Source organism: Candidatus Hydrogenedentota bacterium (assembly GCA_035450225.1).
GTDB lineage: Bacteria > Hydrogenedentota > Hydrogenedentia > Hydrogenedentales > SLHB01 > DSVR01.
The window spans coordinates 1-57671 of the sequence record DAOTMJ010000007.1 but is presented as its reverse complement, the minus strand read 5'-3'; the positions used below and the strand labels follow the sequence as shown (position 1 = coordinate 57671).

The window sequence follows — 57671 nt, the reverse complement described above, 5'->3', positions numbered from 1 at the left end:
CACGTCTTTGACCCGATCCAAGACCAGCGGGGTGATGTCCTCGGACGGTATGCCGGGTTCGAGGCCGCCCAAATACGCCTGGGAAGCAATGAAATCGTGGCCGGTATTCTGGCCAACCTCCGAAATCGCACGGACCGCCCGGTTACTGGCCTTGCTCAGAAGAATCCAGTACTTGCCCGTACCGGGCTCGATGCGTTTGCGCTTGACTTCCTCGTATTCCGGCGTGGCCTTGATCACCGACTCGTAATCCACCTTCGCGGCCTTTTCAAAGCCCGATGGAGCGCCCACATAGACCTTTTGCACGTCTATTTGCTCCGGGGGAATCGAATACGTCGCCGCCAGACCATTGGAACCGAGGAAAGTCACCGCCAACGCGATAACCACCATCCCTATCGAATGCCGCATGATGTGCAACCTTTCCCTCTCGTCCAATGAGTGCTACCCATCGCCGGATGAAAATCCCACCGGATTTTCAAAGGCCACAATGGGTAGGACCTTGGATCGGTTGGTCCACTATCACTTGGATCCAAACTTCATTCTACGAAATCCGCAGCCATTTGTCAAGAATTTATTATTCCCCGGCTGCGATTCCAAGCCATAGTGGGGTTGAACTGCATTTTCATTACCGTCGTGTTCGGCTACACGACGGATGCCTGTCAATCATTCGATTCAACTTTATCAACATAACCTATTGACCAGCAATAAGTTAAATGCACTCAAACGCCTTGTTAGGCCCAGTTCCCTTGCTTTTTACAATACACCCTGTTTCCAAAAAGTTTCATTTGGATAGATTAAGTTTTCCGGAAAAAGGTTTGGGGATGAAGCCGAATCCGGCCCATCTTTCCCTTTTCGCGGATGGGAAGGGCGCTGTTTTTTGATTTTCAAGCGTGATAAGATAGATCCATGGCGCGTGTGCGACTGGATATTCATGATTTGCCGGATCGGGCAACACTCAAAGCGATGCTTGAAACGGCGGGCCATCTCGTGGTTGCGGACGGAGAGGACATCCTGATAACGGACGATTGTTCACAGGCTTCCGCATCCGGCTCCAAACCCGTGCTGGTCGCCGTCCGTCCGGGAGACATTCCGTTGGCCGTCGCGGCCATGCGAAGCGGCGCCTACGGCTATATCGCGCTCCCGCCGCAACCCGGCGAAGCGGACATCGTCATACGGCATGCGCTGCAACCGCCCCGTTCCACATGTTCGGACGATATCCCTGTCGTAACGCTCGAAAAAGTCGAATCGGATTACATCCGGTCCGTGCTGCGCCGCTGCAAAGGCAACCAGGCCAAGGCGGCCCGCCTGCTCGGCATTGGCCGCAACACGCTTTGGCGCAAACTGCGGCGAACGGAACGAGACCGGTCCTAATCATTCCGGAGGCGATTCCGGCAAATGGCTGCCATCCCCATCCACAGCCCAAGTGGGACAGGCTGTCCAGCCTGTCCGAAAGTTCAATGAAAGGCTGTCCAGCCTGTCCGAAAGTTCAATGAAAGGCTGTCCAGCCTGTCCCGCGGCTTTTCCATGGGATCCGATCAGCGGAGGAAATACGCCAGCACGAGGACGGCCAGCGCGATGCGGTAAATGCCGAAGGGGATGAAACTGCGTTCGCGGATGTAGCGCATGAACGCGGCGATCACGGCATACGCCACCAGAAACGAAACCAGCGAACCGGCGGCGATGAGCGTCCATTGTTCGCCGGTGAAGCCGATGCCGTGCTTGAGCAGTTTGTAGGCCGTCGCGCCGAACATCGTCGGTATGGCGAGAAAAAAGGAGAACTCCGCCGCGGCCACCCGGGAGGCGCCGAGCAGCATCGCGCCGATAATGGTCGCGGCGGAACGCGACGTGCCCGGAATCATCGCGATGCACTGGATGCAGCCGATGCCGACGGCAACGGCCAGGGGAATGTCGCGCGCCGTGGGTATCGCGCCCGCGCGCGGCCGCCATTCAAGCGCAATCAGCACAACGCCCCCGATTAAAAGCGCCATGGCCACCGTTACGGGATTGAACAATTTTTCCTCGATGGCCGAGTCGAACAGCGCGCCGATGACGGCGGCCGGCAAAAAAGCGATCAGGATGCGCGCCCAGAATTTCATCCGCGACACGGTCTCCCCGCGATCGCCGGCAAACGGCCACAGGTCCCTGAAAAAGTACACGACCACGGCCATGATCGCCGGCAGTTGAATCACGACCATGAACGCATCGGCGAAGGCCTTGTCCGAGCTTAACCGTATCCATTCATCCACGAGGATCATGTGTCCCGTGCTGCTGATGGGCAGAAACTCCGTGACGCCCTCGACCACGCCCAGCCCTGCGGCTTTCAACACGTCCATTTTCCGAACTCCGGTTGAAACGGGGCGTAGTGTTTCATATTTCCGACCAGAGCCGCAAACCGGACGCGGACGATTTGCACGGCGCGGGGCGCTTGCCGTACAGTACGCCGTCATGTCCGGACATGAATCCCATAGCCGCATTCCCTCGATGGACCAGTTTCGGGGCTACGCGATCCTGACGATGATCTTCGTCAATTTCGTCGGACGCTTCGACGCGACGCCGTGGATGCTCCAGCATCACCGGACAGGCATGTCGTTCAACGACACCATCGCGCCCATATTCATTTTCGTCGTGGGCATGGGTTTTCGCCTCTCCCTGCTGCGCCGGGCCGAAAAGATCGGCATCGCCGCCGCGCGCAAGGCCGCCGCGTGGCGGTACGCCAAACTCACGATACTGGGATTCATCGTCTATTTCGGCTATTTCTGGGACGCGCTTTCGGACATCGGCGTGGCGGGGCTGCTGACGCTTTTCCTGATTGACAAATCCCCCGCCGTCCGGATTGCGGCCGCGTTTGGTTTGCTTGGCGCTTACCAGGCGCTGTTCTCGCTGGCCGGTTACGGCGAATGGGTCATGCGCGAATCGGTCAACGGCGGCCCGCTCGGCCCCCTGAGTTGGGCGTTCATCCTCCTGATGGGCACGGTGGCCTACGACGCGCTGAACGAGGGCGGCACGGGCGCGATCCTGCGCCGCTGCATGGCATGGGGACTGGCGCTGTCGGCGGCCGGTTGGCTTTTGAAAATGCCGTGGCCCGGCGTCAAGCCGGAATGGCCCTTCACGCAATACGGCATGTCCGCACCCTATCCGCTGTATGCCACGGGACTCTGCTTCCTGACCCTGCTGGCGTTTCATCTCCTGTGCGATGTGGGCCGCGTGCGCCTGCCGCATCTCACCATCCTGGGCGAAAATCCCCTGGCCCTCTATTTGCTCCACGGCGTCCTGATCCTGATTGGCCACTTGATCCTGAACGCCGATGCGTCGCCCCGAGCCATCGTGACGGGTTTCATCGTGATTTACGCGATTTGTTATGCCTTCGCGGTCGTTCTGCGCCGCAAGAAAATCATCTTCAAGATTTGAGCCTTCCCCCTTCCCGACCTTCTTCACTTGAGAGTACCGAATTCTCGAGACGTGTTTTAGTCTGAAATCCTCCAGAAAGGGCGTTTTTCCGATTGAACGGGTTATGGAATTGTATTGAAACGTCAATCATGGAATGCCCACATGGCAGAAAAAAGGGCGAATGTGTGGGACAGGCTGTCCAGCCTGTCCGTCCACAGACAGGGCATGGCTTCGCAGAACAGACTGGACAGTCTGTCCTGCGTTCCGCGCCCAAAGGACTCCCCCGTGCATGTTCGGAACAGGAGAAACCATGCAAGAACTCGGTACTCCCAAGTTCTTCCGTAGTCAGCCGTTTTCCGGCAATCCAGCCCGTTTGGACTGCAATGCGCGCCCTTATTCAGATAGAGGGACGAATAATGGAAAACGACTTCAAGCGGCTGCTCCTCGATCGCATGCGGCGGCATGGAAACGACCCGGACCTCGCGCGGGCGTTCATCGAAGGCATGCAGGCGCTGTTCGGCCGGCAGGGGGTCGTCGAGACGCCGTTGCTCCTCCTGCGCGTCGAGGACATTTTCGTGAACTACGCGCTGGCGATCCGCGCGGAGCAAGCGCTGGACGACGCGCTGGCGGCCCAGGCGGCGGCCGGCGCCGGGGAGCCTTCCAAACCCATCGCGCCGGGTTTCGAGGAATCTATCGGAAAGGCGCGGGAAAGGCTACGGAAATCCATGAAGGAACTCGAGGAATCGTGCGCCAAGGCGGGCACGCCGATAGACATCGGGCTGGCGGACGTGATGAAACCGATTCTCAGGAAGGCGGAAGGGGTTCTCGACAGCGCCCTGCGCGCCAAACCGCGCAAGCGGCGCGAAATTCCCGCCAAGACACCGGCGACAAAATAAGATCGGCGGCGACGCCACGGAGGATTGCGTGTCGTGAAACGATGGGATGCGCGAGCGGCGCGCGCGGGACTTCGTGCGCGCGGACTGGCCGGCGATGAAATCGAGGCATGGCTGAACCTGCACAAGCGCGGGCGCTTCGCCGCGCAATACATGCGCGACCGCGACGGGCGGCCCTGGCGGCCCCGCCCCTACCAGGCGGATTCGCTGGAATCGTATGCCCTGCGCAAGGTCCACTGCGATGGCCGCGACGTCGGCAAGACCGCCGAAATCGAAATCGTCGCGCTATGGGCGATGGTCGCCTGCCCGGACACGGAAATGCTCATCGCGACCCAATGCGAGAACCACCTGTTCCCGCTCATGAGCCGTCTCGCGCGGCGGTTCCAGACAACGCCGGACTTCGCGCCGTCCCTGGTCGAATTCAGGCGGACGCCGTCGTGGTTCCTGCGATTCTCGAACGGATTCATGCTGTGGGGACGCATCGCGGGACCGCGCGGCGTCAATTTTCAGGGGATGCACGTCGCGTGGCAAATCGTGGACGAGGCGCAGGAAATGACCGAGACGGCGTGGGGCGAATTGTACCAGGCGCTCAACGGCGGCGGACGCCGCTGGGTCTACGGCGTGCCGAACGGCCTGCGAAACGCTTTCCACCGGATGACGCGGATGCAGGACGCCGAGCAGTACAACTGGCCGTCGTCGCTCAATCCCGAATTCACCCCGGAAAAGGATGCGGAACTCGCCCTGCTGTACGGCGGCCGCGATTCGCCCGGTTACATTCATCGCGTGCTCGGCCGGCACGGCGAGCCCGCCCACGCCGCGTTCAATCTCGACGACTATCTGGCGTGCGTGCGGGACGGCGTTGATTTTCACGACGTCGCGCTGGGCGAGGGCGATGCCTTTTCCGCGCCGGAACGCGTTCCCCGCGGCGCGTATTACCTCGGCTGCGACCTGGGATACGCGCGCGATCCCTCCGAGTTCGTCGTGTACCGCGCCGAGGGGCCCGATCTGATCAACGTCCTGCGCGTTCATTTGCACGGCGTCAACTATGCGCGGCAGCAGGCGATCATCGGACAACTCGACGCGGCCTATACGTTTCGCGGCATCGGCATAGACTGCGGAAACAGCGGCCGGGCAGTTGCGCACGCGCTGATGGCGCAGGGCGATCGCTGGTGCGCCATCGTGCGCGCCTATGAATTCGGCGGGACGATCGATCTCGAACCGCTGCCCGACGGCGCTCCCGCCCGGCGGCGCATCAAGCCCCTCATGACGGAACTAATTCAGCGACGCATGGCGGATCGAACCATCGTGTTTCCGCCGCTGGCTGACCGCGAATCGCAGTACGCTTCGCATACCTACCGCGTGACCGCCAACGGCGAAATCGTCTATGAAAAGGGCAACGATCACCTCATTGACGCTGACCGCTGCGCCGTCCTTCGGCATTACGAGGACACCCGCGACCCGCTTCAATCCATGGCGATTCCCCCGCGAATCGAAGGTTTTTGAGCCTGTTTTCGTTTCTTTGTTCGCAACTTCCACGCGATATGCCTGCTCCGATTTCAACCCGAAAGAGGAGCGGCAAATCCAGCCGCCTGGATTTGCCGCTCCCTGGTTTGGACGTGGATCTTACTTCTTTCTGCGGATAACGCGCAGGGCCGCCGCCGCGAAAGCGCCGGCCAGCACGCCGAGTCCGGCCCAGCCCCCCACGGGCACCCCGCCCGCAACCAGCAGCTGGGCGTGCGAGGATTCCACGACATCGGACAGGTCGTCGGATACCGTCACATAGTAACTGCCCGAATCGGCGGGCGTGAGGTCGTTCAGGACCAAGGTCGCGCCGGTTCCGAGAATCTCCGGCGAGCCTTCCTTCTGCCACTTGTACGCCAGGGGCGCGAAGCCGCCGTTGGTCGTCACGGTAAACGTGAACGAACCGCCGTTCGCGGCGTTCCCGCCGACAGGCTGGCCCGTGATAAGCAGGTGGTCCCGGACATCCAGCGTGGCCGTATCCGACGTGGCGGTCTTGTCGTCTTCGGGATCCTCGGGCGTGCCCATGTCGTCCACCACGACCACGTAATAGTCGCCGCTGCTGAACGGCTGAATGCTCAGCCATGTGCGGGAGGTCGGCGTGTCGTAGATGCCCGGCTCGAAGATTTCGCCGCCCGGACGATACCACGTGAAGGTGAGATCGCCGGTTTCGAACATCACGCTGACAGTCAACGTGTAGGGCGTGCCGGTATACAGCCGCGCGGACTGGGGCTGATCCTGGAAGCCGAACACTGCGTTGATGGTCAGCACGGCCACATCCGACGTGGCGGTGTCCGGCGGCGTCGCGCTGTCGGATACCACGCACCAGTAGTTGCCGATGTTGGCGAACGACGGCACGCTGATCTCGTAGGTCGGGCTGCCCGAACTGATCTGGTTGCCGTTCCGGAACCAGGTGTACTGCAAGGCGCCCTTGCCGCCGGTGGCGGCGACGCTCAAGGTATAGGGAACGCCCGGTTCCATTTGGCCGCCGACCGGATGCGTCGTAATCGAGACCCGCGGCACGACGGTCAGCACCGCGCCGGCCGAGGTGGCCGACGATCCTTCCGCGTCCGTGACCGTCGCCGAGTACGTCGCCGCGTCGCCCGCGGTCACGCCCGAAAGGACCAGCGTGGCGGTGGTCTTGTTGGACATCGGTGCGTCGTTCTTGCGCCACTGGTACGCATACGGACTGTACCCGCCCGTGGCGGCCACCGTCGCCGTGAATGTGTCGCCGACGTAGAGATCAGCGTCTTCGGGATCGGACGTGATGGAGACCGGATCGGCCACTTCAAGCGTCGCGCTTACCGACGGAACCAGCGGCAGCGGCGGCCGCACGCCCTGTTCGCCGACAAGGCAGGTGTAACTACCGACGCTGCCGGCCTCCACCGGGCTGATGGTCAGCGAGGCCGCGGTCTGATCCGCCAGATCCAACCCGTCTTTTTGCCATTGATAGGTGTAATCCGGGCCGTAACCACCGGAAACCGACACGGTGAAGGTGGCCGATCCGCCCAAGTGCGCCCGCTTGTTTTCCGGGCCAATAATGTCCAGGGCGCTCGAATTGACCGTCAACGGCACGGCGCTGGATTCCAGCGCGACGCTTGCGGAATCGGTAATCACGCACGAGTAGTTGCCTTCATTGCCGTTCGGATTGACCGGGGCGGGGTTGCCGTCCGGGGCGCCGCCCTGGCAATTCAGGATCGTCAGCGTGGCATCCGTCGCGTCCGGAATGTCCGCGCCCTTGTATTTCCACTGATACGTGTAATCAGGCACACCGCTGCCCGCCAGCACGCCGACCGAGAACGTGGCCGAACCGCGCGCGGGGGTGTTTTGCGCGGTCGGTTGCGTTTCGATGGCCAAAACGGTCAGGACCGCCGCCTCGCTCGTTGTGGCAGATCCCAGGGCGCCGGTCACTTGGCAGGTATAACTGCCCTGATCGCCCGCCGCGAGATTGGCCAGCACAAGAGTGCTCTCGTTGCCGCCGACCGGCGTCGTGCCGCGATACCACTGATAGGTATACGGCTGGTAGCCGTCGATCGCCGTCACCGAGAACGTGTGGTTGTCGGCCACTTTCTTGTTTGCTCCGGCCGGCTGGACGGAGAAACTCACCGGCAGGCGAACTTCCAGCAACGCGCCCGAAGAGGGCACGAGCGGTTCGATGGACGGATGCGCATCGTCGCCCACGAGGCAAACGTATGTGCCCTCGTCGCCCGTCACGAGATTCGTGAGAATCAGCGTGTTGGTGTCAACGCCTTCGATATGGCCGGCTTCATTGCCGAGGTTCACGCCGTCCTTCTGCCACTGGTAGGTCAGCGTACCCACGCCGCCCGAGGCCGTGACGGAGAAGGTATGCGCCTGACCCGTCAGTTTCTGCGCGCCGGCCGGCGCCGAGATATTGATGGCCGCGACCGTCACGGACAAGACAACCTCGTCCGAGGTGGCCGTCTGCAGGAACGCGTCCGTCACCAGACACCGGTATGTGCCCGAATCCGCGACCACCAGCGAGTTGATGGTGTAGACGGTGCCCGTGGCGACGTTGTTCCAGTTTTCGCCGTCCTTTTTCTGCCACTGGTACGACAGCGTGCCGTCGCCGCCGTGCGCCGCAATCGTGAAGGTCTTGGATTCGGTGGCGTACATCGAGCCGCCCACGGGCTGGGTGTCAATGACGATCGGATTGGTGGTGACCACCAGCACCGCTTCGGAGGAATTCAATGTGACCGCCGCGGAATCCGTCACTTGGCAACGATACCGGCCGGCGTCCGAGGGCGCCACGGGATCGATGGTGTGGCTTGTCGAATTGGCGCCGACATTGTCCCACGTTGATCCTGACTCGTTCCATTTCTGCCACTGGTAGGCGTAGCCGGGAACGCCGCTGCCCGGCGTCACGACGATGCTGAAGGTGTGACTGGAACCGGGCGTCACGTTGGCGCCGGAGGGCTGGGTCTGGATCTCGAGCACTGTCAGGGCGGCTGCGTTGGTCGTCTTCGTATCCGTGTGCGTGTCGGTCACGGTGCAGGTATAGGAACCCTGTTTCGCGAACGACAAGGGGCTGAGATCCAGCGTGGACGCGTTGGCTCCGACATTGGATTCGTTCTGCTTCCACTGATAGGAGAGCGGGCCAAATCCGCCGGAGGCGGTCACGCTGAACGTGTAGGAATCGCCCGTCTTGCGGTTGACCGGCGTCGGCAGGCTGGACACGCTGATACGGTCCGCCACTTGGAGCGACAGGACGTTCGACGCCTGCAGCGGGGCCGGAGGCCGCGCATTATCGCCCACAAGGCACCGGTAGTCGGTGGCGTCAGAGAGGGCCAGCGGATCGATCGTGTAGATCGTCCCGCCCGTACCCACATCGTTCCATCCGGAACCGGACCACCGCTGCCACTGGTACGTGAGCGTGCCCACGCCGCCCGAAGCCGACACCGTGAAGGTCTGGCTGTCGCCCACGTACATCCGGGTATTTCCGGATATCGCCGCCGTAATCGGGGCGAGCGACGAGGTAAGCGTCGCGTTGCCCGACGAGACCAGGTTGGCGGGCGGCCGGACGCCCGGCGTCTCGCCGACGTTGCAATAATAGACCGTTCCGTTGTCGGAACCGTCCACGTTCAACACGCGCAGCGTGCCCGGCGTGGTCAGGTCGTATTTGGCCCCATTCACCAAAGGCGTGGGATTGCCCTGCAGGTACCACGTGTACGTGTACGCGAAGCCGGCGCCCGATCCGCCGCTGGGCGTCACGGTGAACACGGCCGTTTGGGTGTAGTACACGGACTGGTTGCTGGGCCCGGACAAATTGATCGCGGCGGCATTTACGGTGAGCGCGGCGCCGCCGGAGGTCACTTGGGCGTTCGCGGAATCGCGCACGACGCAGGTATAGACGCCGGGATGGCCGGTATACGTTCCGTCGAGCACCTGCACGTTGTCCAGGCGCAGAGTGGAAGTGGTGGCGCCGGAAATATGGCCGGCGTCGTTGTTGACGATTACGCCATCCAGATACCACTGGTAGGTATAGCCGCCGGCGCCCTGCGAGGCGGTCACGCTGAAGGTGACGTTGTCGTCGCCGGAGGTCGCCGTGCGCGGGGCCGGATTCGTCGTCGCCAATACCGTCAGCAGGACGGTGTTGCTGGTCGCCGTGCTGCTGCCCGCGGGCGCATCCGTCGCGGTGATATAGTAACTGCCTTCATCGCCCGCGACCAGGGGATCCAACGTGAACGTGCCCGTGCCGTTGGTTTGGAGGGGCGTGCCGTTCCCCACCATGTACAAGGCATAGGTCAGCGATCCCGCGCCGCCGGTGGCGGTCGCGCTGAAGGTATGCGAACCGCCCACCGCCTTGTTGCCGCCCGAGGGATGGCTGGTGATGCTGACGGGATCGACTACCGTTACCACGACGGCGTTCGAATCTAGGCTTCCCGCGAGGTTCGTGGCGCGCATATAATACGTGCCGTTGTCGGACGGCGCGGCGCTCGGCCTGCTGTACGTCTTGCTGTAGGGGACGCCGACGGGATTGCTCGTGTCGCCCGGATTGCCCTTGTACCACTGGTAAATGGGCACGCTGTCGCCGCCGCGCGCGCCCGATGTCAACGTAAACGGCTGGCCCGTGTAGGCAAAGAATGTCCCGGGCGGCTGCGGGTAGATCTCGAAGGGACGGGAGCCTACCTCGATTTTCGCCATCGGTGTCGTGCGGCCGCCCAGCGCTTCCTCGCCGATCGAACCGGGGGGCACCATGCCGGGCCGATCCGGGGGATTGTAGATGGTGGCCGAGGTGTAGGCGGGGTCATTCTGGGTGTCCGAAATGCGCAGCCACGGCGCCATGCCATCATGATTCGGAATCAGGTAATTGAACACCAAATTGTAGGTGCCGAGACCACGGTAGCCGTTGTCGTTCGGGTCGCCGGTCACGCCGTCGGCCACCATGTCGGGCGTCCGGCTGCCGGGCGGATCGCCGAGCCAGTACGGATCAAGCGTGTAACTGTTGTACAGACACACATAGGCCCAGTAAATGCGGCCCCGGAAGGTCGAAGTCGGCACGAATTGGAGCTGCTGCGTGCCCGTGCCGTTCTGGACCAACTGCGTGCAAACTTGGCCCTGATCCCCGCTGTTCACGAAGGATCGCGCCGTCAGATTGGTTCCGGACAGGTTGGGTGTGAGCGTGCCGGCCGTCTGGTAGAGGAAATACGACACGACGTACCATTCGCCCGGAATAAGCGGGCGTTTCATGTTGGCCGAAGGTTGTTCGAGCGTGGTCGTGTCGGACGTCGTCTTTTCCATGCGCTCGAAGGGAATCAGGTTGAGATAACTGCCCTTGTCCACATAGGTCCATGTACCGGTGTTCCAGTTGTTGGCGTTGCCCTTGAAGGATTCGTTGTTGAGCTGGTTGACCGAGTTCGAACTCGGGTAATCCTCCGCGTCTTCCCACATCTTGGTATACGGACCGACCCCGCCCGTGAAACCGACCGTTCCCGTGTCGAGCGGGTCGCCGGCCATCGCCGCCACCTTGACCCATACGTCGTCCACGTATCCGAAGAAATTGGCCGTCGGGATGATCCGGAACGAGGGATTCGCCCCCGCCGCGGTCAGATAAACCGTCACATTCTTCCACGACTTGTTGTCCGTGGTGGTGTACATGTCCGAGACAGTCGTGCCCAAACCGATGGAAATGCCGTTGGTGGACTGTACGGCGTCATCGTCGTTGAGCCATTTGTACCGGAATTCCACGCGATAGGTCACACCGGGTGTAATCTTGGCGGCGGCGGGCTGTTGGGCCTGGGTCTGCACCAGTTCCGCCGTGTTCCCCGCCGTGTGCTTGGCCACGTAGAAAAGCGTCTGCGGGGCTCCAACAGACGCCACATCGTCCTGCGGGTTCTGGGTCCAATTGGCCCCGGCCGTCCAATTCGACCATACCGTCATGTCGCCCGTAAGGACATGGTTGACGCTGGGCGTGCCGACTGGCGGCGTGGTGATGCGGATGGGGGGATCCTGCATCCCGTTGCCCGTCAGGAAATTTTCCCGCCACGTATTGACCGTGGCGCCCGGCGTGTAGCCGGCTGCCGTGTATTCGGTGATGTTGTTGATGCCGTCCGTAATCGTGCCCATGCTGTCGAAATTGCCCTGCGCGCCGAACAGGTTGGGACGGCTTCCGCCCGAACCCCACCGCGTAGCATTGTAATTGGCCTAGGTCAGATACAACGCCCGCGCCGTCTTCTCCGCGCGCAAGAGCGCCCACATGTTGCTGATGCCGCCAAGGTCCGAGTTGCCCATGGCATTGCACAATCCGTCCACGATTTGGCCGATATAGTTATTGATGAAGGTGAAGGTGTTGCCGTTGACGGTTTCGCCGATGGTCACCAGGCCGGCGAAATAGTCAATCATTAGGTTGGCCACCATGTCGCCGCCGACCGGACCCAATTCCGCCCTGAGCATGTCCGCCAGTTTGTCCGAACCATAAGCGCCCAAGACGTACTGTCTCGCCACACGCGTGAATATGAGCACCAGATTTACTTCGCCGTACACCATCATGTCGTTGTAGACAAGGTTTCGGTTGGTCGCGAAGTCGGCCTAAATTTGCGCCACGTTCGCCGGGCTGATGCAGGTGGCGCCGACGCGCGTGCCGCCGCGCAACACCGCGGACAGCATCGCGAGGCTGTCCTCCTCCCACATGCCGTTGCCGTCGTTGTCCGCGCCGGCCAGTTGGATCGTAATGCCCGGCGCATACGCGGCCAGCAGTTTGTCGATCGTCTTCCCGATCCAGTCGAAGTCTATGTCGCGCGCCTGCGCGTGCGCCGCGGAAGGCGCAAGCAGCAATACGCCCAACGTCAGAATGAGTCCCGCCCAGCCGATTCGCTTAAACATGTTTCCCTCTCCCTTCATCCTCAATAAACCAATCCATTATGAACATCGCCGCCATCACGCACGTTGTTTCCAATCTCGACTATCACGCAATCCGGGAATAACGCGAGCCTGAAACCATTCCCTTATTCCTGCGCCTGCACACTAATTATACTACCAATTCGCCCTATATGGTCATATTATTTGCAAGAAAACCCAAAAGTCAATAAAAATCCTTATTCATATCGTTATTGGTATGACTATAAAACACGGGTATCCGTTTCAATTTCAGCATAGGATTCCGTCCAAGACGTCCAAGACGCCCAAGACACCCAAGGACGAAAAAGATAAAAAATACGAAAATAGACGCAACCGCCCAGTGGAGTTGTTGTGTCGCTTGCGTCCTGCAAGAGCATGCACGGAAAGTACGTAGAACAGCCTGTCCAGTCTGTCGGATCTTGTAAGTTTTCCGATTCCAAAAATGACAGGCTGGACAGCCTGTCCCACGTTCCGTTTGATTGAGGCATTGCGGCAGAGCCGCGTTAGGGGCGCTTTCGATTTTGGCGCCGGCAGCCGGTAAAGCCCTATACTTGTTCTTGCGGCGCAAGTGGCATGGGTTCAACCCGCGAGGAGGAGAATGAGATGTCGCGCAAATACATCCTGTTGGCTCTTTGTTTGTCGGCGGCATTTGCCATGGCGGACGCGGCGGAACCGTCGGACGATCTTCGATCGGCCTTCGCGCATCCCCCCGATTCCGCCCGGCCGTGGGTCTACTGGTTCTGGCTCAACGGCAACATCACCCGGGAAGGCATCACGGCCGATCTGGAGGCGATGAAGCGGGCCGGAATCGGCGGCGTGCTGATAATGGAAGTCGATCAGGGCATACCCGCCGGTCCGGTGGATTTCATGGGCGGCGAATGGCGCGCGCTTTTCCATCATGTCCTGTCGGAAGCGGCCCGGCTCGGTCTGGAAGTGAACATGAACAACGACGCAGGCTGGAACGGCAGCGGCGGGCCGTGGATCAAGCCGGAGGAATCCATGCAAAAAGTCGTCTTCTCGGAAACCACCGTCGAGGGACCGAAACGGTTCGAGGGGCCGCTGCCGCTACCGGAAACGGTCGCCGGTTATTACCGGGACATCGCCGTGCAGGCTTTTCCCGCGCCGGGCTCGTTTCGCATCGAAAACATTCAGGTCAAGGCATGTTACCAGACCGGATTCATCATGCCGGGGCCGATCGGCGAAACGCCGGACGGCGCCGCGATCGATCCGGCTTCGCTGATCGATCTTACGGACAAGATGGACACGGACGGACGGATCGCGTGGGATGTGCCCGCCGGTCCATGGACCATCCTCCGCATCGGCCATACCTCCACGGGCGTCGAAAATGCGCCGTCCCCCAAGACCGGCCGCGGTCTCGAATGCGACAAGCTCGCGCCGGAAGGCATCGAGGCGCAGTTCGACGGCATGATGAAAAAATTGATCGCGGACGCCGGTCCGCTGGCGGGGAAAGCGCTTGTCGCAACGCACATAGACAGCTGGGAAAACGGGGCGCAGAATTGGACCGCCCGCATGCGCGAGGCGTTCAGGGAGCGGCGCGGCTACGATCTTCTGCCGTTTCTGCCCGTGTTTTCGGGGCGGGTCGTGGGAAGCCTCGAACAGTCGGAGCGTTTTCTCTGGGATTTGCGGCAGACGGTATCGGATCTCGTCGTGGAAAATTACGCGGGGCGCCTGCGGGAGCTGGCCCGCAAACACGGCATGCGCCTGACCATCGAGGCCTACGGCGGTCCCTGCGACGACATGCCCTACGCGGGCCGCGCCGACGAACCCATGAGCGAATTCTGGATCGGCGGCGGCGCGCTGGGCACCTGCAAGGAAATGGCCTCCGCCGCGCACACATGGGGCAGAATAATCCATGGCGCGGAATCGTTCACGGCGGACGACAGCGAGCGCTGGCAGCAGCATCCGGCCACGATGAAACCGCTCGGCGATCTTGCATTCTGCCTCGGCGTGAACCGTTTCGTGTTTCACCGTTATGCGCTGCAACCGTGGCGCGACCGGCGCCCCGGCATGACGATGGGGCCGTGGGGCGTGCATTACGAACGCACGCAGACCTGGTGGGAGATGGCGCCCGCATGGCACGAATACCTTGCCCGCTGCCAGCTCATGCTACGGCAGGGCCTGTTCGTGGCGGATATCTGCTATCTCCAGCCCGAAGCCGCCCCGCAGGGATACCAGGAACACCATCGCAACGGATACGACTTCGACAACATCGGCGCAGACGCCCTCATTGAGCGGATGTCCGTGAAGGAGGGACGTCTCATGTTGCCCGACGGCATGAGTTACCGCCTCCTCGTCCTGCCCGACGTGCGTGTGATGACGCCCCGGCTGCTGCGGAAAATCGGGGAACTGGTCGAAGCCGGCGCGACCGTCGCCGGCCCGAAGCCTCTCAAGTCGCCGAGCCTGATGGATTATCCGAAGTGCGACGAGGAAGTGAAGCGCATGGCGGATGCGATTTGGGGGGATTGCGACGGAGGGACCGTCAAGGAACACGCTTTCGGAAAAGGCCGCGTGATCTGGGGAATCATGCCGGAAGAAATCCTCCGGCAGTCGGGTGTCAAACCCGATTTCGGCAGTTGGGTCCGGCTGAATTCCATTCACCGCGCAACCGACGACACCGACATCTATTTCGTGGCCAATCCAAAGCCGCACGCCGTCGCGGCCACCTGCTCGTTCCGCGTGCAGGGCAAGCGCCCGGAACTGTGGTGGCCCGAAACCGGCCGGATCGAGCCCGCGGCCTTGTGGGCCGAAAAGGACGGGCTAACCAACGTGACGTTGCCGCTCGAACCAAGCGGATCGGTCTTTGTGGTGTTTCGCGAAAAGGCGGAAGGCGATCCCGCCGTCGCGGTCGCGCGCAATGGCGAAACGCTGCAATCCGCCCTGGAAGCCGCCCCGAAAATCACCGTTACCCGGGCCGTTTACGGCGTTCCGGGCGATCCGCAACGCAGCCGCGACGCGCGCGACGGCGTGCAGAAACTGGTTGACGCCGGCGAGTGCCATTTCAAGGTGTCCCGACTCGCGGAAGAAGGCGATCCGGCCTTCGGAACGCTGAAAACGCTCGAGGTGGAATATACGGCCAACGGCAGGACATTCACCGCCAAGGGCAACGATCCCGATGTGGTCCATTTGACCGCCGACAGCACGCGGATTATCGTGGACAAGGCGATCTACGGCGTCATCGGCGATGCCGCGCGGACGCGTGACGTGCGCGAAAAGCTTCAGCATCTGCTCGACACGGGCGAATCGAGTTTCCTCGTCGCGGCCATGGCGCAGGGCGACGATCCCGCCGTCAACGTCGTGAAAACGCTGTTGCTCGAATACACGATAGACGGCAAGCGTTATTCGACCAGCGGAAACGACGGCACGACCCTTGTGCTTTACGAGCCGCCCGGCGCCGGGCGCACCGTGAACGTCCAATGCGGCGCGGACGGCGCAACGACCTTGGAAGCGTTTCAACCCGGATCCTACGAAGTGCGGACTGCATCCGGCAAGACGTTTCGCGCGGACGTTGCCGATCCGCCCGAACCCTTCGATCTGAGCGCGAACTGGGTGGTGCGTTTCCCGCCGAACTGGGGCGCGCCCGAACAGGTGGCGCTGGATGTCCTTGCATCGCTGAGCGAACATCCGGACCCCGGCGTCCGGTATTTTTCCGGCGTTGCAACCTACACGAAGACGTTCGATGCGCCCGAGGCATTGCCCGGCGCAAACCGCCGGATTTATCTGGATCTCGGCAACGTCCAGGTCATGGCGCAGGTCCGGCTGAACGGGGAAGACTTGGGCATCCTGTGGAAGCCGCCGTTCCGGCTGGACGTTACGGACCGCCTGAAACCGTCGGGCAACCTGCTTGAGGTAAGCGTGGCCAATCTCTGGATCAACCGAATGATTGGCGACGAACAACGGCCCGAAGACAGCGAACGCCATCCCGAAGGAACGCTCAAGGCGTGGCCGCAATGGCTCGGCGAGGACCAGCCCAGTCCCACGGGACGTTTCACTTTCACGACGTGGCGTCTTTGGAAAAAAGATGCGCCGCTGCGCGAATCCGGCCTGATAGGCCCGGTCGCGCTGCAAGCGGCGGAAGTCGTTTCACTGAATTCGTGATTGAATGTCCTCGTTCTCGAGCATTTGATCGAGAGTCTGGCGCGCCCGGATGAGTTCGAATGTGCCGTCGGATCGGAGCATCACTTCCGGGGCTTCCGGGAAGGAGTTGTAGTTTTTCGAGGACATGGCGGCGGCATAGGCGCCCGCGCCTCCGACCACCAGGGCGTCGCCGATGTGCGCTTCGGCAAGCATGCGGGGCTTGAGACCCTCCGGATTGCCGGGTTCGGGCGTGAGGATATCGCCGCTTTCACAGCAATGGCCCACCACAAGATAGTCACGCTCCCCGGCATGGGGTCCCCCGCAACCCTCGCCATGCACGATCGCGATCGGATGCTGCGCGCCGTACATGCTGGGCCGGATCAGTTCGGTCATGCCGCTGTCAACCTTGATGAACGCGTAGCCGCCCGGACCGGTATCCACCACGTCCATCACGGTGCAGACCAGCGCGCCGGCGTTGGCGACGAGAAACGTGCCGGGCTCGATTTCGAGCGCGAGCGCGCGGCCGTGCCGGGCCTTGAACGCGCGGAAATCCCCGGCGATTACCTTACCGATGGCCTGCAAGTCCGCCGAAACCTCATAATCCATCCGGGCCACCTTGAATCCCCCGCCGAGGTTGAGCGTTTCGACGTCCGGCAATTGCGCGGCAATATCGAGAGACATCCGGGCGCATCGGTTCCATATTTCCGGATCGGCGCCGGACCCGATATGCGTGTGCATGCGGGCGATGCGCAGGCCGAATTCCCGCTGGACGGCCATGACCGCGTCGAGATGTTCGTGCCAGATGCCGAAACTCGCCGACGGACCGCCGACGTTGGTCCGGTTGCTGTGGCCGGAACCGAGCCCGGGATTGATCCGTATCGAGACATCCGAACCGGGGCGAAGCGCGCCATAGGTCCGCAATTGGTGCAGCGAGCACGCATTGAAACGCACGCCGAGGTCGAGCAATTCGCCGAGATCGCCCGGCATTTCCTGCGCGGTAATCTGGATTTTGTCCGGCGCCACGCCGGCCCGCATCGCCCGCCGCGCCTCATATCCGCTGCTGGCGTCAATGTGAAGACCCAACCCGTCGAACAACTGGATGACGGCCCGGTTCGGCAACGCTTTCATGGCGTAACGGACCGTCAGCCCGTAAGCGTTTGGGAAATCCAGCGCTGTCCGCGCCTGGGTTTCAAGCGTCCGCTGATCGTATACGAACACGGGCGTGCCGAATGTCTGTTGAACGTGCCGGACTTGTTTTTCGTCGAGAAAACCGCAGATGGCCATGCGTCCCTTTTCTCCTTCCGCGGGGAAGTATACGTGGACATCCGGCAGGCCGCAAGACAAACACCGTTCAGCGGTCGGCGGGGACGTGCGTCGTCCCAAATAACCATCGCTTTGTATTCATGGCATTCCGGGGCCGCCAATCTTGTTTCACCATTCGCGTCCGATGCGCATCCATTCGCGGGCGCGTTGGAGGGCGCGGCGCCAGCCGTGTCGGCGGAGGCTTGACGCGGCTTTTCGCGCATAGGCCGCGATTCGTTGCCGACCGTTCGCCTGCGCAAGGAGGAGCCGCTCGCGGAAGGCCTCGTTTCGCGCGAGCATCGGGGAAAGGCATTGGCGGCACGGCGGCAACGCGATTCCCTTCGCCAGTTGATCGCGCATGCGCCGCATGAAGGGACCGGTCCAGACGTCTTCAAGGGAATGGTTTTGGATCGATTCGGCGTCCTCGCTCCAGTAAAGACAGCACGGCTGGGCGCGCCCGTCGGTGTTGATGGTTATGCCGAGCCATGGCTCGAAGCAGACGGCGCACGACAGATCGCGGGGGGAACGCGGCGCGCGATTATCCCTCGGGACGATGGGGGAGACGGATTCGGGCAGAATGGTGTCGAGATTGTGTTTGATACCCAGAGCCTCGGCGCGCGCGATGGCGCGGCGAATGGGCGGTTCGACCTGTTCGCGCGCTTCGAGTCCGCCGCGCAACCGCCGGCAGGTCTCGGTGTCGCCCGTCAGCGACGACGCCTCGAACGCGTCGCATCCCAATTCGTGCGCGAGGGCGGCCATGGCGTCGAGCATGCCGATGTTCGTGTTCGTGATGACGGTGTGCCATGTGACGGCCGGGAGGGGGCTGTTGCGTTCGCGCTTGATCGCGGCCAGCCGCCGCAGGGCGGCGGTCGCCTGGTCGAAGGATCCCGGACTGCGAATGGCGTCGTTGATTTCGGCGGAGGGGCCGTCCACGCTGGCGACGATGCGCGCCCATCCGATGTCCGCCAGCGTCACGATATGCGCGTCCTTGAGCATTGTCGCGTTGGTTTGCAGCACGCCGTCCATGCCGCGCGCGCGGACAAGACGGCACAGGCGCAGAAGGAAATCGCCCCGGCACAAAGGTTCGCCGCCCCCGCTGATGTTCCATTGGATCACGCCCAGCGCCGCCGCCTCGTCCACCAGGCGTTCGAGGCGTTCCTCGGACAATTCGCGGGCGGGATCGATCTCGTATTGGCGCTGCCAGCACATCGCGCACCGCAAATTGCACCGGTCGGTCGGCATCAGGGTGATGGACCACGGTCCGGGCGTTTCCCCGCGTTGCCATAGCAAGAGGCGGCGCAACGGCGTGTCGGCGTCAGGGATCATTTTTCAGTGGGCCGCCCATCCCCGGACTTCAGGATGTTTGGGCGAGCAATTCGCCATAGTAGGCGTCGTTCATCATCAATAGTTTGACGCGGCGATGACAGACATTGCACTCAAATTCCTGTCCAACGGGCGTGCCTTCCGGGATGCCGATGAACGTGCTGCAGAACGGGCAGGCGATGCTCATGCCTCCGGCGAGGGATTCTTGGATAATCCGGCTGATACGTCCGGCGTGATAGGCTTCGACAAGGGCGTCCACGCATTCCGGATCAAATTGCGTGCCGCGTCCCTTGAGCAATTCGTCTATCGCGATTTGCGGATCGAGTCCCTTGCGATAGGGGCGGTTGCTGGTCATGGCGTCGAAGGTGTCGGCGACGGCGATGAGGCGTCCCTCGAGCGGGATGTCCTTGCCCGCCAGGCCGAAGGGGTATCCCTTGCCGTCGTAGCGCTCGTGATGGTAGAGGCAATACGGCACGAGGGGCTTGAGGAATTCGATGTCGCGCAGGTAGGTTGCGCCCCGTTCGGGGTGGATCTTCATTTTGGCGTATTCCTCGTCGGTCAATTTGCCGGGTTTCCGCAGGATGGCGTCATCCACGGCGATTTTGCCCACGTCGTGCAGCACGCCGCCCATCTCGCCCTGCTTGAGCTGTTCTTCGGTCCATCCCAGCCCGCGCATGATCTCGAGGGCGAAATTCGTCACGCGCCACGTGTGGCCCACGGTGTAATGGTCCCGCATTTCAACCGCGTTGGCCGTGGCGATCAGCGTGTCGTGATACGCCCGTTCGAGTTTGTGGAGATACTGGGCGTTTCGGATGGCGACGGCGGCCGGGCCCGACAACGCGACGAGGAGTTCGAGGTCGCTTTTCGTGAAGGCGTTCGTGGTGCCGCGCGTGTCCACATAAAGCGCGCCGAGGCGCTCGCCCTGATGGGTCAGCGGCGTGCACATCGCCGAGGAGATGTTCTGGGCGATGATGCTGGCCCCGGCCTCGAAGCGGGCGTCGTCCGCTGCGTCAACCGTCAGGATGGCTTCGCCGTGCTCGAAGGCCCGCGACACGATCGTCGAACTGATCACGGTGTTTCCGGAGCCGGACTTGACGTATTCGGTGATGAGTTCCCCGGATTTTTCGTCCTTGAGCAGAATCACGCCGTTGTGCGCGGGCACCAGCGAAAAGATCTGATCCATGACGGCGGCGAACAGTTTGCGCAAATCCTGCTCGCTCGCGATGATCTGATTGGCTTTGTACACGGCGGCCAGCCGGTTTTGCGCGTCGCGGAGTTGTTCGAGCGTAACGGCCGTGCGCGGCGCCTGGAAAAACGTCTCGTACACGTTGGCCGCATCCGCGGCTTCGACATGGCCGCCCAGGGCTTCCGCGGCCTTGGCCGGGGGAGGCGCCACGTGGACGCCCGAGGCCGCCGCCGCGCCCTCGTAACGAAATTCCGTTCCCCCGATTCGAATGACATCGCCGTCCGACAGACGGCATTCGATAATCCGGCGGTTGCCGACATAGGTGCCATTGCCACTGCCGAGATCGCGCAGAAACGTGCCGTTCGGCGTTCGCTCGATGGTTGCATGGCGGCGTGAAACCTGCGGATCCTCGAGGTAAATGGAACTTGAAGGATTGCGCCCAATGACCACCGTGTCGTCAATTTCAAAGGCGCTGCCTTGGCGTGGACCCGAGAGAAATACGATACGTTCGTGTGCCATGTGCGTCTTCTCCTCATGGACATACAGCGGACAACGACGGCCGCTGCATCCCGGCGGCCTTCCCCGCCACTCTGCCTGTGCCAATTGACCGAACTACCGAATGGAGGTCATCGCTGCCGACTTGTCCCTGAAACAACCCATCCGGCAAGCGGGATTCCTTGTATTGCGTGAATCCCTTTATAACACGAAACGACGGGCCAACACAACGGGAAGAACCTTCCCCATGATATGACCACAAGGGTTTGATTGACACCACAATATATTGTGGTTGTCATTTTGGCAAAAACAATTTGTATGAACTAATTGCTTGACAACCCGCCTCGCCTGCTATAGAATGGGGTCAAAAGAATCCTCTGATGGTTGGCAAGGAGGCAAGGCGACGCCTATCTGCCGATACGGTGCAATGACCATAGGCCCGGATTGCGAACGGCGATTCGGGAGCCGGTGCATTTCATGGATATCGAACAGGCGCATTTGAATTTTTTCGGCCTTCGGGAACAGCCATTCGCCCCGACGGCGGATCCGTCGTATTTTTATGCGACCCAAGAGCACAAGGAATGCCTTTTCCGATTGTGGAGCAGCATAGATGCGCGGCATGGCATAGCAGTTGTTCTCGGCAACTATGGCACTGGTAAAACGGCGCTGCTGCGCAAACTGCTGACCGGCATGACGGCGACGCGGGAACGCTATAACACGGCGGTGGTGGCTTCGCCGATACCGTCGTGGACGAGTTTCGCGCTGCTCGAGGCCATCGTCACGCAGTTCCGCATTCCCCCCCCGAAATGGGCGTTCACGGCGTATCTTGAAGCATTGAACGCCTTTTTGATGCGGAACCGGGATCGCGTCAACACGCTGATTATTGACGATGCGCAGAATCTGAACAAGCGGGGCCAATTGGAACTGTTGCGGCTGGTGCAGAATCTCGAAAGCCATCAGCACAAACTCCTGAACCTTGTGCTGCTTGCCCAGTTGGAATGGATAGACATTTTGCGCGCGGCGCCCAACTTTGAACAGCGGATTGATTTCACGTATGTGCTGAAACCGATTCCGTTCGAGGAGACACGGCACTTCATCGAATTTCGCCTGCGGCAGGCCGGCGGAGACGGACCGCGCGCGCCCGACTTCGACGATGCGGCGGTGCAGGCGGTGCATGCCTACACGGAAGGCGTGCCACGGATGATAGTGACCCTGTGCCGCAATGCGCTGCTCGAGGCGGCGCAGGCCAAGAAACGGCATATCACGGCTGAAATCGTGTTGCGCACAATCGAAAAGACGACCCTGCCCAATCCGGAGAAGCGGGCGCAGGCGGCGGCGGCGGCCCGCATGACGGACACGGCCCCCCAACCGGCGCCACCGGAAAGGGTTCCGATGGAAACCGCCGCGCCGCGCATCGCGGTGATGAGTCCGCGGACCACCCGGGAGAAAAAAGCGTCGGAGATGTTGTTGCGCGCGGCGGAACGGTTGCGGCGGCCCGTGGAAGAGGGCGCGATGCCGGCAAGCGAGTGAAACCCGATGGTGTTGGGACGTAGCACATGATTACGCGGCATGGAGAGGACGGGAACCGCGCTTGGACGCCGTACGTGGAACCACGCGCGAAACGGTGCGAGGCGTGTCCGGCGCATCGTGATTATCCTGTTCCTTCGCCCTTATGGAGCGGCATGAAACCATGAGTCCCGATCGTTCCCCGGAACCGCCGCCGGCGTCCAACGGCATCGAGGAGGCGCTGCTTGACGCACTGGATCTCGACGAGCGCCTGCAAAGCGGCGTGCCGGAAGCGCAACGCGCCACGGATTTGGACTACATTCAGATGACGGGGCTGGGGCGTCCGACCCTGTCCACGGAAGAGCCGCTTGCGCCGCCGCCATCCGATCCCAGCGAGTTGGATGCACGACGACCGTTGAGTTTTTTCGAGAAAGGCGTTGCGGATGTGGACGCCAGCATGGGGCCTCCGGCGCTCGATGCGGACGATCCCATGGCGGAAGTCTTGGCGCCGCCGTCCGGGAGACCGCAGGAAGAACCGCTTTCGACGGTTATCCTGCCCGACGCGCCATCCGTGCCTTCCGATCGATCCGCTGCCGGGAAAGCGCCCGGCCCGGATGATCCGTCACAGGACCTGTACGAGTCGCCGCCGTTGCCGGAACCCGCGCCGGAAGACGATCTGGCGGAGTTGTCGCAGGCCGTCGAACGCCTCAAAGCCGCCCCAAAACCGACGCCGCCCGCGTCCGAGGAGGATTGGCGGGATTCGGAACCGATTACCGCCGCATCCGCCGAACCGCCGCCGTCCATGCAGGATCTGGCCGAGGCGGAACGGTTGCTCCAGGAACTGGAACATCAACCGCGCGATTTCGCGCCCCGCTCGAACGGCCTGGAAAACCCTGCGCCCGGCAGCCCGGTGAATGACAACGCTGAATCCGACGCGGCGGTGTACAATAAACCACCGACGCGACACGGCCGCCGTTCATCGAGCCATTATAACCGTCTTCAGCGCCGCCTTATGCGATGGGTTCCGCGATGGGCGGCTTTGCTGTTGGTGGCCGGGGGCACTGGGGTGGCATATTGGCAAGCCATGCCCCTGATCGAAAGGCCCTCGGCTTCGTTCGATCGGGCGGAGCAGTTGAAAGCGGCCGGCCGGTACGAGGAGGCTTCGGAAGCATTTGCCCGCTTTGCCGCGGACCGGCGCGACGATCCCCGCCGCGCGGATGCGGAATTTCAGGCGGCTTATTGCCTGCAATTGGCGCCCGCCGCGACCTTCGACGAAACTCAGGCCCTCAAGAAACGGACGCTTGCGTTATTCGAACGGTTCGTGTCGGCCAATCCCGCCCATGTAAAAACCGCCCGGGCCCGGGTGCGCATGGGTCTTCTGTATTTTGATCTCGGAGAGTTTGGGAAATCCGTCGAAATTTTGCAGGATCCCTCGCTGGCGCTGGCCGATCCGGAATCGGCGCTGCCCGCCTTGCGCGCCTTGGCGCGTGCGCGCTGGAAAATGGGTGATTACGATGCGGCGGAATCGGCCTATCTGCAGGCCGCAGTGCTGGCGGGCAACTACACGCCCGATCGGGACTACGAGGAATTGGGCGATCTGAATCGGTGGCGATGCGAGCATGCCGAGGACGAGGCAGCGCGCGAACGGCATCGTGCGGCGGCCATTGAACATTGGACAAAGGCCATGCGCGTTTCCACCATCGATCCCGCCGCCCGCGAGAAAATCCGAAAGAAATGCGACTGGCTGTCGAACCAGACACCGGGCCGGCCGGCCGCTGCCGAAAAACCGGCGCCGGCGCCGGAAACAACGCCCCCGTCCGCACCGGAGCCGCACGATCCGAGCCCGGATGCCGAGGCGCAGTATCTTGGAAATCCACCGGCAAGCGAGGCGCCGCCGGCGTCCCCGCCGCCGTCCGAACATGGAGAAGAACATGCCACACCGTCCCATTCCTGATGGCGCCATCCGCGGGCGCAGGCGTTGCGCGGCGGTCCTGTTGGCCGGATGCCTGCTGGCCGCTTTTGGAAGTTTCGGCGCCGATGACGCAAAGTCCCCGGCACAGGCCCGCGCCGGCGGCGCGGTCATTGCCGCGGGCGATACGCTGTTTGTGGAAGTCTACCGCCGTCCCGAACTCTCGACGACCACGCAAGTGGACGTCAACGGAAATATTTCCGTGCCGTACGTGGGCAACGTGCAAGTGGCCGGCGTCGGCGAGAAGGAGGCCGGCGAGCGCGTGCAGAACGCGTTGTTGACCATTTTGAAAAATCCGCGCGTGACGGTTTCCCGATCGGCCTCATCGCGCGCCGCCCTGGCGTCGCCGCGCACGGCCGACATGCAGACCCAAGTTATCAACCTAAACAACGGGAACGCGGAAGTCTTGAGCGCGACGCTGGCGGGCATGAATTCGGCCGGGGGAAGCATCTCGGCCGATCCCAACACGAATTCGCTGATCATCACGGACACGCCCGCCGTCATTCAAAACATCATGGCGGCGATAACCCAATTGGATCAGATGCAGAGCCAGATTACGCAGGTGCGGATCGAAAGCAAGGTGGCCGAAGTCGAACAGGGCGCCATGAAGCAACTGGGCGTGCGATGGTTCTCGAAAAGCAGCGAGGTGACCGGCGGTTATTACCCCGCCATGCAACAGTTGCTTGGCACCGGGCAAATGCCGGATCCGCTTGCCAACGAGCGCCTCAGCGGCGCCACCACGACGTACGGCAACACGACGACCCGGCGCTTCGTGGACGAACCCAGCCTGGACCGGCGTTTGCAGGTGCCGTTGCAGGCGCCAACGGCCGGGCAACTGTTTTTCGGCCTGCTGACGCACGGCGTGGATGTCGGCACGTTGATAGACGCGCTGGTACAGGACAACAAGGCGGAAGTCCTCGCGTCGCCGATGATTCTTGCCGTGAACCACAAGCCGGCCGAGATCAAAATGGCGGACGAGTTTCCCTATACGGAAGCCTCGCAATCGTACGGCGGGATGGCGTACAGCGTGAAGTTCATGGATCTGGGCATCAAACTCCAGGTTACGCCGCATGTGTACAAGGACTCGACGGGGCCGTACGTCCAACTGGAACTGACGCCGGAAGTCTCGTTCGCGGCGGGCGTCAGCAACGGCATCCCGGTGCGATCCGTGCGCAGTTCGAACAGCATAGCGAACGTTCGTGACGGCCAGACCCTCGTCATCGGCGGCATCGTGCTCAACGACGAGCACACGGCAGTCCAGGGCGTGCCCGGGATCAGCAAGGTGCCGGTCGTGGGCAACCTGTTCAAGCGAAAGGAAAAATCGCGATCCCGCAACGAACTGATGATTTTCGTGACGCCGACGATCCACGAGGCGCCGGAAAGCGTGACGTGGGACCGCATGATCAATTTGACCGGCGCCGCGCGGCGGGACATGCCGGCCCTGCCGATGAATGAAACGCAAGGGGAACGCCGGAAAGACTGATGGCACAAGATTTCCCACAGATTGATCAGCAAGCCGCGCAGGCGCGCGAACACCAGTTGCGCTTCATCATCAACGTGCTCATGTCGCGCTGGCGAATGATTGCCGGATTCACGATCCTCGCGTGCCTGATTTACGGGGCCATGGGCATGATGCGCGCCCAGGCGCCGCGCGGCGTCTACCATGCCCAGGCGAAAGTGCTCGTGCGTCCGTCCATGTGGGATCTCGACTCGCTGAAGGGGGTCCAGGGCACGCCGTTGACGCCGTTCGATGCGCAATCGCTGGCCAAGCGCACAAGCCTCCAGCGTCTTTCCGAAAAGATTGCGCGGGCGCTCGTGCAGCAGGACGTCGCCGAGGGAAAAGAACTCAGCGCGTTGTCCAATGACGAGGAATATGCGGCCAAGGCCGCGGAAATCCAATCGGCCCTGTCGTTGACCGTGCCGGACCCCAAAAGCGGGATCATTGTAATCGAGACCGGCAACCTGCCGACCCGGGAAGAGGCGATTCGAATGGCCGATCTGGCCGCGCGGGTGTTCGTCGAGGAAAACCTGCAGATCCAACTCGAGGATGACCGGAAAACGCACGATATCATCAAGAAGCGCCTTCAGGAACTCCAGCAGGAACTGTACGCCGCCGAAACGGCCGAGTGGGAATACAAAAAGGCGATGGGGTTTCAGACCTATGGCAGCGTCGGCGATGAAATGGCCCGGATTTATGCCGAATTGAACGAGAAAAAGGCGCTGTGCGAGGAAACGCGCGCAAAATTGGCGGAGATTGAAAAGGAATTGTCGGCCAACGCGGCGCAACTGCCGGAAGCCCTCGGCAACGTGACCGACACGGTGGTCAACGAAATGCTCGCGGAACTGGACGGCCTGCTCCAGGAACAGTTGAGCATGAGCGTTGTTTACAATCCCGAATATCCGGGGCTGGTGGAAATCGCCGACGAGATCGCCGAAAAGAAGGCGGCGATCCTCGAGGCGATCAAGCAGGTGGATCAGGGTGTGGGCGACGGCACGAACCTGTGGAAGCACCGCCAAAACCTGTACCGCGAGCAAATAGATTTGCGCATGAACGTCACGGGTATGGAAATCCGCATGTCGGCGTTGCGGCGCATGCTCGAGGAGTTGGTGCCGCAGATCCCCGAATTGGCCAACAAAAACCTTGAATACGAACGGCTGGCCAAGGAATCCCAGCGGCTGCGCGAACAATTCAACAAACTCCGCGAAAGGGAATTCGACATCCGCACGGCGTTGAGCCGCGACGCAGGGCAGGTCGAACGTTACGAGGCCGTCGAGGCCTCCGCGCTGCCGTACGGGCGCGCCCGCACGCAATGGTGGATGAATTTCGTCATCGGCGCCCTGGTTGGATTTGTCATCGGTTTCGGCCTTGCCGTCATGATGGAAATCATGGACACCTCGATTCGCGGCATTGACGACGTCGTCAACTACGTCGGCTTGGAAGTGTTGGGCACCATCCCGAAGATGCGGTTCGGCAAGCCCCGGGGCGGCCGGCGCAAGCGCGGCACCTATGTCGCGGCGACGAGCGAGGACCAGATTGACGCCTGTATCGTCACGCAGCACGATCCGAAATCCCCTATTTCCGAGGCGTACCGGGCCTTGCGCACGAACTTTCAGTTCGCCACGCTTCAGCGCAAACCGAAGACCCTCATGGTGACGAGCGCGGTGCCGGGCGAAGGCAAAACGACCACCGCGGTCAACTTGGCGGTCACGATGGCCGACCGCGGCATTCGCGTGCTGCTGATTGATACGGACCTGCGCCGCCCCAATGTCCACCGCGTGCTCAAAATCGATCGGGGCCCGGGATTGGCGGATGTCCTGCGCGAGGGCGTGGACGTTCATTCCGTGATACGGCCGACACGCGTTGAAAACCTGTTCATTGTGTCCAGCGGACATGTGCCGCCGAATCCCTCCGAATTGATCGGATCCGAACGAATGCAGCGCCTGATGGACTTGTTCAAGAACGAATTCGACCTTGTCGTTTGCGATGCCCCGTCCATTCTTGTCGTGACGGATCCCGTTCTGCTGGCGACGCATGTGGACGCGGTTCTCGTGGTCATCTCCGTAAACAATCCGCGCCGGGAAACGGTGCAACGCGCCTACAAACTGCTTCAATCGGCCAACGCCTACGTGGCGGGCGCGGTGCTCAACGGACTCGAGGCCAGCCGCAGGCACTATTACTATTACTACTACTATTATGAAGACGGCGGAAAAGGCCAGCGCCGCTGGTTCCATTTCTAGCGCAATGGACAGGGGAAACGCGATGGACGGCCAAGACCGGCGCGGGACGGAAACCGGCGCGATGGATGCCCGCCGGGCGCGCCGACCGGTCCGCATGAGGTAGCCTGCCGTGCTCTTTGGGAATGCCGATCGCGGGATTGGACGCGGCGAAGTGGCCGAAAGCCGCATCGAGGCCCCGTTCCTCGCGGCGTTCATGGTTCTCTGCGCGATGGTGTTGCTGCTGGTCCATCTGCGCTTCCAGCATTATGCCCTGACCGTCGCCCTGGCGGTCACCATGATCGCCTTCGGCGCCACGGTGGTGCGGGTGGATCTGGGCGTGGCCATCTTGGTCGTGGTCATGCTGATGGCCCCTGAAATTGATCTCGCCGGCAAGGCGACTTCCGAACATACGTTGAACATTCGTTACGACGACGTCCTGATCGTCGTTATTTTCTTCGGCGTGCTGGTCAAGACGGCCTTCGACGGACGCGGCGCATTCTGGCGGCCCAATCCGCTCAACGGCCCCATCGTGCTGCACTATCTGGTGTGCATCATGGCCACGCTGCTGGCGGTCCGCGCCAACCTGGGCGCATGGGACCGCCGCAACGCCTTTTTTGTCATCCTGAAGATGGCGGAATACTACATGGTGTTTTTGCTGACGGCCAATGCCCTCAATACGCTGCGGGATGTGCGGCGTCAACTGACGCTGTTTTTTGCGGTGGCGGCCTTTCTGTCCCTCTATGCGATGATTTCGGCGGAACCCGGCGAACGCATCGGGACGCCTTTTCAGCCGCAAGGCCCCGAACCCAACACCATGGGCGGTTATCTGATCGTCGTCATGAGCGTGGCGATTGGCCTGATGACCCAAGCGCCCCATTGGCGGCAGCGGGCCTTGTTTCTGGCGCTGATGATGTCGGCCTTCCTGCCGTTTCTGTTCACGCTGTCGCGGGCGTCGTATTTTGGGGCGCTGGTGGCCTTTGTGACGCTGGGCGCCCTGGGACGCAAATGGTACCTACTTGCCGCCGTGGCGCTCACGCTGGCGCTTTCGCCCGTCATCATGCCCGAGGCGGTCAAGGAGCGCGTGAACTATACCTTTCAGCGCGGCGAGGGCGAGCCGATCGTCATCGCGGGCAGGCCGACCGGATTGCAGGTGGACAAGTCCACCTACGAGCGCATTTATGTTTGGGAAAAGGTGAAGTTCATCCTGCATGTCGCGCCATGGTTCGGCGGCGGCGTGGGCTGGGGCAAAATCCTCGACTCGCAATATGCCCGCGTGATCATGGAAACGGGCCTGATCGGCCTTGCCGCGTTTGTCTTTCTTCAATGGCGTCTGTTCAGGACCTGCCGGGAAACCTATCGGTGGTCGCGCGTTTGGATGGCGCGCGGACTGGGACTGGGCATGGCCGCGGCGACGGCCGGACTGGTTGCCCATTCGTTCGGCACAATCTCGTTTTTGATTGTGCGGATCATGGAGCCGTACTGGCTGCTGATGGCATTGGTGGTTGTGGCGCGCGCGGCGGCCATCGAAGACTATGCGCGGCAATTGCAGGCCCGCCGCCGGGCACAGGCAGCCTCCGCAAACCGCGAAAGGCCGGCCGCGAACAACCGTTCCGCTCCCGCCCCGGCAAATTGACGCCCCCGCCGGATCCCAAGGCGATTAGGCGCGCCCCGCGTGGCGCAATTCCTTGAGGCTGTCAAGGCGCGGCACCGAATAGGTGCCCATGATCATCTGATCCAGCACGCTTTCGTCGGTCGAATACGTGCGCGCATGTTCGAGATCGATTTTACCGGCCTTGTACAATTTGAGCAGGTAATCCTCGAACAGAAACGAATGCGAAACGGTCTGCTGCATGCCGATGCGAATGCCGTCGGTGTCGCCCTCGCAGATCCCGTCGTTGATGGGCTTGATGTCGTTGAACATGATCTCGAGCGCCGGGATGCGGCCGCCGCCGACCTTCGGGACCAGCCGCTGGCAAATGACGCACCGCGTGCAGTCGCGCAATTGCAACCGGACCAGATCGCGCTCGATCGGATCGAAGAAACTGACGATGCGGTTGACCACCTCGTAGGCCGTGTTCGAGTGCAGGGTGCTGATGACGAGATGGCCCGTGGCCGCGGCGTTGATGGCCGATCGAATGGTGTCCGGATCGCGCATTTCGCCGATGACGATGACGTCGGGATCGTGCCGCAGCGCGCCGCGCACCGCCTCGCCGAAAGAGTTCACGTCCGAACCCAGATTGCGCTGGGAAATGATGGATTTCTTGTTTGTGTGAACGTATTCGATGGGGTTTTCGATGGTGATGATATGGTCCGTGGCCGTGGAATTGATCCAGTCCACAAGCGCGGCGGCGGTGGTGGTCTTCCCGGACCCCGTCATGCCGGTGATGAGCACCAGCCCGTGATGAAGCTGCGCCAGTTTGACCATGGTCTCCTTTGGAATGTTCAGATCCTCGAACGACGGAATGTTTTCCGGCAGGAAACGCAACGTGCAGTGCGGCGCGCCGGACTTCATGAACGCCGACACGCGCGCATAACCCAGCCCCACCTGGTGGAAACTGAAACTCGTTTGTTTGTATTCCTCGAATTCCCGCCAGTAGATGTCCGAAGCCAACTGCCGAATCAACGCATAGATCTGCGCGCTCGACAACACGCCGATGAGTTCCGATCGCAGCGTCGAACCGTCCACGCGAAACACGGGCGTCTCGCCCGGCGACAGGTGCACGTCGCTCGCCTTGTACTGCAACAAGGCCTGGAACAGCAGTTCCGAACTAATCGTGTCTATGCGGTAGTTGTCGCCGGACACGCGCCATGTCTCCGGCAACGGAATCGCGCCCGACAACTTGTCCACCGCCTCGAACGATCGCGGCGAAAAGGCATTGCCCACCGCCGGACAATGAACGAGATGGATGCCGCTTTCCTCCTCGAGCGAGCAGGCGTCGGAATATTCGATCGCGATCGTGCGAAGCGCGTTGGCCACGCTGCGCGAGACGCGCGCTGAGAATGAAAACGTCTCGAAATCGCCCTTGAAATCGCCGCGCTCCGCCGTGACCTCGACCGTATCCGAACGCGCGACGATCTTGCGCGGAACGCCCTGCGTCTTGCGAAGCTGCGCTTCCGCCATTGACACAACCGACCGCAGGCTTTTCTGCCGGCCCAAACCCAACACAATTTCCTGCATGGCTCCGCACCCCTATGCCGTTTGTACCTTACCGCACATGCCGCCGAGACAAGATAGGCTTATCATACACACCCAACACCAATCCGTCAATACTGAGAAATTGCCTCGATGCGCACATGGCAGGGGCTTCATCCATGACGATAGGCCTTTATGCAAGGAAGCCGGATTGGGCAGGTCAACACGAAGCGGCGCGGGGTCACCGACTCTCCATGGATTAGGGCGCGGTCGGCAAGAACGCAGGTTATTACAAAAACCGGCTTCAAAAAAAACAAGAAAGTCCTGGGCAATTTGCGCAATCAATTATAGTTTCAAATTCAGCGAGTGCGAAAATCGCGGGGTTTTGAGTGCGATTATGATGACGAGCACGATGACAAGCACGAAGAGAATGGGCAACGCCCACGCCTGTCCCGTTACGGGATACCGTTGAAAAAGTTTGACAAGGCGGTTGACAAAAGAGAGGGTATGGCAGTAGGATACGGCTGCCTGGCGGAAGGACGGCGAATCCGGAGCATGGCTGTGGGATCCGGGTGCTGCGCGGACCTGTGGAATGAAGGAGATCGCCAAGTTGACTGACCATTGCGCAAGGACAAGCCGCACGCGTGGTTTTACCTTGCTGGAAATTCTCGTGGCCATCGTGGTGATGGGCACGGGCATCACGGTTTTTGTCTCCCTGTTCGGATCCAGCCTTGCCCTTGCCCAGTCAAACCGCCTCCAGACGGTTGCGATGCAACTAGCCGGAGAATGTCTGCATGCCGTGATGAATTCACCCGAACGATACGAGTGGCGGTTGAACAGCGCCGATCCCGGCGCATTGACGCCCGTCACGCTGTTGGGCGAGCCGGCGGATACGCGTCATTCCGTGCATCCTCCCTCAACCATTCCGGCGGACCGGCGATCCAGCCGGCGCGATCACGTCATGTACCAGAACTTTACATGGCAGGCGTATGCGCGGGTGCCCGAGCCTGGCGCCGCCCATGTGGAGTTGACGGTGGTCGTTCGCTGGAACGACAAGGGCCGTCCCTGCGCATATCCACTCACCTCGTGCCTGTCGCGATCCGCGATACCGGCCAAGGAGGGGGACGCGAAATGAATCGGTCACGACCGCCGCGCGGTTTTACCCTGCTTGAATTGCTCACGGTCATCGCCTTGATGGGCGTTGCGACGACCATGGGAATCACGATGCTTTTCAAGGTGTCGGACGCCTGGCGCGAAACCACCCGGCGCATGGAACTCGACGAATTGGCCTCGCGTATTTTCAACGAGATGCGGAAAGATTTCGCCTTGGTTGTGTCACCGGCCGTGGACGGCGCCTCGATTCGCGGATCGGGGCGCACGGCAACCGACGATCGGTTCCACCGGGTTCCGCTGGAAGACGACCGCATGACGTTGCCGGTGTCGTTGCCGTTGAAGCCGGATGAACCGCCGCGACGCGTGGACGTTACCTATCGGATTGACCGGCAAGACGGCAAGACGGCCCTGTTGCGCACGATAAACCTGCCGGGCGAAGCCGGGGCGCCGATAAAAGTGGCCGACGGCGTGCTGGCCATGCGTATCGAATACAGCGAACGCCGTTCCGACGGATCGTGGTTCGCGGCGTGGACCAAACCGGAATTGCCGGCCGCCGTCCGAGTCAGCCTGACGATCATGGATCCCCTCCGGCCCAATGAACAGATTTCGCGCAAAACAGTCTTTCCCATTTGGGTGAACTAATATGCAAACGACGGTGACAGATGGGATCCGGAAACGCGGCGCAGCCCTGATAACGGCGCTGGGCCTGTTGTTCCTGTTCAGCCTGATGGGGGCGGCCTACGTGGACTACATGTATATCGCCATGGATCATTCACGCTACGATCAGCGTCTCCAACAGGCACGGGCAATGGCGTCGGGCGGCGTGCAGGCGGGGATCGGCGAAATTCAGCAAGCCACGATGTCCGGGCGCATGGACGCGTTGCTGGCGGGACCGCGCGAATTCCGTGTTCCCGTGTACGGTCCCAGCCGCCAGGATCCCAAGGGCTTTTCGCCGCGCACGAACCGCATGGGCGCCGTGACGGTGAAAGTCGCGGAGGAGAAGGGTCCGTGGGCCGAAGTGGCCGCGAAAGGATCCGCCGCGCCTGTTCGTAGTTATTGGATTGTGAGCGAATCCCGGATATCCGATCTCGGTCCCGGCGACCGCGAGATGCGCACCACGCATGCCCGCGCCGAAGCCGTGGCCGTTTTCGGCGAAGGCAATAGTCCCCGAATCGTATATTGGAACGAAGGACCTTGAGCGTCAATCCGCCCGGTGGTTCATGGGCCGTCGGGCGACGGATGGAGGAACGGACATGGCACCGACTGCAGAAAAACCCGCAGGGCCCATCAAACGGGTGCGCCGCAAGGCAGCGGCCAACGCCGAAAGCGCGAGCCCGGCCCGCGCTGGAAATTCCGTGTCGGTCGAGGTGCTGGCGCCGTCCGCCCCGCCCCCGGAACGACTGGCCGGCGGGGCGATTCGCCACGCGGACATCACGATGTTTTTGCGGCAGCTCATCATGCTGCTCGAGGCAGGCACGCCCATTCTGAAATCGCTGCGCGCGCTTTCGGAACGCGGCGAAAAGGCGGCGCTTCGTTCGTTGGTGGCGGACATTGCCCAGCATGTCGAAATGGGCAATACCCTCTGGCAGGCCTTTGAGCGGCATCCGCGCCATTTTGACGTGGTGTTCGTGAATCTCATCAAGGCCAGCGAGGCCAGCGGCACGCTCGTCACCGTGCTTCAACGGGTGGTGGCCTATCGCGACCGTCACGAGATGCTCCGCAAACGCGTGCGGGGCGCCATGTTCTACCCGGTCATCCTCCTGGTGGCTTGTTTCGGCGCCGTCCTGTTCATCGCGCGGGTCGTCGTGCCCGAATTCGAGGGCATGTTCTCGAAGTTCGACGTGGAAATGCCGGCCATGACGCGCTACTTCATGGGCGCGGCCAAGGTAGCCGGAACGTTTTGGTGGGTGGCCATCCTCGCCGTCGTGGCGGCGGCCGTCGCCTACAAATACTGGTATGTGCGCAATCCCCTGCGCCGTTTGGCGGCCGACCGGGCCAAACTGCGCATTCCGATTGTCGGGCCGATCCTGCGTAAAAACGCCGTCGTCGAAATGTCCCGCACCTTGGCCCTTCTGCTGCGCAGCGGCCTTTCCATGATGGCCACGCTGGAACTCGTCCGCAACGCGATTCACAACCGCGCCGTCGCCGAAACGCTGCAATCCATGCGCGATTCGGTCGAGCGTGGCGGCGGACTCGAAGCGCCGTTGCGTGCGGCGTCCGACATCATTCCGCCGGTCGTGGCGGACATGTTCGTCACGGGGGAAGAATCCGGACGGCTCGATACCATCGCGGAGCAGGTCGCGGACACCTATGAAGAGGAGGTAAATATCGCGATCTCGACCATCGGCGACGCCTTGCAGCCGATATTGACCGTATTCATCGGGGTTCTCGTAATCCTGTTGATGCTGGCGGTGTTCGTGCCGCTGATAACCATGATTGACCAGCTGGGCGCGGGTGGCGCCTAGCCTTGCACCTCCCGGCGGGGCCGATCGATGGGTTGATTTCCCGCCTTCCAATAACCAGAAACGGCCCAGTGTGCCGCGCGCGTTGCGCGTCCGGCGCAGGGGAGGCGGTGGTCCTCCTTTGCCCGGTTCGTGTAATTCGTGCATGACAAAGGAGAGTGTTTTCGTGATAATTTCAGACCTGTTGGATCAGTTGACCGAGGAACGGAACGACAAAACCTTCATTTTCTGCGACGATCAGGAGTATGGCTATAAAACCATTCGCGACCGGGGCGCATGGATTGCCGCCAATCTCGCCCGGCGCGGCGTCGGCAAGGGCGACAAGATCATCCTGCTGATGGGCAATTGCATGGAATTCGTCTATCTGTTCCTCGGCGTCGGGCGGATTGGCGCGGTGATCGTGCCCGTCAATCCGATGTTGAAACCCGAGGAGATCGCCTATATCGCAACCAATGCGGACGCGACAACGCTGATCATGCTGCCGGACTTCGTGCCGCTGCTGCCGGTCCTCAGGCAAATGGCGCCGACCCTGCGGCATGTCTTCGTGATGGGCGACAAGTCCGCCGAAGGCACGGAACCGTTTTCGGCGCTGTTGGAACCTGTGGCGGAAATTCCCAAGGCGGATGTCACCGAACAGGACGATGCAGCCCTTATTTACACGTCGGGAACGACCGGCGCGCCGAAGGGCGTCATCCTGACGCACCGCAATTACATCTGGAATGCCCGCATGGTGCTCCGTTCGACCATATTGCAACCGACGGATCGTTTCCTGTGCGTCTTGCCGATGTTTCACGTCAATGCCCAGGTCGTGACACTGCTTGTGCCGCTGATGGGCGGCGCGGATCTCGTCCTGATGACGAAATTCAACGCGCTGGGCATCCTGCCGATGATCGCCAAATACAAGATTTCAATCATGAGCGCGGTCCCGACCATTTATGCCATTTTGTGCGCGAATCCGAAAGCCGGCGAATACGACATCCGTTCGATGCGCTTCTTTGTTTCGGGCGCGGCCCCGATGCCGGAGGACACTTACCTTGCCACGCAGCGCGTATTGAAGACGCCGCTGATCCAGGGCTACGGACTGAGCGAAGCCACCTGCGCAAGCGCCGTCGCGGATCACATGGATCCCATCCGCTGGAATTCCTGTGGCCCCGCCCTGCGCTACACACGCATACGAATCGTGGACTCCAGCGGAAAAGACGTGCCCACCGGGGCAATCGGCGAAATTTTGGTTTCCGGGCCGACCGTGATGAAGGGGTATTACAAGAATCCCGAGGCGACCGCGGAAGTGCTCAAGGACGGCTGGCTGTCAACGGGCGACCTCGGACGTTTCGACGAGGAGGGATACCTCTACATCGTCGGGCGCTTGAAAGACATGATCATCCGGGGCGGACAGAACATCTACCCCGCCCAGATCGAAGGCGTTCTCCTGCGCATGGAAGGCATCGCGGAGGCGGCCGTGATCGGGGTTGACGAACCGCGCTGGGGCCAGGAAGTGCTGGCCGTCGTGAAACTCGCCGAGGGCGCTGAGTTGACCGAAAAGGAAATTATCGCCTTCTGCCGGGAGCATTTGGCGCCCTACAAATGTCCGCGTTACGTCCGGTTTGTTCCCGAATTGCCCAAAACAGCCACTGGCAAGATCAAAAAGAACATCCTTGCGGAGCAATTTGCCGATGTCGCCAAAGGATGAGATCGCCCCGCTTCGCGGCGTTTGCTGCGCCCTGACGATCGCCGGCAGCGATTCCGGCGGCGGCGCGGGCATCGAGGCTGATCTCAAGACATTTGCCATGCTGGGCGTGCACGGCATGGCGGCGGTGACCGCGGTGACGGCGCAGAACACGGTGGCGGTAACCGACATCTTCGATCTGCCGCCCGCATTCGTGGCCGGGCAGATTCGCGCCGTAGCCGAAGATATCGGCATAGATGCCGCCAAGACGGGCATGCTGTCGAACGCGCATATCGTCGAGGCGGTTGCGGAGGCGATCCGGGCGCACGACATCCGGAATCTCGTCGTGGATCCCGTCATGGTGGCCAAGAGCGGCGACACGCTGTTGCGGGCCGACGCGCGCAACGCACTGTGCAACCGGCTGCTGCCCCATGCCCTGATCGTCATGCCAAACATCCCCGAGGCCGAAATTCTTGCGAACCGGCGCATCGCATCGGCCGACGACATCCCCGACGCCGCGAAACGCATACACGCATTCGGCCCGAAGTATGTCTTGATCAAGGGCGGCCACTTGCAGCAGGACGTCGCGCGCGATTATCTGTTCGATGGATTCGCCCAGCGGACCTTCGATGCGCCACGCATCGAAACGCGAAACACGCACGGCACGGGCTGCACCTATTCGGCGGCCGTTACGGCATGTCTGGCGCGCGGATACGACGTGCCCGACGCCGTCCAGCGCGCCAAAGAATACCTGACCGAAGCGATACGCCAAAGTTACCCGCTCGGCCATGGCCACGGCGCGCTCAATCACGCGTGGCCGCTCGAATGGTGAGGCGGCATTCCGCGGGCGGGACGTTTCAATCTTGATTCGTCAGTGGGCGTCGAAGGCGTTTGTCGGTCCCCATGGACGAAAGAGACACGGGATAGATTTCACCTTTCGAGTGAAGCCCACCCACCCACTTCGTCCACGGCGAAAGAGCCGCTTTCAACGGGTTCTTTCCAATGCGATCGAATCAGGAAGCGGCTTCGTCCAACTCGTCTTCGCCGGTTAGTTGAATGCCGACTTCGAGTTCGTCGGAGAAGTCCTGGCTGACGGTTTCATTGAGGACGACCTGGGTGTCCTGGTAATGCGGACTACCCGTGCCGGCCGGAATCAGGTGGCCGATGATGACGTTCTCTTTAAGCCCGCGCAGATGGTCGCGCTTGCCGGAGAGCGCCGCCTCGGTGAGGACGCGCGTCGTTTGCTGGAACGAGGCCGCCGCCACGAAACTTTCGGTGCTTAGCGCCGCCTTGGTCACGCCTTGGAGCAGCGGTTCGGCCTCGGCGGGCCGCCCGTTGCGCCGCTGGGTTTCCTCGTTGACCTCGCGGAACCGGATTTTGTCCACTTCTTCATGGGCGAGGAAAACGGTGTCGCCGGGATCGTCCTTGATGCGGACCTTGCGCAGCATCTGGCGGATGATAGTCTCGATATGCTTGTCGTTGATACGCACGCCCTGAAGGCGGTACACCAATTGAACCTCATCGAGCAAGTACTTGCGCAGCGCGTCCTCGCCCTGGACTTCCAGGATGTCGTTCAGGATGACCGGGCCGTCGGTCAGGCGCTGGCCGGCATACACGCGGTCGCCCGCCTGGACGTTGAGATGTTTTCCGGGCGGAATGGTGTAGATGCGTTCCTTGCCGACTTGCGGCACGACCTTGACCTTGCGCATGCCCTTGGCGGCGGCGCCGAGTTCGATGATGCCGTCAATATGGCTGATGACGGCCGGATCCTTCGGCTGGCGCGCCTCGAAAAGTTCGGCGACACGCGGCAGACCGCCGGTGATGTCCTTCGTCTTGCTCAACTGGCGCGGGGCCTTGGCGAGCAGATCGCCCGCGCGCACCTTGTCGCCGTCCTTGACCAGCACATGGGTCTGCGCAGGGATGGTGGCGAACGTCAACACCTCATCATGCTTGCCGAGAATGGAGATCTGCGGGTGCAGATCCTGCTTGTGATCGGTAATCACGCGTTCTTCAAGGCCCGTGTCGGGATTGATGTCCACGCGCATGGTGATACCCTCAATCATGCCTTCCAAGTGGACCAGGCCGGAGGCCTCCGCGACGATCGAATCGTTGTACGGATCGCGCTCCATGATAACCTGCCCCTTGCGGACTTTCTGCTGGTTTTCGACCAGCAGGACCGCTCCGGGGGGTGTCAGCGCGCGCTGGACTTCCTTTTGCTCGGGGCCGAAAATGATGAGTTCGCCGCCCCGGTTCACGACGACGGTCTTGCCTTCCCGGTTGACGGCGGTGCGCACGTTGCGGAACTCGATGACGCCGCCGTCGTAGGCCTTGATTTCGGTGGATTCGACCTGTCGGCTGGCCGCGCCGCCGATATGGAATGTGCGCATCGTCAGCTGAGTTCCCGGTTCGCCGATGGACTGCGCCGAAATGATGCCGACCGCCTCGCCCAGTTCGATGAGTTGTCCCGTGGCCAGGTTGCGCCCATAGCACCGCTGGCACACGCCGCGCTTGGATTGACAGGTCATGACGGATCGAATGCGCACGCCCGGCAGGCCCGCCGCCTTGATCTTCGCGGCCTTTTCTTCCGTAATCATTTCGTTGGCGCGGACGATCGGTTCGGCTTGGCCCGGCACCATGATGTCGTCGAGCGCGAAACGCCCGAAGATGCGTTCCTCGATGGACGCCACCTCGTTTTCGCCGTCCATCAACGCTTCGACCCAGATGCCATTCAGCGTTCCGCAGTCTTCTTCCTCGATGGTCACGTCCTGTGAAACGTCCACGAGACGCCGCGTGAGATAACCGGCGTCGGCGGTCTTGAGCGCCGTATCCGCCAGGCCTTTGCGCGCACCGTGCGACGAGATGAAATATTCGATGACCGTCAGTCCCTCGCGGAAGTTCGACATGATGGGCGATTCGATGATGTCGCCGGAAGGCTTGGCCATGAGACCGCGCATGGCGGCCAACTGGCGGATCTGCTGCTTGGTGCCGCGCGCCTGCGAGGAGAACATGAGGTAGATGCCGCTGAAACCCTGTTCGTTCTTCGCCATTTCCTCGAGCATGGCCGCGGACACACGCTCGGTGGTGGCGGTCCACTGGTCAATGATCATGTTATAGCGTTCGCCTTCGGTAATCAGGCCGTTTTGGTACATTTCGTCAATGCGAACGACCTCTTTTTCCGTGGAAGCGATCAATTCCTTTTTGGCGGCGGGCACGATCATGTCGCTGACCGCGATCGAAATGCCGGCGAGCGTTGCGTACTTGAACCCCACGGCCTTGAGTTTGTCGAGCAGTTCGACGGTCTTGTTGTGGCCATGGCGGGCATAGGCGCGCGCGATGATGTCGCCGATGGACGATTGGTTCTGTTCTTTGTTGACGTCGTCGAGGCGGATTTCCGGCGCCAAGGCGTCTAGGAAAAGCACCCGGCCCACGGTCGTGTCCACAATTTTGCCGTCATACCGAATCTTGATGGCGGCGTGAATGTCCACCGCGCCCAGATTGTAGGCCATAATCACGGACGCCACGGAATCGTAGACCCGGCCCGGTTTAAGAATCTCGCCGTTTTTGCCGGTCCACTCCTTCTTCCATTCACCCTTTACGCCGGGGCGGTGCTTGGTCATCCAAGAGATGCCCAAAACAATGTCCTGGCTGGGCGTCACGATCGGCCGTCCGTCGGACGGTGAGAAGATATTGGTCGTCGAAAGCATGAGCAGGCGCGCTTCGAGTTGCGCGGCGGGCATCAGCGGCACATGGACGGCCATCTGGTCGCCGTCGAAGTCCGCGTTGAACGCGCGGCAGACCAGCGGATGAATCCGGATGGCCTTTCCTTCGATGAGAACGGGCTGGAAGGCCTGGATGCCCAGCCGGTGCAGCGTCGGCGCGCGGTTCAACAGAACGGGGTGATCCGTGATGACGTCTTCGAGGATGTCCCAGACTTCGGTGCGGCCCTGCGCGATGGCGCGTTTGGCGGCCTTGATGGTCGTGGCGATGCCGCGTTTCTTGATCTCGTGAATGATGAAGGGTTCGAACAGTTCGAGGGCCATCTTCTTGGGCAGACCGCACTGGTGCAGTTTGAGTTCCGGCCCGACCACGATGACCGAACGGCCCGAATAGTCCACGCGCTTGCCGAGCAGGTTCTGGCGGAAACGGCCCTGTTTGCCCTTGAGCATGTCGCTCAGGGATTTCAGCGGGCGGTTGCCGGCGCCCAGCACGGTGCGCCCGTGCCGGCCGTTGTCGAACAGCGCGTCCACCGCTTCCTGGAGCATGCGTTTCTCGTTGCGCAAAATGACTTCGGGCGCACGGAGTTCGATGAGACGCTTCAGGCGGTTGTTGCGGTTGATGACGCGGCGGTACAAATCGTTCAGATCGCTCGTGGCGTAGCGTCCGCCTTCCAGCGGGACGAGCGGCCGCAAATCCGGCGGGATGACCGGCACCACGTCGAGGACCATCCACGCGGGATTGTTGCCTGACTTGCGAATCGCCTCGACCACCTTGAGGCGCTTGATGGCCTTCGCGCGGGACTGAAGCGACGTCGTGTGGGCGAACTGGTTGTGCAGTTCGGCCGACAGCGCGTCTATGTCAATTTCCTCCAGAAGTTCCTTGATGGCTTCGGCGCCCATTTTGGCCTTGAACCGGTCGCCGAATTCGGATCGCGCATCCTGATACTGGTCCTCGGTGAGCGTCTGCATCTTTTCAAGCGAGGTGTCGCCCGGATCGATGACAATGTAATGCTCGAAATAGATGATGCGCTCAAGAATGCGAATCGAAAGGTCGAGCAGGTTGCCGATGCAACTCGGCGTGGTCTTGAAAAACCAGATGTGCGTCACGTGCACGGCCAGCCGGATGCAGCCCATGCGCTCGCGACGAACCTTGGATTCCGTGATTTCGACACCGCACCGATCGCAGGTAATCCCGCGGTGCTTGACCTTCTTGTATTTGCCGCAGCCGCATTCCCAGTCCTTCACGGGGCCGAAAATGCGCTCGCAGAAGAGACCGTCCTTTTCCGGCTTGAAGGTGCGGTAGTTGATGGTTTCGGGCTTCTTGACCTCGCCGCGCGACCACTTTAGGATCTCCTCGGGCGATGCCAGCCGAATGGCCAGCGAATCGAAACGCTCTCCGGTGGTTGGTATGTACTTGGCCAAGGTCTTATTCCTCCACGGGTTCTTCTTCGTCGTCCTCGTGATCCGCGGCGCCTTCAACGCGCACCAGTTTGATCACATCGAGACAAAGACTCTGCATTTCGCGCACCAACACATTGAACGATTCGGGCGTGCCCGGTTCGACTTCCCGGTCGCCCTTGACGATTGCCTCGTAGGCCTTCGTGCGCCCAGCGATGTCGTCGGACTTGATCGTAAGGAGTTCCTGGAGCGTGTAGGCCGCCCCGTAAGCCTGAAGGGCCCACACTTCCATTTCGCCGAACCGCTGCCCACCGAACTGTGCCTTGCCGCCCAGCGGCTGCTGCGTGACCAGCGAATACGGGCCAATGGCCCGGGCGTGAATCTTGTCGTCCACCAGGTGGTTCAGTTTCATCATGTAGATTTGGCCGACCGTCACGGCATGGTTGAACGGCATTCCGCTGCGCCCGTCGCGCAATTGCGCCTTGCCGTCCTCCGGCAGTTCGGCCTTGCGGAGCAGCGAACGGATTTCCTCTTCCGAGGCCCCGCTGAACACCGGCGAGGCCACGTGCATGCCCAGGGCCTTGACGGCCCAGCCGAGGTGGGTTTCCAGCAACTGGCCGACATTCATTCGGGACGGCACGCCCAGGGGATTCAACACGATTTCAACCGGCGTTCCGTCGTTGAGGAAGGGCATGTCCTCGCGGCGCATGATCTTGGCCACCACCCCCTTGTTGCCGTGGCGTCCGGCCATCTTGTCGCCCACGGACATCCGCCGCTTGGTCGCCACGAACACCTTGACCAGTTTGATGACGCCGGGCGGGAGTTCGTCGCCCTTGCGGAGCATGTCAATCTGGCTGTCGCGGAAGGCGACCAGTTTGGCGTCCTCCATCGCGGCCATGTTGACCAGCCGGGTAAAGCGATGCTGGGCCGCCTCATCGTCAATCCGCAGGCGCGCCAGCACGCTGTAGTCGAGTTTGTCAAGATGGCCCACCTTCACGCGTTTGCCCTTTTCGAGGGCCAACTCGTCGGTACGATGATCGATGACGTCTTCCAGGATCTTCGCGCCCACCAGTTCATCGCGCACAAGGCTCAGGAACGTCGCGCGAATTTCGTCTATCTTTTCCTGGTATTGCCGCTTGATCCGGTTGATTTCCGTGGCGAGGGCCGATTTGGACCCGTGCTCGGTGGATTTCTCTCGACGGCTGCACACGTTGACGTCCACGACAACCCCTTCCGTGCCGGGCGGAACGGTCAGGGAGGCGTCGCGCACGTCTTCGGCTTTTTCGCCGAAAATTGCGCGCAGGAGTTTTTCCTCGGGCGCGAGTTCGGTTTCGCCCTTGGGCGTTACTTTTCCGACCAGGATGTCGCCCGGGGCGACCTTCGCGCCGATGCGGACGATGCCGGTTTCGTCGAGGTTGCGCAAGGCATCCTCGCTGACGTTGGGAATGTCGCGCGTGATTTCCTCGGGACCGAGTTTCGTGTCGCGCGCCTCGAGTTCGAACACTTGGATGTGGAGCGAGGTGAACACATCGCCCACCACCAAGTCCTCGCTCAGCAGGATGGCGTCTTCAAAGTTGTATCCTTCCCACGGAAGAAAGGCCACAAGCACATTTCGACCAAGCGCCAGTTCGCCACCGTCCGTGGCCGGCCCGTCCGCGATGATGTCGCCCGCCTGCACAGCGTCGCCCTTCTGAACGATCGGCTTCTGGTTGATGCAGGTGTTCTGGTTCGACCGAACGAATTTCTTCAGCGGGTAGACATCCTCGTCCGACCGGAAGGGATTGTCCTTTTTGCCCGCGGAATGCCGGATGCGAATGACCTCGCTGTCGGCGTATTCGACCACGCCCGACCGTTCCGCGCGCACGACCGTTCCCGCGTTTTTGGCGGTGACGTGTTCGAGGCCGGTCCCGACAAGGGGCGCCTCGGCGCGCAACAGCGGCACGGCCTGTCGCTGCATGTTCGATCCCATCAACGCGCGGTTCGCGTCATCGTGTTCGAGGAACGGCACCAGGGCCGCCGCCACGCTCACCAGTTGCTTCGGCGACACGTCCATGTAATCCACCTGCTGGGGCGGAACCTTCGGGAAATCGCCGCGATGGCGGCACAGCACCGTGTCGCCCACCAGACGGTTGTGCTTGTCAACGGCGGCGTTGGCCTGCGCTATCACATAGTTGTCCTCGTCGTAGGCCGAGAGCCATTCGATCTTGTTCGTGACCTTGCCGTTTTCGACCTTGCGATAGGGGGTTTCGAGGAAACCGTATTCATTGATGCGGGCATAGGTCGAAAGCGAGGCCATCAAGCCGATGTTCGGGCCTTCGGGGGTTTCGATCGGACAAATGCGGCCGTAATGCGTGGCGTGAACGTCGCGCACCTCGAAGCCGGCCCGGTCGCGGTTGAGACCGCCGGGGCCGAGCGCGCTCAGACGCCGCTTGTGGGTCAGTTCGGCCAAGGGATTGATCTGATCCATGAAATGCGACAACTGGCTGCGGCCGAAAAAGTCCTTGATCACCGCGCTGACCGGCTTCGGATTGACCAGCGTCTGCGGCGTCAACTGTTCCTCGTCTTGGAAATTCATGCGTTCGCGGACGGTTCGCTCCATGCGGACCAACCCGATGCGGATCTGGTTCGACAGCAGTTCGCCCACGGCCCGCACGCGGCGGTTGCCCAAATGGTCAATGTCGTCCAGCACGCCCTCGCCGCCCTTCAGGCGGACCAGGTATTGCAGCGTCGCGATGACGTCTTCCTTCGTGAGCGTTTTGGTTTCCTGCGGGATGCGCAATCCCAGTTTCCGGTTGATTTTGTAACGACCCACCGGCGCAAAGTCGTACCGGCTCGGATCGAAGAACAATTTCTGGAAAAACGTGCGCGTCGTCGCGTCCGTCGCCGGATCCCCGGGGCGGATGCGCGAATAGATCTCCCGCAACGCGTCCGCGATGGTCTCGGTGTTGTCCATTTGAAGCGTGTTGACAATCGCCGCATCCCGGTTTACGTCCTCGGCGTCGAGCAGCATGAACTCCTTGACGTTCGATTTCATAATGCGGCTCAGCGCCGCCTCCGTCAGATCCATGCCCGCGTCCACGAGGATCTCGCCCGTTTCCGGGTCTACAATGTCGTCCGCCGCGATACGCCCGACGGCGTCGTTGAGCGGCAACGGCTTGTTGCCCGCCTTGAGACGCCCGCGCACGACGGCTATTGTCTCGACCTTGTAGAAAAGGGCCAGGATTTCGGCGTTGTTCTCGTGGCCCAGCGCGCGCAGAAGCGTTGTGACAAGCAGGCGTGACCGCCGGTCTATCGTCAGCCACAGCACATCGTTGATGTCGTATTCGAATTCGAGCCAGGCGCCGCGGTAGGGAATGATCCGCGCCGACAACAGCGATTTGCCGTTCTGATGGATCTTCGTTTCAAACGAAACGCCGGGGGATTTGTGTAGTTGGCTGACAATGACCCGTTCAGCCCCGTTGATGATGAAGGTGCCGGTTGGTGTCATGAGCGGCAATTCGCCCAGAAACACCTCCTGCTCCACCATCAGCCGTTCGCGCAAATCGCCCGATGTGCCGACTTCCTCGAAACGGACGAGTCGCAGCAGGGCTTTCAGCGACGCCGCATAGGTCAATCCCCGGTTCTGACACTCCGAAATCGTGTATTTCGGCGGCGTGAACGAATAGTTCACGAATTCGAGCCGGGTCAGGTTGTCGGGCGACACAATGGGAAACACCTCCAGAAAAACATCCTGCAGGCCGTCGCGCTTGCGTTCGTCCGGAGGCACGTCCCACTGGAGAAAATCCGAATACGATTTCGTCTGGATCTCGATGAGATCCGGCAAATTGGCCTCGTCTTGGATCCGCCCCAGCAAAGGACGTTCGATGGGATATTGTCGTGCTACAGCCATGAAAGTACCCCTTCCGCGGTGTGTTGATGGACAATCCGATTCATCCAGTACCTATACCTCGCCGGCATTCAGCCTTCCGCCGAAAAACAGCGGACACGCCCGCCGCAATCGAACGTTGCTTGTATCCAGACCGTTTTGAAGGCCGCTCGCCCACGAGTCCATAAGAAGAATGGCAACAATGATTTGCACTGCAAAGGAAACTCGTCCCTTGCCCTTGGTTCCGCCGGCCGCCGCTTGCCGGCGCCAACCGGGCTTGCACGCCGTTGTCCGCACAAAGACAGATCTCGCCTTTCAAGAAAACAGCAAGAACTATACCATATGCAAAAACCCCTGTCAAGCATTTTTTCAAGCCGCATTGAAGAATTTTCCGCCGCCGTTCACGCCCTCCGAAAACGCCACGGAATGACGCATGAAACGGAAAAGGGGAAGGAAAGAATCCTCCCCAGGTAACCCAATCGGCCGGGATCAATAACCGAACGAGTTCGTGTCACCGTCCGGCGTAGGGGAAAATGGTTCCCGAAGGAGTTCCTCGATGAGACGCTCCATGATGCGCGTTCCGCCCGCGCCCTGCCACTCCAGTTCGCCGACCCAATAGGCCCGGACGTGGCCGCGCTTGTCCACCAGGTACACCGTGGGCCACACCTGCTGTTCCCAGCGCTTCCAGTTGACGGCATGAATGTCCATCAACACCGGGTACGTAATGCCCAATTTCCTCGTTTCTTGGGCGACGTTTTTGGGATCCTTTTCCTTTTCGCTTTCCGGCGTGTGGACGCCGACGACCGTCAATGGCGCCTTGGCGTATTTCCGCTGCCATTGTCCGTAAGCGGGCAGATTGCGTTTGCAGTTGATGCACCCGTAGGTCCAGAAATGAACCACATGGACCCGGCCCGGTTCAAAGACAAAACGGCGGCCGCCCGTGTTGATCCAGTCGGCGGGCGCGCCCGCGAGTTCCGGCATGGGCAAGTCCAGCGTTGCCAGCGCGCCGGGCTGCTCGAACGCCTGGGCGTGGCTTTTCTGATCAAGACTCGCGCCGAAAACGATCAGGGCGGCAATAACAAGAAACATCCAGCCGGGTTTCATCATCGTCCCAAATCCTTTCCATGTTCAACCGTTTTCCCAACACGGACTGTTCGTGCCGTATTCCGGAAGGCCCAATCTTTCTCCCTGATTCCCAACGCCCGACTCCTGTATAATGCCGTTTTATGGGCGACAACTGGAAAAAACTGGGCGATATCTCGGATCGGCATTTGACGCCGATGCTGCGGCAGTATTTGCAGGCGAAGGCGGAATGCGCGGACTCGATCCTGTTCTTCCGCATGGGCGACTTCTTCGAGATGTTCTTCGAGGACGCAATCGAGGCGTCGCGCATTCTGGGTCTGACGCTCACGTCGCGGGACGGAACGGACAAGGGCGACCGCGTGCCGATGGCGGGCGTGCCGTTTCGCGCCGTGGACAATTACGTGGCGAAACTAATCCGCGCCGGCAAGACGGTCACGATTTGCGACCAGATCGAAGACCCCGCCGAGGCGAAGGGGATCGTCAAGCGCGCAGTCATTCGCACGATCACGCCGGGCACCGTCATGGAGCCGAATCTGCTCGATGAGACGGCGAACAATTATCTCGCGGCGTTGAGCGTGCATGGGGGACAGGCCGGCCTCGCGTTCGTGGACGTAACGACCGGCGAGTTTTTGGCGGCGCGGATTGACGGCGACCCGGAACGCGTCATTCAGGACGAGTTGACGCGCATGGCCCCAACGGAGGTGTTGATCCCCGCCGATCTCGACGAAAAGGCGCTCGAACGCCTCAAGCGGCGTTTCGACGCGGTTTGCTTCACGCCGCGGCCCGAACATGACTTCGATCCGGAGGTTGCGCGCGAACGGCTGCTTGACCAATTCGGCCTGAGCACGCTGAAGGGACTTGGCCTCGAAGACTTGCCGGAAGCGACGGGTTGCGCGGGCGCGGTGCTCGCCTATGTGAAGGACACGCAGCGCGGATGCGTGCCGCATCTGCGGTATCCGCGGCATTACAGTCCGTCGCATTTCGTCGTGCTCGACGGCAACACGCAACGCAACCTCGAACTGGTCGAGTCGCTGGCCGACCGGCGCAAGCAAGGCACGCTGCTCGGCGTGCTCGACCGCACACACACGAGCATGGGCGGGCGCAAACTGCGGCATTGGATCCTGCATCCGCTGGTGGATGTCGAGGCCATCCGGCAGCGGCTCGACGCGGTCGAGAACCTCTTCGGCGACGCCGAATTGCGGATCCGCCTGAAAGAAGCGTTGCAGGACGTGGCCGATCTCGAACGGCTGCTGGGACGCCTCACGTCGAAATCGGGCAACGCGCGCGATCTGCTCGCCCTGGGGCGTTCGCTCGAACAGGCGCCCGTGTTGCGCGCAATCCTCGCGGAAGCCGAAGCGCCGATGCTGGCGGCGTTGCGCGACGGCATGGACTCGCTCGACGACGTGGCGGGCTGGATTCGCGCGGCGATCGTTGACGAGCCGCCCGTGCCGATCACCGAGGGCAACCTGTTCAAGGACGGCTATCACGAGGATCTCGATCATTTGCGGTCGCTTGTGCGCGGCGGGCGCGACTGGATCGCGACGTTGCAGCGCGAGGAAAGCGCGCGCACGGGCATCCCGAACCTCAAGGTCGGCTACAACAAGGTCTTCGGCTACTTCATCGAGGTGAGCCGGGGCAATCTCAATCTCGTGCCGGCGGACTACGAACGCAAACAGACACTGGTCAATGCCGAACGCTTCGTGACGCCGCGGCTGAAATCGCGCGAGGAGGAAATCGTTACCGCGCAGGAACGGATGCAAAAACTCGAATACGACCTCTTCGTGGCGCTCCGCGAACGTGTGGCTGCCGAGGCGCGGCGCATCCAGGAAACGGCCGACGCGATGGCGACGGTGGATGCGCTGCTGTCGTTTGCGGAAGTCGCGGCCACGAAGGGCTACTGCAAGCCGACGGTGGACACCTCGAACGAACTGCGCATCCGCGATGGACGGCATCCGGTCGTCGAGGATTTGATGTCCCGCGGCGATTTCGTGCCGAACGACACCGTGCTCGATCCGTCATCGGCCTTCCTGCAGATCGTGACGGGGCCGAACATGGCGGGCAAGTCCACGTACCTGCGCCAAGTGGCGCTGATCGCGTTGATGGCGCAAATCGGCAGTTTCACGCCGGCGGCGGAAGTCCGCGCAGGCGTCGTGGACCGCATCTTTACCCGCGTGGGCGCGTCGGACAACCTCGTGCGCGGCGAAAGCACGTTCATGGTCGAGATGATCGAAACCGCGAACATCCTGAATTCGGCTTCCGAACGCAGCCTGATCGTGCTCGACGAAATCGGGCGCGGGACCAGCACCTTCGACGGGATCAGCATTGCGTGGTCCGTGGCCGAGCACATCCACGATCACATCCGCGCGAAGACACTCTTCGCCACGCATTACCACGAATTGACCGATCTCGCCAACAAACTCGAACACGCGAAAAACGTGAACGTCGCCGTGCGCGAATGGGGCGGCAAGGTCGTGTTCCTGTACCGTATCGTGGACGGCGGCGCGGACCACAGTTACGGCATCCAGGTCGCCAAACTCGCGGGATTGCCGCCGCCCGTCATCGAACGCGCGCGCGGCATCCTTGAAAGCCTCGAAGCGGGCAACCCGGCCTCCGTGGGCTTGCCGCAGCAGATGTATCTATTCGGACCCGAAACGCCGTCCGCTGAACCAAGCGCCGTCGAAAAGGAACTCGAGTCCACCGATATTGACGCGCTCAGTCCCCGCGAGGCACTTGAATTCCTCTACCACCTCAAGCACCTGTCGAACAAGCCCAGACGGTGATCCCACATGCGACAGGGGGGCGGCGTCCCCGACAACCCTCCCCGACGACCCTCACCGTTACACGTTTGATGTTTGGGGCGGCGGAAAAGCGGCAAAATGCCGCTTCTACCGTAGACGCGGCATCCTTGCCGCGTTCCTTGCACGTGGATTTAGCGCTGAACGCGCGGGTTTGCATGATGCGGGGCAAATTGCTACCCTGTCGCGAATGATTGACTGCGGTATCGGGTCCTTTGGAGATATTTCATGACGGGGTTCACGGTTCTCGACTGGGTCATATTGGTGGTGTATTTTTTGGCGATGGCTTCGATGGGTCCGATTTTTGCCCGGCGGGGCCGCACCACGGAAGGCTATTTTCTGGGGAACCGCTCGTTTCCGGGCTGGCTGATCGGCCTGTCCATGTTCGCGACGTCCATCAGTTCCATTACGTTCATGGCGTATCCGGCGGATGCCTACAAGACGGCCTATCTTCGTTTCCTTCCCTGTTTGATGCTTCCGTTGGGCGTGTTTCTGGCTTCCCTGATCTTTCTGCCGTTTTACCGCAAGGCGCACGTGGTGTCGGCGTTTGAGTATCTCGAAGGCCGGTTCGGTCCGGGTGTTCGCCTGTATGCGGCGCTGATGTTCGTGTTCGGCCAGTTGATCCGGCTGAGCCTCATCCTGTATCTCGTGTCGCTGCTGGTGCGGCAGATGACCGGGCTGGACCCGTATGTGTGCATTCTCATCGGGGGCGTCATTACGTCGTTCTACACGATCATGGGCGGCATCGAAGCGGTCATCTGGACCGATTTTTTTCAGTCGTTCCTGCTGTGGGGCGGTGGCTTCGCCTGCCTGTTTCTGGCCGTCTATCACATTGACGGCGGGCTGGCCACGGTGATCAAGACGGCGTTCGAGGACGGCAAATTCATGCTGGGCGACCTCAATTCGGCCACGGGGTCGCTCGAACGGGCGGCGTGGGGCTTTTCGCTGACGGAAAAGACCGTGCTGATGATGCTTCTGGTGGGGTTGACGGGCTGGCTGACGGAATACAGCAGCAACCAGAACGTGATCCAGAAATATTGCGCGTCGAAAAATCCGCGCGAGGCCACCAAGGCCATCTGGATTTGCTGCCTGTGCAGCGTGCCGACATGGGCGTTCTTCATGTTTCTCGGCACCACCCTATACGTCTTTTTCAAGTTTCATCCCACGCCGGAGGCAACGGCCATGCTGACCGGCGCGCAGAAGGCCGATCAGATCCTTCCCTATTTCGTGGTGAAATATTTGCCGCCCGGCGTTTCGGGGCTGGTGATTGCGGGGGTGCTGGCCGCGGCCATGTCGTCGCTGTCGTCGAGCATCAACGCCGTGTCGGCGGTCAGCATCGTGGACATCTACAAGCGGCACGTGGCCCGGAACGCCTCCGAACGCAACTACGTCATCGCGGCCAAGGCGGTTTCGATGGGCGCGTCGGTGTTCATGGTGGGCGGCGCCGCAGCCCTCATGATGGCCAACAGCAAGACGCTTCAGGACACGGCCACCAAATTGGGCGCGCTGACGGCGGGCGGCTTGCTGGGCCTGTACCTGCTGGGCTTCCTGACCAAGCGCGGGGACGGGCGGGCCGTGGCGGCGGGCATCGTCTGCACGTTGATCTTCTCGGCATGGATAAGCCTCCTGGAATTGGGCTGGGTCACGAAGGACGTCATGCAGACCGCGTGGGGCCTGCCGGCCGGCCTGGCGCAGTGGCTGAGCAAGCCGATCGACACCTATTATGCGGGCATGGTGGGCAATCTCCTCATGTTCGTTGTTGCGTTCGCATTGGCCGGCCTGTGGTGGTCCAAGCCGCGCGATCTCACCAACCTGACCGTATGGACGACGGACGACACGCCCTTGAAATGACACGGGAACAGGATGGATCCTTGGAACAGCGGGCGTTGTTGACGGCGGAACGCGGAGTGTCGGCGGCATGAAAATCACCCTGGGCATCAACACGGGTTTTGCGATCAACCGGTTTCCGGAACCGGCGGACTGGATTGGCGTCGTTTCCGACGAACTGGGCCTCGACACGGTCCAGTTCACGGCGGATTTGCTGAATCCCTTTTTGCCGGAATCGCTGGTTGCCCGCGAAGCGGAAACGATCCGCGATCTATGCGCGCGAAAGGGCGTGCGGATTGAAACGACGTTTACCTCGGCCTTCACGCGCGTCAACCACGTCCTGCATCCCAACGAGGCGATCCGGCGGGTCTGGATTGACTGGTTCAAGCGGTTCGCCCGTCTTTCGCGCGCATTGGGCGCGGAAGGCATGGGCAGTCATTTCGGCATCCTCAGTGTTCGGGACAACGCGGATCCGGCGCGCCGGGCCGAACGCATCGAGCAGGGCATTGCCGCGTGGCGCGAGATTGCGCACCACGCCGGGGAAGCGGGGCTGCGTTATCTGATGTTCGAGCCGATGTCCATTCCGCGCGAACTCGGCGAAACCATCGCGGAAACGCGCGGCCTGCTGGCGCGGTGCGTGGAAGGTTTCGCGATTCCGATGCGGCTGTGCCTCGACGTGGACCACGGCGACGTCACGTCCGCGAATCCCGACGACACCAATCCGCATGCGTGGCTGCGCGCGTTCGCGAAGGTCAGCCCCTGCATTCATATCAAGCAAAGCCTTCGCGACAAGGGGGGGCATTATCCGTTCGTATCCGAGTATAATGCGCGCGGAAAAATCGTGCCCGGGGAAATCCTGGCCACGCTGCGCGAGTCAGGCGCCGAATCCTGCGCCTTGCTGCTGGAGATATCGCACCGCGAACGCCTGCCCATGGACGCGCGGGTCGTCGCGGATTTGAAGGAATCGGTGGAATACTGGCGTCCGGCGATCGATCGGTTCAACGCCGGATTGTCTTGAACGGGAGTGGAACATGCGGAAACACATCGTTTTGCTTGGACTGGCGATCCTTGTTCCGGCCTCCGCCCAGGCGGGCATGGCCACGCTGTATCGGGACACGTGGGGCGTCCCGCACATTTTTGCGGACACGCTCGCCGACGGCGCGTACGCCCTCGGTTATGCGCAGGCGGAGGATCGCCTGGAAGACTTGTACAAGAACATCCGGACCGCGACGGGTACGATGGCGGAAGCGTTCGGCGACGAAGGGGACATTCTCGAGATTGACTACGCGATGCGCCTCATTCGCAACGCGGAACGGTGCCAAGAATACTGGAACAAGGCGCCGGCCCATTTGCGCTTGATCGCCGAGCGTTTCATGGAAGGCGTCAAGGCGTATGTGGCGGAGCACCCCGAAAAGAACCCGCCGTTTGCCACGGAACTGCACGGATGGCAATGCGCGGCCATTGGACGCGTCATGATCCTGCAGTGGCCGCTGGGCACGATCCAGGATGATCTCCACAACAAGAAGGAAGCGCCCCCGTTCGGTTCCAACGCCTACGCCGTTGCGCCGTCGCGGTCGGCGGACGGATGCCCAATCCTGATGACCGATCCGCACCTGACGTGGGAAGGGCTGGCGGTCTTTTACGAGGCGCGGATGCATGTCCGGGAAGGCGACCTCTGCGGCTATTTCCTCGTCGGATCGCCCTTGCCGGCGCTGGGCCACAACGCGCATGTGGCATGGGCCTGCACCACGGGCGGACCCGACACCTCGGATGTCTACATGGTCAAACTGAACCCGCAAAACCTGTTTCAGTACGAATACGAGGGCGCGTGGAAGACCTTCGACGCGGCCGCGATTACCATCAATGTCAAGGACAAGGGCCCCGTCGTCAAACCGGCGCTGTATTCGGTGTACGGCCCGCTGGTCGAGGAACCGGACGAGGCGAAAGGCATCGCCTACTGCGGCGCCTCGCCCTACATTGATCAGATGGGCGTGTTCGAGCAGATGTACAACATGCTCTTGGCGAAGAACTGCGACGAATTTTACGCCGCGCTCGGCATGAATCAGTTGATGGAGCAAAACATTCTGTTCGCGGATCGCGACGGAAACATCCAGTACGTGCGCAACGGCTGCACGCCGATCCGGCCCGAAGGCGTGAATCCCGCCGCGCCGATTCCCGGCGGAACGAACGACACGCGCTGGCGGGGGTTCCACGACATCCGGGATTTGGTGCAGATCAAAAATCCGCCGCAGGGTTATTTCCAGAACTGCAATTGCAGCCCCGCAGTCATGATGAGGGATTCGCCGATGACGGCGGACAAGTACAAGCCCTATATTTTCAACGTGTCATGGGACAAGCAGAGCCCGCGAGGGGCGCGGCTGCTCGAATTGCTCGACGCGGATGATTCGGTCACCCAAGATGAAGCCATCGCCTACACGCTCGACGTGTACGACATCCTTGCCAAACCGTGGCAAGCGGCGCTGGCGGCCGCTTCCACCGGCGGCGGCGCCGCCCGGATGAGCGAACCGGACATCGCCCAAACCGTCCAGGCGATCCTGGAATGGGACGGCCGGTATGTGAAGGATTGCGCGATCTGCACCGTGGTCAAATTCTGGCGGCTGAAATGCGAGAAGGACATTGACATCGTGGCCGTGGCGGACGGACAGCCGCTGTCCGAAGCCGATCAGGCCGCGATGATCGATCGGCTTGCCGAGACCCTTGCCGATCTGAAAAACAAATACGGCTCGGCGGAAGTGAAATGGGGCGATATCCACCGAATCGGACGCGGCGGAAAGTATTTCCCGTGCGACGCGGGCGATTTCGGCGGAGGAAAGGACAAGCGCAACCTCACGGAGACGGTCTTCGACGTGGCGATGCGCGAGGAGGAAAAAGGATCGGGCCGGTACGTCGCGTACAACGGGAGCGGTTCGCTCATGATCTCGTTCTTGCACAAGGACGGCATCGAGTCGTATAGTCTGGTCGCGTGGGGACAAAGCGGCGATCCGAATTCGCCGCATTACGTGGATCAGTCCGAAAAATTGTACAGCCCACGCAAAATGAAACCGACGTGGTTCAGGAAGGAAGAGTTGTTCAAGAATGTGGAATCGGAAAAGACGCTGAACGTACCGTGAAGCAGGCCATCAACGAATTTGACGTACTTGCCGACGTCATCCGGAAACATTACGATCTGGGCGAAGTGGAAACGCCCCGGCAATTGGAGGACGCCCACCAGCGGCGGCACCGCAAACTGGTGGTCAACACGTCCGCCGGAAAATTTCTCGTCAAGACATACCGGCGCGATCCGGTGATCCTCGATTCGCTCCGCTTTCAGCACCGCCTGTCGGATCATCTCGCCGAAAACGGCATCGCTGTGGCGCGCATCCAACGAGCCAAGGACGGCAAAGGAATCGTCGAACTCGACACATGGGCGCTTGAACTGCAGGCGTTCGTGACGGGCGAGCCGATGCAGATTTCCCAGGAAACCCTCCGGATCGCCGCCGAGACCCTCGGCCGTTTCCATCACGTTTGCCGGGATTTTCCATGCCCGCCGCGCGATGCGCGCATGTGGCGGTTCAGCGAGGTCCCGCGGGCCTCTTTCGGCCAATTGTACGAACTCGCGAAGACCCAGGGCGACGAAAACGTCGCCACGGACTGTTGCAACGACCTGGCGCTGTTTCTTCACGAAGCGGCGCAAAAACTGAACTGGGATGCGCGCAACAATTTCGAGACGGGATTGATCCACGGCGACTATCACGGCGGCAACCTGCTCTTCGACGGCAACCGGCTGACGGCCTTGATCGATCTTGAATTCGCGGGGGCCGGCTGCTATCTCGAAGACCTCGCGTACGCGCTGTCCAACCTTTGCATCCGGACGGCATTCGCCGATGACAGGCTGTCCTATCGCACCAACTTGCTGCTTGACAATTACACACGATTCCGATCGCTATCCTACCAGGAGGAAGTGGCGCTGTATTACGCCGTCGGCATCAAGCACGTGGCGACGGTGTCCTATCAACTCGTGCAACTGGGCGGCGAACTGGCGGGCTTGAACGCCATCGAATGGATGCAGCGCCTGCGCCAACAGTGCGCGTGGCTCGCGCAACGCGCCGCCAAGCGCTAGTCGAATTGCCGATCCGTCGCCTCCGCGTTTTTCTTTCGCGCGCGCCTTGCGCAACGAGGCGAAATCCGCCCCCGAAAAAAAGCGGGAAATAATTTGCACTTCAAGTGTTGATGTGTTATATTGTTGTTTGTGTTCTAGAGATGGATAGTCCATCAACGGTTGCACGACACGGACAAAATGTCCCGGGCAGACCAGGGATTCGGCCCGAACACAACGAATCCTTCGGAGAAGAGAACAAAATGGCACGTGGTACAGTAAAGTGGTTCAATGATGACAAAGGGTACGGGTTCATCACGCCGGATGACGGAGGCAACGATTTGTTTGTCCATCATTCCAACATCCAGATGGGCGGGTTCAAGAGCCTGAAGGATGGCCAAGTCGTTCAATACGAAGCGGCGCAGGGCAAGAAAGGCCCCGAAGCGACAAACGTGACCGCCCTCTAGACGGACGGAGATACACTTGTCGAAAGCCCCAGTCTCGGCTGGGGCTTTTCCTTTATCCGCATGCCGGCAACAGGCCTGCAAGAAAAAAGCCTCCCGCGTTGAATTGCGGGAGGCTTGGGACGTGGCGCCGGATCGATCAGAACTTGATCTTCGTTTCGAAGAAGAGGTGATCCGCATCGTCGGTGAAGACCGGCCGTGTAAGGCCGTTCGTCAGGATGAAGGCCGTGCCGTCTTCCAGCGCATCCAGCGCGAATAGATGGCAATAGCCGGCGCCGAAACTGAGATCCGGGGAGTAGTCGTATGTGCCGGAAAGCATCAATTCGCATGCGGCATCGCTGCTCCCGCCGAAGTCTTCGACCACGCCGAAGTAGGCGCCGCACAGTTGCAATTTGATCTTTTCGCAGGGCGTCACCCCCACGCCGGCCCGGCCGACCCAGCAGTTCGACAGATCGACATTGGCCACATCCAGAAACATGTCGTATTCCCACGCCGAGAACAGGCGGTTGAACGGCGCGTCGTCGTTGTTGTCGTTGACGCCCTCGAAGAAGGCGAATCCGAGGAATGGACGGGGCGACCATCCCGTGTCGAACGTGTAGCCGGCTTCAAGATTCGCGCCCCACGCATCCGACGAGGCGCCGAGATAGTCAATCCGTTGATACGCGGCCTCGGCGTCGAAATCGAACGCGCCGATCGTTCCGGCGCCGCGCAGACCGAACGTGTGGACGTCCAGGCTGCCCTTTACGCCCAACGTCGCGGCGTCGCGCACGAACATCCAGTACGCGTCGAGGGTCACGTCCTGGATGCCCAGATAACTGCCGTACAAGGCGTAGAAATCGGCGTCGCCGTCCTCGAAATTCGGGCTGTTTTCGGCCAGTTTGGCCGCAACGGCGTCCACGCTGAATTGGTCCGTGGCATAGGTCAGGCGCAGCGCGTCGAACGACACGCCGAAGGGATAGTTGCCCTCGTTGGCGAGTCCGACCAGCCAGCCGCTGCCGAACTCGATTTCCTGGCGTCCGATGCGGGCCCGAAGCGCCGTGCCCCACATCTCCCTGGCCTCGATGTAGGCTTGGAAAATGGCCGGATCGCCATTGGGTCCCAGAAACGCATTGTCGGGATGGGCCGGGCCGCGGTAGTCCACGCCGGTCAGGTAATTGCTGCGGAAATCCTCGCCCCAGACGCTGTAGTCATCCACTTCGATGAACACCGACACATTGTCCGTGAAGTCCGCGCTTACATTCAGGCGCGTGCGCTGCTCGACGAACGCAAGGTCGTTCTGTCCCGAATCCCGCATGTTGAACCAGTCGTTGCCGCGGATGTAGATGGATCCGCCGACCTGCACGTTTTGCAGGTCCGCAAAAGCCGGAGCCGCCAGCGCCGCGAGTAAAGTTAGTGCAATGGTGATACGCATTGTTCGTCTCCCTTTGATAATCCAGTTTGCGAAAGTCCGCGGCCGCCCGGCCGCGTCTCCGCGCGATCGTACTCATCATACAACACCGGTCCGGCGGCCCGGAAGCAACGATTCCGTTTCGTGTGCATCCCTCCCTTCGGCTCCTACATTCGGGCGCACCGCCGATGGAACGATCGAGGAAACATTTACGGGGTGCGCGTATTTGCACGATCCGAGCAGACGGGAGCACCGGACCGCGTACACGGGCACGCCGTGTTTCCAATCCCCTTACGTTTCCTTCCATGCGATCCACTGCCGTTAAAAATCTTATCAAATATCGGCTCGTGTTTCAAATCGTCGTTTCGACCGTAATCCCCGGCTAAGGAAGCGATTGGGGCGGGTCATGTCAAATTGAGTCGG

Annotated in this window: 35 protein-coding genes (1 of these 35 running past the window's edge); 22 read left to right on the top strand and 13 right to left on the bottom strand. The window is 61.4% G+C overall.

The genetic code is table 11. The annotated features are described in order from the left end of the window. A protein-coding gene (locus P5540_06305) for a hypothetical protein (protein HRT64424.1) crosses the window boundary here: on the bottom strand, window positions 1–405 show its 5' portion. 81 nt of this gene lie to the left of the window's left edge; 405 of the gene's 486 nt are visible here — the first part of the coding sequence; its start codon is at window positions 403–405; its stop codon lies beyond the left edge, outside the window. A 498-nt stretch (window positions 406–903) separates the two neighbouring features. Between P5540_06305 and P5540_06300 the strand changes: the two genes are divergently transcribed. Further along, the gene (locus tag P5540_06300; GenBank protein ID HRT64423.1) at window positions 904–1368 is read left to right on the top strand and encodes a helix-turn-helix domain-containing protein; all 465 of its coding nucleotides are present in this window, start codon (window positions 904–906) and stop codon (window positions 1366–1368) included. A 164-nt stretch (window positions 1369–1532) separates the two neighbouring features. Here P5540_06300 and P5540_06295 read toward each other — a convergent pair whose 3' ends face one another. Next, the gene (locus P5540_06295) at window positions 1533–2330 is read right to left on the bottom strand and encodes an undecaprenyl-diphosphate phosphatase (GenBank protein HRT64422.1); all 798 of its coding nucleotides are present in this window, start codon (window positions 2328–2330) and stop codon (window positions 1533–1535) included. 112 nt (window positions 2331–2442) lie between these two features. Here P5540_06295 and P5540_06290 point away from each other — a divergent pair, with 112 nt between their 5' ends. The 3 genes from P5540_06290 (at window position 2443) to P5540_06280 (ending at window position 5780) form a co-directional block, all read left to right on the top strand. After that, window positions 2443–3405, top strand: a complete 963-nt coding sequence (locus P5540_06290; GenBank protein HRT64421.1) for a heparan-alpha-glucosaminide N-acetyltransferase domain-containing protein — start codon at window positions 2443–2445, stop codon at window positions 3403–3405. A gap of 395 nt (window positions 3406–3800) precedes the next feature. Then, complete coding sequence (locus tag P5540_06285) at window positions 3801–4280, top strand: hypothetical protein (GenBank protein HRT64420.1); 480 nt, start codon at window positions 3801–3803, stop codon at window positions 4278–4280. 33 nt (window positions 4281–4313) lie between these two features. Continuing rightward, window positions 4314–5780, top strand: coding sequence for a hypothetical protein (locus tag P5540_06280; GenBank protein ID HRT64419.1), 1467 nt, complete (start codon window positions 4314–4316; stop codon window positions 5778–5780). 120 nt (window positions 5781–5900) lie between these two features. Here the strand turns inward: P5540_06280 and P5540_06275 are convergent, their stop codons facing one another. The 3 genes from P5540_06275 to P5540_06265 form a co-directional block, all read right to left on the bottom strand. Further along, the gene (locus tag P5540_06275) at window positions 5901–11879 is read right to left on the bottom strand and encodes a hypothetical protein (protein ID HRT64418.1); all 5979 of its coding nucleotides are present in this window, start codon (window positions 11877–11879) and stop codon (window positions 5901–5903) included. Between the two features lie 78 nt (window positions 11880–11957). Continuing rightward, window positions 11958–12275 carry a hypothetical protein gene (locus P5540_06270; GenBank protein HRT64417.1) on the bottom strand — a complete coding sequence of 106 codons (318 nt, stop codon included), beginning with the start codon at window positions 12273–12275 and terminating at the stop codon, window positions 11958–11960. Between the two features lie 66 nt (window positions 12276–12341). Beyond that, window positions 12342–12635, bottom strand: a complete 294-nt coding sequence (locus P5540_06265) for a hypothetical protein (GenBank protein ID HRT64416.1) — start codon at window positions 12633–12635, stop codon at window positions 12342–12344. 618 nt (window positions 12636–13253) lie between these two features. Here P5540_06265 and P5540_06260 point away from each other — a divergent pair. Further along, window positions 13254–16766 carry a glycosyl hydrolase gene (locus P5540_06260; GenBank protein ID HRT64415.1) on the top strand — a complete coding sequence of 1171 codons (3513 nt, stop codon included), beginning with the start codon at window positions 13254–13256 and terminating at the stop codon, window positions 16764–16766. On the opposite strand, the gene P5540_06255 is transcribed toward P5540_06260, so the two are convergent. From P5540_06255 to P5540_06245, 3 genes are all read right to left on the bottom strand, one after another. After that, window positions 16752–18029, bottom strand: coding sequence for a diaminopimelate decarboxylase (locus tag P5540_06255; GenBank protein HRT64414.1), 1278 nt, complete (start codon window positions 18027–18029; stop codon window positions 16752–16754). The genes P5540_06260 and P5540_06255 overlap by 15 nt on opposite strands. 147 nt (window positions 18030–18176) lie before the next feature. Then, a complete protein-coding gene (locus P5540_06250; GenBank protein ID HRT64413.1) occupies window positions 18177–19373 on the bottom strand; it encodes a radical SAM protein in 1197 nt (398 codons plus the stop codon). A 28-nt stretch (window positions 19374–19401) separates the two neighbouring features. After that, window positions 19402–21075 (bottom strand): FHA domain-containing protein, encoded by a 1674-nt coding sequence (locus tag P5540_06245; protein ID HRT64412.1) that lies wholly within the window; start codon window positions 21073–21075, stop codon window positions 19402–19404. A gap of 453 nt (window positions 21076–21528) precedes the next feature. Between P5540_06245 and P5540_06240 the strand changes: the two genes are divergently transcribed. The 5 genes from P5540_06240 (at window position 21529) to P5540_06220 (ending at window position 29876) form a co-directional block, all read left to right on the top strand. Beyond that, complete coding sequence (locus tag P5540_06240) at window positions 21529–22581, top strand: AAA family ATPase (protein HRT64411.1); 1053 nt, start codon at window positions 21529–21531, stop codon at window positions 22579–22581. Between the two features lie 160 nt (window positions 22582–22741). Next, window positions 22742–24511 carry a hypothetical protein gene (locus tag P5540_06235; GenBank protein HRT64410.1) on the top strand — a complete coding sequence of 590 codons (1770 nt, stop codon included), beginning with the start codon at window positions 22742–22744 and terminating at the stop codon, window positions 24509–24511. Then, window positions 24489–26009, top strand: a complete 1521-nt coding sequence (locus P5540_06230) for a secretin N-terminal domain-containing protein (protein HRT64409.1) — start codon at window positions 24489–24491, stop codon at window positions 26007–26009. Before P5540_06235 ends, P5540_06230 begins: the two co-directional genes overlap by 23 nt. Next, on the top strand, window positions 26009–28264 hold the full coding sequence (locus P5540_06225) for a polysaccharide biosynthesis tyrosine autokinase (GenBank protein ID HRT64408.1): 2256 nt from the start codon (window positions 26009–26011) through the stop codon (window positions 28262–28264). Before P5540_06230 ends, P5540_06225 begins: the two co-directional genes overlap by 1 nt. 109 nt (window positions 28265–28373) lie before the next feature. Beyond that, window positions 28374–29876 (top strand): hypothetical protein, encoded by a 1503-nt coding sequence (locus P5540_06220; GenBank protein HRT64407.1) that lies wholly within the window; start codon window positions 28374–28376, stop codon window positions 29874–29876. A 24-nt stretch (window positions 29877–29900) separates the two neighbouring features. Here P5540_06220 and P5540_06215 read toward each other — a convergent pair whose 3' ends face one another. Continuing rightward, window positions 29901–31421, bottom strand: a complete 1521-nt coding sequence (locus P5540_06215) for a PilT/PilU family type 4a pilus ATPase (GenBank protein HRT64406.1) — start codon at window positions 31419–31421, stop codon at window positions 29901–29903. A gap of 565 nt (window positions 31422–31986) precedes the next feature. Here P5540_06215 and P5540_06210 point away from each other — a divergent pair. The 6 genes from P5540_06210 to thiD all read left to right on the top strand — a co-directional run bounded on the left by P5540_06210 (window position 31987) and on the right by thiD (window position 37449). Further along, a complete protein-coding gene (locus P5540_06210; protein HRT64405.1) occupies window positions 31987–32511 on the top strand; it encodes a type II secretion system protein in 525 nt (174 codons plus the stop codon). Further along, window positions 32508–33131 (top strand): type II secretion system protein, encoded by a 624-nt coding sequence (locus P5540_06205; GenBank protein HRT64404.1) that lies wholly within the window; start codon window positions 32508–32510, stop codon window positions 33129–33131. The genes P5540_06210 and P5540_06205 overlap by 4 nt, the downstream gene beginning before the upstream one ends. Before the next feature lies 1 nt (window position 33132). Beyond that, the gene (locus P5540_06200) at window positions 33133–33687 is read left to right on the top strand and encodes a hypothetical protein (GenBank protein HRT64403.1); all 555 of its coding nucleotides are present in this window, start codon (window positions 33133–33135) and stop codon (window positions 33685–33687) included. 55 nt (window positions 33688–33742) lie between these two features. After that, on the top strand, window positions 33743–34954 hold the full coding sequence (locus P5540_06195; GenBank protein ID HRT64402.1) for a type II secretion system F family protein: 1212 nt from the start codon (window positions 33743–33745) through the stop codon (window positions 34952–34954). A gap of 163 nt (window positions 34955–35117) precedes the next feature. Then, window positions 35118–36641 (top strand): long-chain-fatty-acid--CoA ligase, encoded by a 1524-nt coding sequence (locus tag P5540_06190; protein ID HRT64401.1) that lies wholly within the window; start codon window positions 35118–35120, stop codon window positions 36639–36641. After that, window positions 36625–37449 (top strand): bifunctional hydroxymethylpyrimidine kinase/phosphomethylpyrimidine kinase, encoded by an 825-nt coding sequence (thiD, locus tag P5540_06185; GenBank protein ID HRT64400.1) that lies wholly within the window; start codon window positions 36625–36627, stop codon window positions 37447–37449. Before P5540_06190 ends, thiD begins: the two co-directional genes overlap by 17 nt. Window positions 37450–37630: 181 nt before the next feature. Here the strand turns inward: thiD and rpoC are convergent, their stop codons facing one another. The 3 genes from rpoC to P5540_06170 all read right to left on the bottom strand — a co-directional run bounded on the left by rpoC (window position 37631) and on the right by P5540_06170 (window position 46703). Then, a complete protein-coding gene (gene rpoC / locus P5540_06180; GenBank protein HRT64399.1) occupies window positions 37631–41755 on the bottom strand; it encodes a DNA-directed RNA polymerase subunit beta' in 4125 nt (1374 codons plus the stop codon). A gap of 4 nt (window positions 41756–41759) precedes the next feature. Continuing rightward, on the bottom strand, window positions 41760–45620 hold the full coding sequence (rpoB, locus tag P5540_06175) for a DNA-directed RNA polymerase subunit beta (protein ID HRT64398.1): 3861 nt from the start codon (window positions 45618–45620) through the stop codon (window positions 41760–41762). 465 nt (window positions 45621–46085) lie between these two features. After that, window positions 46086–46703: a redoxin domain-containing protein gene (locus P5540_06170; protein ID HRT64397.1), complete on the bottom strand. Its 618-nt coding sequence runs from the start codon at window positions 46701–46703 to the stop codon at window positions 46086–46088. A gap of 119 nt (window positions 46704–46822) precedes the next feature. Here P5540_06170 and mutS point away from each other — a divergent pair, with 119 nt between their 5' ends. The 6 genes from mutS to P5540_06140 all read left to right on the top strand — a co-directional run bounded on the left by mutS (window position 46823) and on the right by P5540_06140 (window position 55864). Continuing rightward, complete coding sequence (gene mutS, locus P5540_06165) at window positions 46823–49459, top strand: DNA mismatch repair protein MutS (GenBank protein HRT64396.1); 2637 nt, start codon at window positions 46823–46825, stop codon at window positions 49457–49459. 243 nt (window positions 49460–49702) lie between these two features. After that, complete coding sequence (locus P5540_06160; protein HRT64395.1) at window positions 49703–51325, top strand: sodium/solute symporter; 1623 nt, start codon at window positions 49703–49705, stop codon at window positions 51323–51325. A 67-nt stretch (window positions 51326–51392) separates the two neighbouring features. Further along, the gene (locus tag P5540_06155; GenBank protein ID HRT64394.1) at window positions 51393–52319 is read left to right on the top strand and encodes a TIM barrel protein; all 927 of its coding nucleotides are present in this window, start codon (window positions 51393–51395) and stop codon (window positions 52317–52319) included. Window positions 52320–52332: 13 nt separating this feature from the next. Next, entirely contained in the window at window positions 52333–54432 is a 2100-nt protein-coding gene (locus tag P5540_06150; GenBank protein ID HRT64393.1) for a penicillin acylase family protein, read from the top strand. Next, on the top strand, window positions 54429–55421 hold the full coding sequence (locus P5540_06145) for a phosphotransferase (GenBank protein ID HRT64392.1): 993 nt from the start codon (window positions 54429–54431) through the stop codon (window positions 55419–55421). Before P5540_06150 ends, P5540_06145 begins: the two co-directional genes overlap by 4 nt. 239 nt (window positions 55422–55660) lie before the next feature. Continuing rightward, complete coding sequence (locus P5540_06140) at window positions 55661–55864, top strand: cold-shock protein (GenBank protein ID HRT64391.1); 204 nt, start codon at window positions 55661–55663, stop codon at window positions 55862–55864. A gap of 136 nt (window positions 55865–56000) precedes the next feature. Here the strand turns inward: P5540_06140 and P5540_06135 are convergent, their stop codons facing one another. Next, window positions 56001–57272, bottom strand: a complete 1272-nt coding sequence (locus P5540_06135) for an alginate export family protein (protein ID HRT64390.1) — start codon at window positions 57270–57272, stop codon at window positions 56001–56003. Between the last annotated feature and the right edge of the window lie 399 nt (window positions 57273–57671).

Excerpts from the sequence above, each read along its gene's own strand:
- P5540_06260 (HRT64415.1), top strand. The coding sequence starts at position 13,254 with ATGTCGCGCAAATACATCCTGTTGGCTCTTTGTTTGTCGGCGGCATTT.
- P5540_06230 (HRT64409.1), top strand. The coding sequence starts at position 24,489 with ATGCCACACCGTCCCATTCCTGATGGCGCCATCCGCGGGCGCAGGCGT.
- P5540_06285 (HRT64420.1), top strand. The coding sequence starts at position 3,801 with ATGGAAAACGACTTCAAGCGGCTGCTCCTCGATCGCATGCGGCGGCAT.
- P5540_06300 (HRT64423.1), top strand. The coding sequence starts at position 904 with ATGGCGCGTGTGCGACTGGATATTCATGATTTGCCGGATCGGGCAACA.
- P5540_06205 (HRT64404.1), top strand. The coding sequence starts at position 32,508 with ATGAATCGGTCACGACCGCCGCGCGGTTTTACCCTGCTTGAATTGCTC.
- P5540_06290 (HRT64421.1), top strand. The coding sequence starts at position 2,443 with ATGTCCGGACATGAATCCCATAGCCGCATTCCCTCGATGGACCAGTTT.
- P5540_06155 (HRT64394.1), top strand. The coding sequence starts at position 51,393 with ATGAAAATCACCCTGGGCATCAACACGGGTTTTGCGATCAACCGGTTT.
- P5540_06275 (HRT64418.1), bottom strand. The coding sequence starts at position 11,879 with ATGGGCACGATTACGGACGGCATCAACAACATCACCGAATACACGGCA.
- P5540_06150 (HRT64393.1), top strand. The coding sequence starts at position 52,333 with ATGCGGAAACACATCGTTTTGCTTGGACTGGCGATCCTTGTTCCGGCC.
- thiD (HRT64400.1), top strand. The coding sequence starts at position 36,625 with ATGTCGCCAAAGGATGAGATCGCCCCGCTTCGCGGCGTTTGCTGCGCC.
- P5540_06295 (HRT64422.1), bottom strand. The coding sequence starts at position 2,330 with ATGGACGTGTTGAAAGCCGCAGGGCTGGGCGTGGTCGAGGGCGTCACG.
- P5540_06255 (HRT64414.1), bottom strand. The coding sequence starts at position 18,029 with ATGGCCATCTGCGGTTTTCTCGACGAAAAACAAGTCCGGCACGTTCAA.
- P5540_06250 (HRT64413.1), bottom strand. The coding sequence starts at position 19,373 with ATGATCCCTGACGCCGACACGCCGTTGCGCCGCCTCTTGCTATGGCAA.
- P5540_06215 (HRT64406.1), bottom strand. The coding sequence starts at position 31,421 with ATGCAGGAAATTGTGTTGGGTTTGGGCCGGCAGAAAAGCCTGCGGTCG.
- rpoB (HRT64398.1), bottom strand. The coding sequence starts at position 45,620 with ATGGCTGTAGCACGACAATATCCCATCGAACGTCCTTTGCTGGGGCGG.
- P5540_06265 (HRT64416.1), bottom strand. The coding sequence starts at position 12,635 with ATGTTTAAGCGAATCGGCTGGGCGGGACTCATTCTGACGTTGGGCGTA.
- P5540_06195 (HRT64402.1), top strand. The coding sequence starts at position 33,743 with ATGGCACCGACTGCAGAAAAACCCGCAGGGCCCATCAAACGGGTGCGC.
- P5540_06240 (HRT64411.1), top strand. The coding sequence starts at position 21,529 with ATGGATATCGAACAGGCGCATTTGAATTTTTTCGGCCTTCGGGAACAG.
- P5540_06235 (HRT64410.1), top strand. The coding sequence starts at position 22,742 with ATGAGTCCCGATCGTTCCCCGGAACCGCCGCCGGCGTCCAACGGCATC.
- P5540_06160 (HRT64395.1), top strand. The coding sequence starts at position 49,703 with ATGACGGGGTTCACGGTTCTCGACTGGGTCATATTGGTGGTGTATTTT.
- P5540_06225 (HRT64408.1), top strand. The coding sequence starts at position 26,009 with ATGGCACAAGATTTCCCACAGATTGATCAGCAAGCCGCGCAGGCGCGC.
- P5540_06140 (HRT64391.1), top strand. The coding sequence starts at position 55,661 with ATGGCACGTGGTACAGTAAAGTGGTTCAATGATGACAAAGGGTACGGG.
- mutS (HRT64396.1), top strand. The coding sequence starts at position 46,823 with ATGGGCGACAACTGGAAAAAACTGGGCGATATCTCGGATCGGCATTTG.
- P5540_06200 (HRT64403.1), top strand. The coding sequence starts at position 33,133 with ATGCAAACGACGGTGACAGATGGGATCCGGAAACGCGGCGCAGCCCTG.
- P5540_06245 (HRT64412.1), bottom strand. The coding sequence starts at position 21,075 with ATGGCACACGAACGTATCGTATTTCTCTCGGGTCCACGCCAAGGCAGC.
- P5540_06135 (HRT64390.1), bottom strand. The coding sequence starts at position 57,272 with ATGCGTATCACCATTGCACTAACTTTACTCGCGGCGCTGGCGGCTCCG.
- P5540_06170 (HRT64397.1), bottom strand. The coding sequence starts at position 46,703 with ATGATGAAACCCGGCTGGATGTTTCTTGTTATTGCCGCCCTGATCGTT.